This window comes from Paenibacillus sp. LS-5, assembly GCF_056121505.1.
Window position 1 is genome coordinate 346029 of the sequence record NZ_JBWAVA010000004.1, and the last position, 57671, is coordinate 403699.

The window sequence follows — 57671 nt, forward strand, 5'->3', positions numbered from 1 at the left end:
ATCAAAAGGAAGACGTACACCATAACACTCTGTACGTGGAATACCCCAGTCGCAGAGTCTGCCGTCCGGGTCATTGATGTATGCCATAATCTGACCGTTGCCACTATTAGATTCGCTCCCGCCATCGTCATCCAATTTGCCCTTGATACTATCGAGTAAGCCGCAAATGGTCTCGCAGTCCTGCCCCGGAATGAGACTTTGCTTTTGCCAAAAATCCCAGTATCCGTTACTCTCATAGTTTTTAATGTGCAAAAATTTGTGTGCCGGAATGGTAATAAAATAAACTTTGACATCCTCTGTAGATTTCATCATCCCAATCTCTCCCAATCCTAAAAAGTAGCGGTCGAAAGGATTAATTTTTGTGCGAAGAACGACAGGCTTAGGTTTATTCCGGTATTCGCTTGGAGCTACACCATATACTCCTTTGAAAGCTCTGGTAAACGCCTCATGTGATGAAAAACCATAATCAAAAGCAATATCCAAAAGGCTTTTTTCGCTATCCCGAACCTCTTTTAGGGCAAAGGCTAATTTTCTATGCCGCAGATAATCCCTAAATTGCATACCCGATATTTCCTTGAATTTTCTCGTAGTATGAAATTCGGAATAACCTAACTTGCGAGAAAGAAATCGCAGCGTTATTGCTTCACTGTTACGATTCTTAATACACTCGTCAATCTCATCAACGATGATTTGGATTTGCTTATGCCACTCGTACATTCGTCTATTCACCCCGTTTCAACCACTCTAAGGTCATTATGGAGCAAGAAAGATTGTATCGCTTGATTCTACTTGCGGAAAAGAGATAAGGAAACTGCTAATGTGGTTTAAATCGAATAAAATGAATCTAAGCTTTAAATTCGCGAAAAAGAAGAGCTGGTCTAAGACCCTCTCTTCTTTTATATCTACAAAAATAACGCAAAGAAAGGGCCCTTAGAAAAATGAAACGAAACAGATTATACTCATATTTATTTGCATTGGTACTGACAACAATAATATTATCTGCTTGCGGTCAAAAAGTTTCTGAGCATATAACTGGCGACGAAAAGACAGCAGCTGAGTATATTATATCTAAAGGATATAATATACTCTCGTATGAAGGGGAAATTAGCAAATACACGCTTGATAAACAGAAACTCTCCCAGTATGCCTATAAAGAGATTTGGGATGTTCAAGAAGTAAAGCCTGACAGTTATATCGGTGAAGAAATTGTCACCTATGGATTTATAGTTAACCAGCATCCGCTAGATAAAAAATACGCTTCACTTTATAAACAATATAACTATGAGACGGTGTTAAACGTCATGCTTTCTGATGGCAAAATAATTGGAGGCACCTCCTCTCCCGAACAGAAGGACAAAGAGTTTTTGTCAACAGGTGGCTACTATTCCCTTGAGGCCAAAGAACTCGATTCCCCTGAATAATCTCTGCCTGTCACACCAATTCTACGTAGCCTTTGTATCATAAAGAAAGGAATAATGTAATGCTTAGCGTCGATCGATGACCACCATTGGTCGAAGGCTTCGAAATCATTCATTGATGATATGTTTCCCGAATTAACGACTTTCAAAGGCGGGAATTCGATTACACGGACCCTCACCATTTTCACATAACCTCCATGGAATTGATGTGCTTTACCTTTAAGTGCTTCCTGTCCTTATATAGCAGCAAAAAGTGCCCCGCCACCCTAATTAGGGTTGCCAGGACACTTTTCACTTGAATAATGGCTATTCATTTGCCAATTCTATAATTGCTTCCTCACTTCCCGCCATCCTTGACCGGCACTCCGAAATCCGGTGTGCCGTCTTCATTCCACTTCAGCACCTGGGCACGGGTATGGCGGTTAGGATCATATAGCGGATCTCCGGTGATCTCCTTGTAATTGCGCGCATGGTAGATCAGAACATCTTCCCCGTTCTCGTTCACCGTGAAGCTGTTGTGTCCCGGACCATATTGTCCGTTCTCTTCACTGGTTTGGAATACGGGCTCAGGGTACTTGCTCCAGGAGGCCGCATCCAGCAGATCGCTGTCTTCGTCGGCCATCAGCAGCCCTAGGCAGTAATTATGGTCCGTAGCACTGGCCGAGTAACTTATGAAGATTTTGCCGCCCCGTTTCAGGACCGCCGCACCTTCATTGACACTGAATCCAATAACTTCCCATGGATACTCCGGTTTGGATATCATGGTCTGCGGACCTTTCAGTGTCCAAGGATTCTCCATCTCTGAAATGTACAGGTTGGAATTCCCCGGAATGTCCGGGTCCTTCTGTGCCCATACATAGTAGAGCACTCCCTTGTGCTGGAAGCTGGTCGCATCCAAGGCGAAAGACTCCCAGGCAGTTATCACCTGGCCCTTCTCCACCCAATGTCCCTCGAGCGGATTCGCCGATTCGTTCTCCAGTGCATACATGCGGTGATCAAACAGCCCTTCCTTGGTCTCCGTCGTCCGGGCAGCCGCGAAGTAAATGTACCATTTGCCTTGGATATAATGGATTTCGGGGGCCCAGATGTTGGCACTGAGCGGTCCGGTCTCATATTTGCGCCAGGCCACTGCAGGCACGGCATCTCGAAGACCTTCAATGGTATCGGCTCTCCTTACTTCAATCCGGTCGTATTCCGGCACTGAAGCCGTGAAGTAATAATAACCATCTGTATGCTTATATAACCAGGGATCCGCACGCTGCTCCACAAGCGGATTGCTGTACTCTTTATTCCTGCTCATTATAGTCTCTCCTTTATAAGTTTTTTACACCAGGGTAAGGACAACCACCGATGCCGGAGGTAGCTGGCAGTCCAGTACTCCATCCTTCAGTGTTGCCCCTGTAAAAAGAGCCGTCGCAACCGTTTCCGGTGCCTCAAAGGTATTGTGGGCATTCAGGTCCGAATGGGTCAGAATTTGACCCGATACGGTTCCCGCCGAAGTACCGATCATCTCAATGCTTAGGCTCGCGCTGTCCGCATGGCTGATGTTGCATAGGGAAATGTAAATCTTGCCGGCCGCATCCCGGGAAGCGGATATGCTCACCTGAGGGAGAGACTCACCGCCCATGCTATACACCGGACTCTCAAAAGTCACCTCAAGAAGCTCGTTATCCTGATGCACCTTGTACATCTCAAAGACATGATACGTAGGTGTAAGCAGCATTTTGTCACCTTCGGTTAAGATCAGCGCCTGCAATACGTTGACCATTTGCGCAATATTCGCCATATGCACCCGTTTGCTGTGGTTCTGGAAAATATTCAGGTGAATCCCGGCCACTAGTCCGTCACGCAGTGTATTCTGCTGATATAAGAACCCGGGATTGGTTCCCGGCTCACTGAGGAACCAAGTTCCCCATTCATCTATAATCAATCCTACCCGCTGCTCCGGATCATATTTGTCCATGATCGCTGAATGCCGGGTAATCAGTTCATCCATATGGAGGGATTTCTTCATCGTCTCGAACCATTCGCCATGGTCGAAGCCGAGTGCATAACGCTTCTCTTCCCAGCTGCCCGGAATGGTATAGGAATGCAGGCTAAGACCATCCATGTACCGTCCGGCTTCGCGCATCAGCACTTCCGTCCAGTTATAGTCGTCCACGTTGGCGCCTCCGGCAATTTTGTAGAGCTTATTATCACCGTAATTACGCGCATACGTCTGGTAGCGGCGGTACAGATCGGCATAATATTCCGGACGCATATTGCCTCCACAGCCCCAATTCTCATTTCCGACGCCAAAATATTTCAGAGTCCACGGTTGTTCCCGTCCATTCTCAGCCCGTAGCCCTGCCATAGGCGATTCGCCGTCAAAGGTCATATACTCGACCCATTCGGACATCTCCTGAACAGTGCCGCTGCCGACATTGCCGCAAATATACGGTTCACATTCCAGCAGCTCACAGAGGCGGAAGAATTCATGTGTGCCAAAATGGTTATTCTCGACTACCCCGCCCCAGTGGGTGTTGATCATCCGCTTGCGGGTTTCCGGAAGGCCGATACCGTCCTTCCAGTGATATTCATCGGCGAAGCAGCCGCCCGGCCAGCGGAGCACCGGAATATCCAGTTTGCGCAGCGCAGCTATTACATCATTGCGGATACCGTCCGTATTGGGAATCGGCGAATCTGCCCCAACCCAAATCCCTTCATAGATACATCTGCCGAGATGTTCGGCGAAGTGCCCGTACAAATGTCGGCTAATTGTTGCTTTACTTACATCTGCAATGATTCTCACAGTATTTATTGTTGTCATCTCCATTCTTTTCCGCTCGAGATATAAGTTAATTTCCGGAGCTTCTCTTTCCCCAACTGGAAATTCCATCATCATTCATCCCAGTGAATACCAGGGTTTGTCTATCTTCTTCCCAATCCCAGGAAGGAAGAAGCTGTACCTTCTCGCATCGTCCTTTACCTTCCGGGAGGTCATTCCAGTTAAGCGTTAATGTTCTTTTTCCATCAAAAATCCACTTTCCCGTACCCTGCGCTCCGGTCAGGCCGCCGTTCTCATGCAATTCAAGTAGCTTTGACTCTACCTGTCCATCCACAGCCGGATCAAGAAAGAGCCGCTCCCAGCATCCTGGAATCAGGTCTGCAGGAATGTTTTGTTCTGTTTCTCCCGCGTAGCGCTCCGGAGATACTACCGGCCAGCCATCTTCGGTCCACAGGATTTTGCGGATATGCAGATAAGGCCACAGCTTATCCTGTCCTCCCCGTGCGTGGTGCACCATGTAATAGGTCCCGCCATCGTTCAATACGGAATTATGACCCGGCGCAATCCAGCCTGGATCTTGACCGAAACGGTAGCCTCCCAGAATCTTCACTCCCACCTCATACTGCGGCAAATGCCGGCTGTCCTTCATATCCCGGCCATGCATATCGACATAAGGGCCAGTGATGGAATCCGACCGTGCAACGCGGACATTGTAATCTTCGAATAGTGAGTCATAGGAAACGAACAGATAATATTTCTTGAACTGTTCATTGTAGACAATGTATGGACCTTCAACCGCTCCGTCTTCCGTCGCTTGATCACGGACGGCCAGCAGCTCTCCGAATCCCTCCTGCTTGGGCTTGCCGGACCCGCTATCCAGCTCGATAATGTGAATGCCGCCAAAAAAGGAACCATACACCATCCACATCCGACCATCTGCATCCGTTACCACATTGGCGTCAATTGCATTCAGTGCATCTTCTGCCCGGGTGGCAATCACAACGCCTTTATCCGTCCAGGGACCTTCTATCGAAGCAGCGGTCTGTAATCCTATCATGGACTGACGGCTGCCAAATGTAGAGGCGGAATAGTACATCCGGTATTCCCCATGCACCTCCACCACATCAGGAGCCCATAGATTAATGGAATTCGCCCATTCCTTGGCAACCTGCGGAATACCGGGCAGTGCATAATGCACCCACTCCCAGTGGATCAGATCCGCAGATTTACGTACCATCACACCTGGCACTACTTCCCCGCCGACCCTTACATCGGTTGAAAAAACATAGTATCCTTGCTCCGTCTTCACGATTCCGGGGTCATGCGCATTATGTACGCCCCACTCCGACTCCTGATCGAGAATGGAGCTATCATACAGCTTGAATTCACCCGGTGATTCAGGAAATACTAGTCCGCTGCCACTAAGGTTAGACAAAATGGAATCATCCCTTCACTCCGGATATAGCCACGGATTCGATAATTTGCTTCTGGAACACCAGGAAGATAATCAGCATCGGCAACAGGGCAATAATAGAGGCTGCCATGATCAGCGGATAATCCGTCTGAATGGCATAGGTGGCATTAAAGTTGGCAATGACCAGTTGGAGGGTCTGCTTCTCCGGTGAATTCAGATAAATAATAGGTGACAGGTAATCATTCCAGATTCCCATAAACCATAGGATCAGCTGTGCCGCAACCGCAGGCTTGATGAGCGGAAAGGTAATCGAGCTGAACAGACGGAAATAGGAACTGCCATCAATTTTGGCGGCTTCAATAATAGCGTTAGGCACACTGCTCAAATATTGCCGCAGGAAGAAGATCATCACGATATTCCCGAACAGCCCGGGCACGATCAGCGGCAGTAGCGTATCTACCCATCCCAGCTTGGAGAACATGAAGAACTGCGGAATCATGACTGCCGGGTATGGAATCATTAATGAAGAGAGCATGAGCAGAAAAATCTTATTCTTAGCAGGGAATTTCAATTTAGCAAAAGAAAATGCCGCAAGACTTGAGGTGAACGTTCCCACCACAGTTACACTTACTGCGATGATCACACTATTCTTGATACCGCTCAACAGTGGGCCTGCTTCCCAAATCTCATGGTACTTACTAAAAATAAATGGATTGGGAATCCAGACCGGAGGCAATGCGAATACATCCTGTTTATCTTTAAGTGAAGTGGATAGCATCCAGAGCAGCGGTCCAATCATGAATACAGCGCCGATTAATAACAAAGTGAATATGATTGAATTGGTAATTCTTCTTCTTCTTGTCATATTTATTCGTTCCTCCCTCTCATATCAATCGACATCGAACGATTGTTTCTCGTTCATTCGGAATTGGATAAGAGTCACGACAAATATAAAGAAGCCGAGTACGACTGCCATTGCGGAAGCATAGCCCATCTGGAAGTTCCCGAAGGCCTTCTGCCAAATGTAGAACACAACGGATGCTGAAGCATACTCCGGCCCGCCAGTTGGAGTCATAATGTTCATCTCGGTAAAAATTTGCGATCCTCCGATAATATTAGTTACGATGATAAAGAAGGTAACGGGACGCACCATAGGCCAGGTAATGTGCCAGAATGCCTTGAAGCCGTTCGCGCCATCCAGCTCAGCCGCTTCATAGTAGGATCTTGAAACACTCTGTAATGCCGCTAAATACAACAGCATCGTATAGCCGACGCCCTTCCACACTGCCATAATGATCAGTGCGGGTTTGACAGTAAATTTATTGGCCATCCAGTTGGGACCGCTGATTCCGAAGAGATCAAGAAACTGGTTAACCAGTCCATAGTCCCCGTTATAGGCCCAGTTCCACATAATAGATACCGCTGCTAGGGAAGAAATAACCGGAACATAGTAAATCACACGGAAAGCCGTAGTGCCCGGTACTCCACGGTTCAAACCGAGCGCCAATAAAAGTGCAAGAACAATACCGATCGGTATGCCAAGCATCATGAACAGTGTATTGAACAAAGCTTTGTGGAAGAGCTCATCCGTTAACAGATCCTTGAAATTGCTCAGTCCAATAAGATTCATCTGGCCGAGTCCGTCCCAATCTGTAAATGAGCCATATATCGAATAGATCATAGGGTACAGCGTAAAGATCAACAGTCCCAAAAGCGGAGGAAGAATAAATAAGAATCCGTAGATCTTTTCCTTCCGGTAGAGGTTCGACTTGGTTATCAATACAATCACCTCAATTTCAATTTCTCATAGTAGATAAAAGTGATGCTGGCCGCTGTCTATAGTGGCCAACATCACTTTTTAATCCAATTAATGTAAGCTGTAGCTTATTTCTTCGATTTTTCTTCTTGCTGAATCGCTTTGTCTAACAGCTTTTGCATCTTAGGCTGTTCGGATTTCACATAATCAGCAGCCGTAACTTTACCATCGATAACAGGTTGAATATCCGTGAAGAAGAGGTTATACCACTCTGCATTGTAAGTATAGTGGCCTGGTAGCACTCTGCCGTATTCGTTGACCACTTGCAGGAACTCTTCTTTATTAGCTGGTTTAGTTGTAGTATCAGCTGCCCACTCTTTAGCCATATCTATCAGGTTAGGAATCTGTACTTTTGCTTTTACAAGAGCTTCCATACCTTCTTTTGAAGCAGTCAGGTAGTTGATCAGCTCTGTAGCTTCTTCAGGATGTTTGGTCTTGGCAGATGCGCCGATACCCAGTGATCCGGTCCATGTTGCCGGTTTGCCTGTGGAACCGGCAGGGTAAGGAATCAGGTCATAGTCAAAAGGAAGTTTCTCATAAGTACTCATGTCCCAAGGACCAACCGGGAAGAACGCCATTTCGCCTTTCATCCAACGCTGGTAAGTATCAAGGGTCTGAGCTTGTTCAGTAGAAGGCGTGATGCCGTATTTGTTCTGCATGTCCGCAAAAAACTGCAGAGCTTCCGCAAATTTAGGATCATCAATAGTTACTTTGGTCTTCGTGGAATCAATCCAGTCCGCCCCATTGCTCCATACGAACGCCTGCAGGGCCCATTGAACGTTGAAGCCCGCGCCGAACTGATCCAGCTTATCGTCACCATCCTTGTCAATCGTCAATTGCTGTGCCACTTTGATGAACTCATCCCATGTGTAAGGTTTATCTTTATCAGGAAGCGGAATGCCTGCGGCTTCAAACATAGTTTTGTTGTAACCGAGTGCAAAAGGCCCCACGTCTTTAGGCATACCATAGATGTTGCCCTGGCCGGCCATCGTGCCGTCATAACGGTACAGGTCTACGCCGTACTTCCAAATGTTGTTCAAATCAATGTTCGGGTTATTTTCTACATAGCTGGTAAGATCCAGTAGTACACCGCTGTTGACATACGCTTTCAAATCCCCGGATTCGAAGTAAAAGACATCCGGTACGCTATTGCCTGTAATAGAAGCTTTTAATTTAGTTGCATATTGATCAGCTGCAGTTACAACGATCTTCACCTTTACGTTCGGGTGATCTGCTTCAAATTGTTTCACTACACCTTCATAAGCTTTTTGTTCATCTGTCCCGCCTCTAAACATAAAGGTCAGTTGCTTGGTTTCATTGGATTTGCTGCTCTCGCTGGCGGTATTTCCTTTCTTATTGTTGCTGCCAGATGATGCGTTGTTGTTTCCACCACAACCTGCGAGAATAACGGAAACACACAATACTAACGACAGCAGTGTAAACCAGCCCTTTTTCTTTAACACGGTAACCCCTCCTAGAGTTTTCTGAACAATGTAGATGCTATATAGAAAGAACTAATGCAACCGCTCTCAAAATCTATGCGGGTTAGTTCCGGCTATCCATTTCACATATTCATTAAATAATTAAAAAACATTTGAATGTATTCGCTTACAGATATAAAATAACATACAAGAGGTTGCTTGTAAACATAATAATATAAATCTATTCATATATATTCGAAACAAAAGGTGAATAAGGCCTATTTTCAGAAAAAAATAGCCTTTTTTATTTTTTTTCACCATTATTTTTTATTAAAATATAAAACAAAGGGGCGAAATCATCAAAAAACAGCTAAATTTTTAAATTTATAGACAAATAACTGGAGAATACTTCCCTTTTCGGCTTAATTAGTTTATAATTTTATAAAATAGTTTTGTTAATGACGTCTGCGGAAGAAGGTACAGCAATTATGATTTATATTAAAGATCTAATGAGCGGCATCGATATCTTTAAAGCTCTCAGCTCCGAGATCCGGATTCAGATTCTAGAGCTGCTTGCTACCAATCAAGCCCTAAACCTCAACGAAATCGCCAAGAAGCTAAATCTCAGCAATGGCGCTATCACGATGCACATCAAGAAGCTTGAGGACAGCGGGCTGATCGAGATCAATACTTCGGTCGGCAAGCATGGTATCCAAAAGGTGTGTTATCTGAATAAAGACAAACTCATGGTAGATTTACGGAGCAAGGAAACCGACAATTTATACGAAGTCGAAATCCAGGTTGGGCATTACAGCAATTATCAGGCAGTTCCCACCTGTGGTCTGGCCACGAAAGACAGCATTATCGGAGACTTTGACGAACCGCGTTATTTTGCCGACCCCCAGCGGATTGATTCCGAGATCATCTGGATGGCCGAAGGATTTCTTGAATACCGGATTCCGAATTATCTTAAGGCGAACCAGACCTTCCGCGAAATTCAGTTCTCCATGGAGATTGGTTCAGAAGCACCGGGATTCAACGATAACTATCCTTCGGATTTGTATTTTTACGTGAATGGTATCGAAATCGGCTATTGGACCAGTCCTGGCGACTTCGGCGATGCACGCGGCACTTTCAATCCCGACTGGTGGCCTCCTCACCTTAACCAGTATGGCATGCTCAAGCTTATCCGCATCAACAACGAAGGAAGCTTTATCGACGGCTGCCGGATTTCGGATATTACACTGGATGATATCAAGCTGGATTTCAAAAGCGAGCTGACCTTCCGTATTGCAGTTACAGATAAATCGGTCAACAAGCGCGGATTAACGATTTACGGCAAGCATTTCGGTAACTACAGCCAGGATCTGATGGCTCGTGTGCTCTACAATGTACATGAAGTGGAAGACGCTACCCCCAGACCCGCTCCAACCCTTGCAGAGTAATCTGTGAGCTTCCGGGAGAAGAAGATAGCCACTCTATCCACAGTATAAATATCCACCCCTTAGCCCACACTAACTAGGTCTTTCAATCCAGGTAAAAGGGAGTGTTTCGAATGCGTGAAGGTATGATTCCCACCGTTCTTGGAACTGTAGTAACTGCTTCTAGCGCAGCTTTTCTTGGCAGCAGGTATAAGATGGCCGCTACAGGCATTCTTGGATTTGGCCTAGCCCACATCGTACTGGGAGCCATTGATCTGTTCGAGCACCGCTGAAAAAGGTTGAAAGATGCCGGCCCTGTATTCGTACAGAGCCGGTTTTTTTACGAGAAATCCTCATGTGTTCCCATCCAATTGCAAACACCAAAAAGGCCCTTCCCTGAGACAGGTAAGGACCTTATATACTAAGTATTTATTTCACAGCTACATAAAACAGCCGTCCGGCACTATCATCGGCCTCCACCCATTCAAAATCAGCGTAGACCTTTACCTCACTGAAGCCCGCCTTGCGCAACTCCTCCGTCATCCACTCGGGATCATACGCCCGCTGGATGTGAGTCTCTTCAAAACGGCGGTATAAGCCGCTTCCTCCATCTTCACGGGCGAAGATGGACAGATGGTGCTCAATTTCACGGCGGGGTACATCCATTTCGCAAGTCCAGATATAGGATACCGTAGGCTCGTCCAGCACAAACGGTTGCTCCTCCTCATAACGGATAAGGGTATTAGGATGATGCACATCAAACAGGAAGCTTCCTCCCGGCTTAAGACCGGCATAGGTCTGTTCAAATACGGAACGGACGTCCTGCTCCTCCAGCACATAGTTCAGGCAATCACAAAAGGAAATCACCGAATCAACAAGCTCCGGCAGCTCCCACTCTTTCATATCCTGCCGTACCCAGCGGACACTGCCCTCACGCAGAAAGCGTCGTCCCTGAGGATGACGCTCCATCTTCATCTGGGCCACAGACAGCATATCTGAGGACAGATCAATTCCTGTCATGTGGTAGCCGGCAGCGGCAAGCGGAATGGTAATGCTTCCGGTTCCGCATCCCAGCTCCGCAACCGTCAATGGCTTGCCGTACTTGCTCCAGGCTGTCTCTGCAAAGGTCAGCCAATCCGGGTAGGGCATATCCGCCATCAGCTCATCGTACACATAAGCAAATTTACCATAGGAAGACACTGGCTACACCGACTTTCTGTAAATGACACTGCAGGCAAGCTGACCTTCAGCTTCCGGCATATTATTCTTCAGGCTCTTGTTCATTCTTGGTCTGACTCTGATCCGTTCCATCTTCCTCGTTACGGACCAGATAGGTCCAGTTCTCCTTCTGAGTCACGAGCCCTTCCTTCATCAGCTTGCCAAGCGCACGCTTGAATGCCGATTTGCTGATGCCAAACCGCTGCTTGATGATGTCGGGAGGCGTGGCATCGGAATAAGGCATCGCCCCGCCAGGGCGCTCATTCAGGAAGTCCAGCAGTGCTGCGGAATCGACATCCCGGCCCACTTCCTTACGCTGGGACATCGACAGATTGACGCGGCCATCTTCACGGATATGGGAGACCCGGGCTTCGATTTCCTCGCCTAGCCGCAGCAACCGGCTGCGCTCAGACGAATGCACCATGCCTATGATCCCGAAGCCCAGCACGCCACCGTCTACAAGCACAAACGTGCCCATCTGGAGCGGCTTGTATACTCTTGCCTTTACAGTCTGGCCCATCCAGGACTCTGGTGCAGGCAATGCCAGCGGTGCAAGCTCCTGCTCGCCTGCAAGCTTGGCGCGAAGCCGACCCTGCTTATCATGCTCCATCAGCACAAAAACCTTATCGCCCACCTGCGGGCGCAGTTCAATCAGCTCTGGCAGCTCGCGGATCGGCAGCAGAAGCTGCCGGCCCAGTCCCATCTCCAGGAAACAGCCCAGACGGGGGTGAATGTCCGCCACTTCGAGCAGCGCCATTTCACCCAAGGTCAAATATGGCTTCTTCATCGTAGCCGCCAGGCGGTCCTCTGTATCGAAGAAGATAAACACTTCAACCTTATCGCCATTCTTCGGCTTACTGCCGACAAGCTCTGTATAATGCAGCATCACATCCTGATCACCAGCACCCAGAAAGTAGCCGTAAGGGGATACCTCACGCAGAACCTCCAGAGTAACCGTCGTTCCGGCAATCAGACTCATACGGTCTCCACAACCTTGGCGTCGGACCATAGGCGCTCAATGTTGTAATATTCCCGCTCGTCGCGGTGGAATACATGCACGATTACATCGCCCAGATCCATCAGCACCCAGCGGGCTGAATCCATGCCTTCAATGCCGCGGATAACCCCCCCGGCTTCATGAACAACCTTGCGCACCTCAGTGGCAATGGATTGAACCTGTGTATCGGAATTCCCGTGGCAGATGACGAAATAGTCACTGATGGGCGACACACTGCGCAGGTCAAGCGCGACCACGTTCATTGCTTTTTTATCCTCGACGGCTTTTAGGGCCAATTGCAAAAGCTTGCCAGATTCTACACTCATATTTTATCCTCCATTATTCTTACTAAGTCATTGCGGGACAGCACGGTCAGCGGGAACACGATACGTCGTTTCTGGAGCAGCAAGCTGATAGTGGAGTCAAATCCTGCGATCAGCCCTTCTTCCAGGCTTACCTTGGACAACTTACGGATATCTTCCACTCCCGGAAAATCCCTACCCGGCTCAATGTAATCAGCCAGACAGACGATCTTCTCCAGCAGGCCCATTCCCTCACGTCCTGAAGTGTGGTAACGGATCGCATCCAGCACCTCAGGATCGGTAATTCCATAATCATGCTCGGCAACAAATGCGCCAACCTCGGCATGCCACAGTTGCTTATCGTAGCTTAGCAGCTCGATGGACAGCCCATTCTGTTCAATGATCTCCTTCATTCGTTCCACCGGCCAATATTTGGCCACATCATGGAGGATCGCCGCTGTCTCCGCCCGGACCGGATCCCCGCCGTAACGTTCTGCCAGCTTCACCGATGTCTCCATCACGCCCAGGGTATGCTTCCAGCGTTTGTCGGGCATCTGGGCGGAGACAGCTTCAATCAGCGCTTCGCGGCTGAATGCCATACAACCCACTCCTTTGAACATAATCGTATACAGCATCAGGCACCATATATCTTATGGACTTGCCTTCAGCGGCTCTGGCTCTCAGCATCGTTGAAGAGATATCTACAAGCGGCATGTCTGCAAGGAGCACCTTCTCGGCAATGAAACCGGGCAGCGCCGTAAGATCGAGTGGGGTTCCCGGCCGTCCTACTCCGATAAAGGTCAGACGCCGAACCAGCTCTTCAATCCCGTGCCATTTCGGCAAGTACTGGACCATATCGGCTCCGACAATGAAAAAAAATTCATGCTGCGGGAATTTCTCCTGCAGAATGGTGATGGTCTCGAACGTATAGGAGACACCGCCTCTGGCGATTTCCAGGTCCAGTATCCCGAACGCGGCATGGCTCCTTACAGCGTCCTCAACCATGGCCAGCCGTTCCTCACCCGATGCCCCTGCCTCATGCTTATGCGGCGGGATATGCGAGGGCATGAACCATACCTCTTCCAGCGCGTAGGATTCCCTCGCGGTCTCCGCTGCCATCATATGGCCGATATGAAGAGGATCAAAGGTCCCTCCCATTATTCCAACTCTCAAGAGGTTTACCTCCTCTTATAATCAGGGTATACTGCACTTCCCCGCAAGCTGCGGGAGCCGTATTAACGGGGCAGTTCGATGGTTTTGTTGTCGCGTGATTCCTTGTACAAAATGATGGTCTTGCCGATAACCTGCACCAGCTCGGAACCCGACTGTTCTGCAAGGGCAGCGCCGATTTCCTTCGGATCATCCGCATTGTTATTCAGCACGCTGATCTTCATCAGTTCACGCTTCTCAATAGCCTCTTCGATATGGCGGATCAGATGATCGTTGACACCGCCCTTACCGACTTGAAATACCGCATCCAGATGATGCGCAAGCGAACGGAGATAGCGTTTTTGTTTTCCAGTTAACATAAATGAACAAGCTCCTTAATTAACAAATATTATTACCCTAAATATAGCGAACTAATTAGTATAAGTATCCCCAAGACACTCCATAATCGTCTGCCGCATGATATCTATCGGCGCATGTTGTCCAGTCCAATACTCCAGCGCATATGCTCCCTGATAGACGAACATGCCAAGACCGCCATGAATGATACAGCCCCGTTTCTGTCCTTCCGTTAGCAGCTTGGTATGCAGCGGATTATAGATCAGATCACTAACGATCATCCCTTCATGGAGCAGAGCAGGATCAATGGGTGTGGCATCCATGTGGGGATACATGCCGACAGAGGTGGTATTGATCACAATATCCATCCCGGCAATATGAACCGGGGTTTCATGCATTGCAATACCGGAGACCGTACCTTTCGCCTGAAAGGCCGCAGCAAGCTGCTTCGCCTTATCCTCGGTCCGGTTGGCAATTATCACTTCCTGCGGATGCTCCTTCAGCAGCGCGGCAACAATACCTCTTGCCGCTCCTCCGGCACCTATGACCAGAATGCGTGTGTCTGACAATTCGGGTGCAGCCTCCGCCTTCAGCGAGCGTACATATCCGATGCCGTCCGTATTATATCCGGTGAGCACACCATCATCGTTGACCACCGTATTGACTGCGCCAACAGCAAGCGCGCTGTCATCCAGCCTGTCCATATATTCCATTACCGCAACCTTATGCGGAATCGTCACGTTCACACCGCGGAATCCCAGGGTACGAACAGCTTGAATGGCTTCACCCAGCTGACCGGGGACAATATGCAGCGGCACATAAGCCCCGGATATCCCGAGCGCCTTCAGGGCCGCTCCATGCATAACCGGGGATTTGGAGTGGGCAATGGGATCACCCATTACCCCAAGCAATATCTCCTTGTTCCTGTAATCGCTGTTTGCGCTTGCCACAGCTTATTCACCCTCCTCTAAGTCAGATCAGCGATGGGCGGGTCAGAACCTTGATTCCCCGCGGAACATGAATCGCTACAACTGCACCGCTTGTGCCGTTCACCTTAATCCAGCCCAGCCCGGAAATGAAAAGATCCGTCTGGCTGTTCCGGCCGATGCGGAACTCGTGCCGCTGCCATTGCGGCAGCTTGTCCATGTCAGCGGTTCCCGGCGGAGACAGCAGCTCGCCGCGGTGCTCCTGATAGAGGGAATCGGCACGTTCCAGCTTCGTGCGGTGAATCTTCAGCGTTCCGCTGATGTAGCAGGTGAAGGATTGCCGCTCACCTTTTACGAAGTCAAAGCGGCCCAGGCCACCGAAGAACAGCGACTGCCCCTCATTCAGCTGATAAGCCGCCGGTTTCAGCGGATTCTCGGGCATTACTGCCCCCAGGTCTTTGCGTTCCACCAGCTCACTATACCGCCAAGGATATACAATCCCCGGGGTGTCAATGATGTAGTGTCCGTCATCCAGAGGAATCTTCACCATATCAAGTGTGGTTCCCGGATAACGGGAGGTGGTCAGCTCCTGCTCCAGATCGCTGTAATCAGAGATCAACCGGTTAATCAGCGTAGACTTGCCGACATTGGTAGCACCGACAACATATACATCCCGCTGGCCTCTCAGTTCAGTGACTGCCTCCAGCAGCCGGTCAAACCCCTGATTACGCTTGGCGCTGCATAGAACAATCTCTGCAGTCCGCAAGCCCTGATCCTTACAGCGCTGCTGCATCCAGTTGCGAAGCTTGTTCCAGTTGGTCACCTTGGGGAGCAAGTCGCTTTTGTTCACTGCCAGAATGACAGGGTTGTTGCCTACGAAGCGCTGCAGACCGGAGATCAGGCTGCCTTCAAAGTCAAAGAGATCAACAATATGAATGACAAGCGCATTCTTCTCTCCAACTCCGCTCAGCAGATGCAGAAATTCATCCTGATCCACCGAGACGGAAGAGGCTTCATTGTAGTTCTTGATACGGAAACAGCGCTGGCAAATCACGGGTTCCCGCTCAAAAGCCACCTCCGGAATATATCCCGGAATGTCCTTGTCCGTAGTCTGCAGCTTAATGCCGCAGCCGCTGCATTTCTCAGGGTGCTTCGATTCATTCATTGAATTCATTCAGGTTTATCCTCCTCGTGCCACAATCCTTGCTTGCGAAGCCGTGTGGTTGCAATGCGCTCCACCCGGCGGTTGAATCTGGTGCCGATCCCTTCATCTTTCACGGAGATGGGGAGCACGAGCACCGTGTACAGCCCCAGACGGTTGCCGCCATATACATCCGTGAGCAACTGATCGCCGACGACAATGGTCTGTTCCGGCTTAAGCTCCATCTGCTTCATGGCTTTTAGAAATGGAGTATTGCTGGGCTTGCGTGCCTGGTGTACAAACTCAATATTAAGCGGCGTTGCAAAGCGTGACACCCGGTCCATGTTATTGTTTGATACGATGATGAGCTTGAATCCCAGCTCTTTCACCTTCGCGAACCATAACAGCAGCTCCGGAGTAGCCAGAGGCGCTTTGGCGCCGACCAGCGTATTATCCAGATCCGTAATGATGCCGCGGTATCCAAGAGCGTACAGCTCTTCCAGAGCTATGTCGAATACCGTATTCACCCGGAGTTTGGGTATTAACCTTTCAAACAATACGTTTCACCTCGATTTCATACGAAAAACTATATCATACTCTTTGCGCTTCGCAAATGAATCCGGAGCGGCCTTTCCCGCGCTTCTGCCGCTACTTGCCGGACTTGATGCTTGTGCGCAGCCGCAAAGCTTCAGTATACACGTTGCGCCAGTCTTTGTCTTCAATAACCTCAGGGCTGTACTTTGCCCGTTCGAACATCCGCAGAAGAGCCGTGAGATTACCGGATGCTGCAGGGCGTTCCTGGCTCCAGCGATCAACGGATTCGCGCAGCGTTTCATGCTCTTCCTTAAGCATGCCCTTTCTGCGTGCATACCTTACCCAGCGCGCCGTTTCCGCCTCAACTTTCTGAACCGGAGACAATGGCTGGCCGTAGCGCAGACGCTGTATGAAGAAGCGCAGGCTGAAGCGGCGCTGCCAGAGCACAAAGCCTGTCCAGGACAAAAGCACAACGGCTGCAGCGGCTACCCCCCAAGTTCCCAGACGATAACCTTGCTCCTGTGATGGTTTGTTCACCTTCTCGGGCTCAGGACGGCTTTCTTCTTCCTCCGGTGCCGCAGTTTCTTCAGGTACGGCTTCCTGGCTCTGTGTCAGCAGCGGTGCCGTGAAGCCGGGAGTAGCCTCGATCGGAACCCATCCATACTCCCCAAAATAAACCTCAGCCCAGGAATGGGCATCTGCATTCGTTATCGTGTAATTGTTGTTAATGAGATCACTTCCCTGCTGAATAGCAAGGTTGTCCGGCAGCTGCGCCTGTTCACCCGGCGCATAGCCCTTGACCCAGCGGGCTGGAATATCCAGGGAACGGGCCATGGTAACCAGCGCAGTCGAATAGTAGTCGCAATACCCTTCCATAATTTCGAACAGGAAGCTTTCGACCAGATCCTTGCTTTTGCGCCGTGAGAGATCGGGCTGGTTGGTATATGGAAAGCTCTGCTGCAGGTACTGCTGCAGAAGGACTGTTTTCTCATAAGGGGTCTTTCCCTGGGCTGTAACCTTCTCCGCCAGCTCTTTCACCCGTTTCGGGAAGTTATCCGGCAGCTGCAGATACTGTTGGTCAATCTCAGCCCCTCCATACAGCTGTTCGTAAGTCTGTCTGTTCAACTCCTGAACGGGAACAACCGGCACCTGCGAGGTCACTACATATTCCCGGGGAAAAGCCCTGGTGTTCTCGTCAGATTCCCATAGTAGCTCGCTGCCTTCTTTTCTCCAGAACAGGTTGCCGCTTGTATCCTGTCCATTCACCGAATTCACTTCCGAGATGGAGTAGCCTCCGAAGATGGCAGGATAAGAATTGCCCCCAAGCACCTTTACAGTCTGCTTCAGCTCTCTGGTCTTTATCTTGGATGCCTTATATCTGTCAAGCTTCTGTCCGACTTCCGCCTCAGTAATAGGCCCTCTGTCTTCACGGTCATCATCACTCCAGCCTTTACCGGAATATACACTGCGTGTCTCTCCGCGCATGTACGTTCGCAGATTCGAGTTCACCGTCATCACCGGCGAATAATCGAAGTTGAAGCCTCCACCGAGATTATTGTCATCCGTACTGTAACCGGAAGTTGTGCTTCCAGTAGAAGCCGCTCCTGTTCCGTTATCAGCTGAGCCGGTGCGGCCGGAGCCTGAGTTACCTCCATTGCCGTTCCATTCCTGCCATGCCGTATATGGATCAGTCAGCGTTGGACGTACATCAGGCATATTCACACCGGTAATGATCACAAGAGAGAAGATAATAGCTACGTTAATAGCAATTTTGAAAGGGTATTGCAGCAAATGAGTCCAGCCGCGCGGGTAATGCAGTTGAAAGCTTCTTAAATGCTGGGTCACCAGCCAACCCATCCCTGCAGAAACCGTCCATGCAACTTCCTGCCATAGTATAGAAGAAGTAAAGGAATCCAGAGCCGCAAATGCCGCAATATTCATTCCGGTAAACATCAGAATCCGCGCTTTCGAGGTGACCCACCAAGAAGAGATAAGAAGCAAGGCCACAGCCCCAAAAGCAAACCAGATATATGGCGCCAGATGCGAGAGGATATCCGGCAGCCTGTCTTGCAGACCAGGACTCCAGGGATCGGGAACGTACACGGCGTAATGAAGGATCATCCGATAGGTCAGGTATACTGCAGCCGCAGCTTCAAACAGCAGACGATAGATCACTTTGACAGGTAAAAGGATTTCAATTACCGCCACTGCTACCAGTGCCAGAAGCACGGACGCGGTAGTCACTTCAAGCCAGTAAGTCTCTGTGTAAGAAATCCATTGGAGGGCAATTACCATCAGCCACAGCAGGCTGAAGGAATGGTGCCAGGAGGATTTTATTCCGTTCCACCAGCGTATCATATGACTTTGTCACCTCCGAGCACAGCGGGGAGCTCCTGCAGTGTACTGACGCTGTAGCCCGTAACACCGCGTGATCCCAGCACGTTCATCCATTCCTGGGAACGGTTCATGGCAGCCGGATTGCGCACATAAATTTGCGAAGGTGTCATTCCCCGGCTCTCCGCCCAGAGCAGCACATCCAGTACAGGCTGGCCCGACTGGGGACTGATCAGGACAAAATAGGAGCCTTTGGGGAACATACGGGAAGCCTTCTCCAGCCTGGTAATCAGCGGCCCGCGGCCCTCCGCGTTGATGTCGATCAAATATTGGATCATTTTCTGGCGTTCAGCACTGCCTTCAGCAGGGGTGAACACTTTGGTGTTTTTGTCCAGACAGCATAGGCCGATGCCAATCCGTTCCCGAATCCCATAACCCAGCAAGGAGGAAGTGATGGAAACAGCAAGCTCGAAATGATTGGAGCTGCCATAAGCTGTTGCACTTCCATCGAGTACCAGTACGGTTTTGGGAATCGATTCATGTTCGAATTCCTTCGATTTCCAGTCACCTGTCTTCGCCGTTGCATTCCAGTGAATGCGGGTCAGCCGGTCACCATAGACATAATCGCGCACACCGTTAATCTGCGTAGTCTCACGGCGGGAGGGAACCAGAGAAGCCTGGGGCCCGGCCAGCCGGGCTCTCCGTTCATATAACTGCCAGCGCGATACAAACACCGAACGCGGCAGCACACGGAACTGGCCCTCTGCCTGAAAAGTCCCCTTGTGCTCCACGAGCCCGAAGATGTCCTCGGCGAGAATCTCCGTACTTTCAAAGGTATAATGGCCCCGCTCCAGTGCCGGTGTCTGGAAATGCAGTTCTCCCCGGCCATTCAAGCTGGGGATGATACTTTCCTCGAATATCCACGATTCTCCGTTGTGGCGCTTCAGTATTTCTCTCACCACTACATACGGCAAGGGTAAAAAGCCCGGAATAGCGATGTTCAGCTTCACACGAAGGAACCCGCCTGCATATATCAAATCAGGCTTGTCCTGCTCCGAGTACAGGTTACGGGTGCCTCTTGCACGGCGGACACCGCCCAGGCCTCCGATAACTAAGTAAAGCAGCAGCACGGTGACCATAATAAACAGCATAAAGGAAGTTTTGCCGCCCTGGAAAAGCACATAAAGCAGTGTGATGCCCCAAATGGCGAGAACGCCGGCCATTTTGCGGGGTTGAAGTAGCGCGGCCACCCCAGACAGATAGCTTCTCATATTACTGCCTCATCGTGACAGGCACATGAATGCTCTGAAGAAGCTTCTGCAGCAGCGAATCTACATTGACGTTATCCAAACGTGACTCCGGCCGCAGCAGAATACGGTGTCCCAAGGCATAAGGCGTAAGAATCTTCACATCATCGGGCAGCACATAATCGCGTTCCTGCAGGAAGGCATAGGCTTTGCAGGCCATCATGAATGATAAGGAAGCCCGGGGACTTGCCCCAAGCAGTACCAGGGGATGCTCCCGGGTCTGCCGGACGACATCCAGCAGATAGTTCAGTACAGGATCGCTGATATAGATGGAACGGATCTCTTCCTGAATCGCAGCCACCTCTTCCATTCCTGTCACTGGGGTCAGCCTGTCCACCGGCTGGCCCTGCTGATGGCTCATCAGCAGATTTTTCTCGGTGTCCGCATCCGGATAACCAAGGCTGATCCGCAGCATGAAACGGTCAAGCTGGGCTTCCGGCAGCGTATACGTACCTTCAAAATCAATCGGGTTCTGCGTTGCACACAGCATAAAGGGATGCGGAAGCGCATAAGTCTCTCCATCAACCGTAACATTTCTTTCTTCCATTACTTCAAGCAGTGCAGACTGTGTTTTGGTAGTGGCACGGTTAATCTCATCGGCAAGCAGAATATTGGTCATGACCGGACCCGGACGGAAATGGAACATTTCATCGCGCGGATGATAGACCGAGACACCGGTAATGTCACTTGGGAGGATATCAGGGTTGCACTGAATCCGGCGGTATTCCCCCGACATGGATCTGGACAGGGCCCGTATCAGCTGAGTTTTGCCCGTTCCGGGTACATCCTCAATCAGGACATGCCCGCCGGCAAGGAGAGCGGTGAGCAGCAGCTCTATCTCAAATGATTTACCAAGGATGCAGGATTCCAGATTATTGCGTACAGCGTTCATAATTTGCATGGATTCTTGACGTACGGGCATATAGGGTAAACCTCCTATGTCAGAATGAGCAATATATACATGTTCTATAATAATTATATTTTACATGATTAGGGACCCCAAAGTACATTATTAGAGCCTCCACGAAAAAAAGAAGCCGAACAGGGTTTCCCCCAGCCGGCTTTAGAATCTTACCTATTCTATTCTTACTTAGAATCTTCACCTGTACCTGAGACCAGATCGTTCAACCCTACAATCAGACTCTCCAGCTGCTTGAAGCTCTCCACCATTTGATGCGTAATATTGCGCTGCTCCTCCACACCGGCCAGAATCTCTTCCGTTGCGGCACTGGACTGTTCGGTCACACTGGAGAATTCGGTAATTTCACTAACAACCTTCTCCGAGAAATGCTTCATGCCTGCTGAGCTTTGCTCTACATCCCCGGCCTGTACCAGCACCCTGTTAGCGTTCGTCTGGATAGACTCGAACACCTTCTCCGTACTCTGAACAGACTCACTGCCTGTGCGGAGAATCTCAAGGCTCTGTTCAAATTGCGAGATCAGCCCTTCAGTCTGCTGCTGGAGACTGGCGAGCACCTCACTGATGGAATCGGTAATATGTGCAGAGTTTTCGGCCAGCTTGCGCACTTCTCCAGCCACAACGGCGAACCCCCGGCCATGCTCCCCGGCGCGTGCCGCCTCTATAGAAGCGTTCAGTGCCAGCAGATTGGTCTGCCGAGAAATTTGCATGATTCCGTCCAGCATCGAATGCATATCCAGACTCCGCTGAGAGAATTCCTGCATCTGTTCCGAGGTATGGTTCATCACTTCACCCAGCTCGGTGAATTGCCCTGTGAGCAAGGAGACATTGCTGCTGCCTTGTTCGCTCACCTCTGCTGTGTCAGCAGACAGCTGCTTCATTTCCTGGGAATAGCCGGCGACATCACGGATATGCTGATCTGACACCGAGATGGACTCGGTAATCTCCGCGATGCTGCTGGCCTGATATTCAATGCCTTTGGATACTTCCTGAAACCCGATCACAACTTCATTGGTGATGGCATCGACCATCTGCACTTCCTCTTTGAAATTCCCGGTAAAAGCATACAATCCGTCAACCGCCGTTTTGACGCGGTCCAGCATATACTTCACCTGTAAGCCGGAAGCCTCAACCTCCTGCTGATGCCGTTCACTTTGCAAAAACAGCTTGCGGTTAACAATCGATACACCGAGCATGGTACCGCAGATTAGGACAAATATCCCAAAGCCGCCTACATACGCCATAAAACCGGGATTCGCACCAGCGTCGGAGTGGCCCGAAAAGATCTGAATGAAAATATTGACAGCATTTGCGCCAGCGGTTATCGCAAAATATTGATAGCTCGGATAAAACAGCAGCATCGAGCACAGCAGCAGTGAAGTCCCAAATTCATCCGAACCCTGATTCATATAAATGGCGAGGACTGTCAGAATAACGGTATACACCCAAGGCAGGACAAGTGTTCCTTTTTTCTTCAGATGAAGTACAGTTAAAACCACACTTAAGGGAACCGCAAGAGCACTTGTAGTCCATAACTCCGGCACTTTAAATGCCAGAATCACGCCAATTAGAGTTACAACCCAAAAAGCACAGAGAATAATCTTGTTTCTCATCCAAATAATTTCGGTAAATCTTTGATTCTGCAAGTTACACTTCCCCCGTCTTCATATATTGAATCTATTCTTTAAATTCTATATCGTCATTGTTCGACAGTTTTTTAACTGCAAATAGAATCAATTCGCCTCCTTTATTCCTCTTTACGCAAAAAAAAAAGACCGTCTAATGACGGCCCTAAAAGAAATTTGCACTTTTGCACTGCTCTAGCCCTTCGGGCGCACAACAAGCGCAGCCAGGAAAGAGAACACTATAGCTGCCGAGATTCCTGCACTGGTTACTTGAAATATTCCAGTAACCACTCCAATCCAGCCTTCCCGTTCCAGCTCGGTCAGCGCCCCATGCACCAGTGAATTCCCGAAGCTGGTGATCGGTACACCAGCACCGGCGCCAGCGAATTTCACGAGCGGATCGTATATTCCGAACGCATCAGCAAGCGCTCCGGCGACTACAAGCGTACTCATGGTATGGGCGGGTGTCAGCGCCAGCACATCCATCATTAACTGTCCGATGACACAGATTGCGCCGCCGATCAGAAAAGCCCACAAGTAGATCATGCTCTGTCACCCCCCATCTCCAGGGCCACGGCGTGGGCTACACAGGGAATGCTCTCTCCCTGTTGGTATGAGAGGGGCGAGAGCAATGCTCCAGTAGCCACAACCAGCACCCGCTTTAACTCGCCTTTTTTCATCCGGTTGAGGATGTGTCCATAAGTTACAGTTGCCGAACAGCCACAGCCGCTGCCTCCGGCAATCACATATTTCTGCTTGTCCAGATCATAAATCATTAAGCCACAATCCTTAAAAGTCGTCTGTTCCATAGGAATGCCTTCCTTGGCCAGCAAATCCTGGGCAATCGGCAGCCCTACCGAAGCCAGGTCTCCAGTCACAATCAGATCATAGTGGCCGGGGGAGAGCGCAGTATCGCGAAAATGGGCTGTTATTGTATCTGCAGCAGCCGGAGCCATGGCCGCACCCATATTGAAGGGGTCTTTGAGACCCAGGTCCATAATGCGTCCCATCGTTGCCATAACTACATGAGGTCCTTCCGCTGTTCCGTCATTACGCCCGACAACCGCACATCCTGAGCCGGTTACTGTGTACTGGGCAGTGGGAGGTTTTTGCGAGCCGTATTCCGTTGGATAACGAAACTGCTTCTCCACTGTACAGTTATGGCTGGATGTTCCCGCCAGAGCGTATTGGCCGCCGCCGGAATCGATGATCATCGCAGCAATAGCCAGGCTCTCCATGGATGTAGAGCAGGCTCCGAATACGCCAAGATAAGGCACCCCAAGCTTTCTTGCGGCAAAAGAACTGCTGATGATCTGGTTCATCAGATCACCGCCGACAAAAAACTCCAATTTATCCTGATCCAGCGATGCATTCATCAGTGCCAGCTTGGCGGCTTTTTCGAAAAGGGCACGTTCTGCCTTCTCCCACGTCTTCTCTCCCATCTTCAGCGAGTCGTAAATATAATCAAAATCCGAAGTCAGCGGACCCTCCCCTTCCTCCGGGCCGACGACTGCAGAGGAGCCAAGAATAACGGGCCGGGTGGTATACTCCCAGGTCTGTCTGCCAAGCTGCCTCACAAATGTCCACCTCCAAGGCCAAGGATGGCATAGATCACGCCCACAATAAAAGCGGCGACTACGCCGAACACTATAACCGAACCGGCCAGCTTGAACATGTTCGCACCTACCCCAAGGACTAGACCTTCTGCACGGTGCTCAAGAGCTGCGGAGCACATACTGTTGGCAAATCCGGTGACAGGAACTGCGGTCCCGGCTCCACACCATTGCGCAAGCTTGTCATAGACCCCGAAGCTGGTCAGAATGACGGAGAGCAGGATCAGCACAGCCACCATCGGGCTTGAGGCTTCACGTGCGGTCATATCAAAAATAGCCATAAAAGCCTCCTGAATGCCTTGTCCAATCACACAGATCAACCCGCCGGACAAAAAAGCACGGACACAGTTTTTGAACACCGGCCGGCTGGGAACGTAAGGCTTGGACAATTGTTCATAATCCGCCGGAGTCAAGGTGTCAAGCCGCAGCTTGACACCGGATTTTCTCGTTTTCGCTGGCACAAGGGGACACCTCCTGAAAAAGATGCGAAAGGGATGACCTGTATTACAGATTCAGTCTCTCCCTCCCGGAATATGCTTCGTTAGAAGTTTTTCCTTATTCTTCTCCATTTCCGGTTTCGTTATGTCCCGCCAGCTCAGGTAAAATACAGCAGTACAACAATCAGCAGCAAAAACAGAATCACAACAAGCACAGCTTCACGCTCTGCAATATGCCGCAGGCTGTTTCTGCGGTGCATTTCCCGGCTTCGCATCCTGCCGGAGAAGCCGAATCCCCTGGCCCGGGGCACGGTTCCTGCTACCCTCATCCGCTTCGCTTCCTTTCCCGGCTCCTGCGTGCTTGAGCCGCTGCTTTCATAGTATTCGGATCCCTAGGGCCCGGTGTTCATTTTGCCCTCCAATCATGGACAATTGACGCCGCAATGTTCATACTAGATGATAGTAAAGGAGCGAATTGTACAATGAATCCAGAAACATTAGAACTATTCAAAACACTGACAGAATTCCGCGCCGCACCGGGGTTTGAGCGCGAACTGCGTGCTTACGTCAAGGATGCGCTGGCACCTTATACTGATGAGTTCGTACAGGACCGCCTCGGCAGCCTGTTCGGTGTCCTCCGCGGGGAAGAGAATGGCCCGAAGATCATGGTGGCAGGACATTTTGATGAAGTCGGCTTTATGGTTACAGGCATTACCGACAAGGGTATGATTCGCTTTCAGCCGCTGGGCGGCTGGCTGGCTTCGGCAGTGGCTTCACAGCGGCTGCAGATCGTTACCCCTAAAGGTGTACTGACAGGTGTGGTCGGCAGCACTCCGATCCACTTGCTGAGCGACGAAGAACGCAAGCAGCCGGGCGATATCCGTAAAATGTACATCGATATCGGCGCGGACAGCCTTGAAGAAGCACAAAGCTTTGGCGTAGCTCCGGGTCAACAAATTCTTCCGATCTGTCCGTTCACTCCCCTGGCCAATCCCAAGAAGATAATGGCCAAAGCCTGGGACAACCGCTATGGCGTGGGGCTGGCGATTGAGCTGGTTCAGGCATTGCACGGGAAGAAATTGCCGAACACTGTCTTTGCAGGGGCTACGGTACAGGAAGAAGCTGGCCTGCGCGGAGCGCAGACCGCAGCAAATCTGCTGCAGCCGGATATTTTCTTCGGCCTGGATGCCAGTGCAGCTGCCGACATGACCGGCGACCGCCAGGCTTTTGGACATCTCGGTCAGGGGGCCTTGCTGCGTATCTATGATCCGACAATGATCACGCACCGGGGACTGATTGAATATGTACAGGATATGGCGGACACCCACAAAATTAAGTATCAGTATTTCGTCTCGCAGGGCGGAACTGATGCCGGTAAAGTACATGTTAGCGGTATCGGTGTACCGTCTGCCGTCATCGGCATCTGTTCCCGCTACATCCATACCGCATCCTCCGTCATTCACAGCGATGATTACGCTGCGGCCAAAGAACTGCTGATCAAGCTGGTGGAAGGGCTGGACCGCACAACGCTGCAGACCATCCTCGAGAATAGCTAATTTCTGGGTAGCTGGCTTACGCAGAAGATCATTTGCTGCTGCGAAGCGGCAGAGATGTTATGAGATTTGGTAATTGTAAAACGGGCTGACCGGGAATGATCTTTCCCGGCCAGCCCGTTTTGTATAGATATGAATGCCTCCAATCAGTTCCGCGAACGCACCTCCTGGCGCATGAACAGGTAATAGGACAGTCCGAAACAGAGTACGGTAGCCGCAAGCAGACCCGTCAGTTGCGGCCAGACCAGCAATAGGCTCTGCCCTAGAGACAACGGACTTGAGATTGCACCAACCAGTTGATCCATAGTCAGTGGCCCAAGGGAACGGACACCCGGGGAGAGCAATGTGGTGATGGTCTCCGAAAACAGCTCCGTTGGTGAGAGCCGGTTCAGAGCCAGTATGAAGTGGACATGACGGAGCTGCTCGCTGACGGAAGCCATCTGGGACACAGCGGTAGCACTATCGATCAGGCTGATAATCATGCTGTAGAATAAAGTCAGGAACAGCCAGGCGGCGATTCCCGACAATGCGGAGGTGGCTGCCTGGCGGAACCGGATCGAGAACAGGATGGACAGATTCAGCCAAAAACCAATGTAGACCGTGGCGATGATCAGGAAGAACAGGATGCGCCAGAATTCCTCCGGAGTGGGCGGATAACCGATCGTCAGAAGACCCAATCCTGTTACCAGCAGTCCCAAGGAGAATACCACAACGGCAATGAGCAGCAATGAGGCGGTGAACTTGGCCTTCAAAAAATCATCCCGGTAGACAGGCTGCGAGAGCAGCCGCCCAAGGGTGCCTTTATTCCGCTCCGAATTCACTGCGTCGAACCCCAGCGAGATGCCAATCAGCGGACCCAGCCAGGATAAAAAGGTGGTAAAGGTAGGAATGGACAGGGTGCTGCTTGACAGGGTGAACATTTTTAGAAACAGAAAGGCCGTTGCACCCTGATCCTCCTGTCCCCCGCTCTTAATGGAACTGATGGAGGAATAAATGGAGCCGATACAAGCCAGTACAATAATGCCTATCAGGATGGTAAACCTCCAGCTGCGGACATGATCCCCCATCTCCTTTTGCACCATAACCCAAAAGGCCGTGCTGCTGCCGCCTTCGCTTTCTCCCTGTCTGTTGTTTACACCTTCGGGGGATTTGCCACCCTGCAGCCAAGCACGCAGCCTGAACCAGCCCACGCGCAGCGGCGCTGCAGCATTTTGTGCTTTTATGGACATCATCCTTCCTCCCTCCTTTCAAAATAACGGTGATAAATCTCATCCAGTCCAAATTCCTTGCGGGTAATGAAATGCAGCTCCGCACCGCTGTGTATCACCTGGTCGGCGATTGCCGAGGTCAGGTTCCGGTCACAGATCAGTGTCACCAGCATGCTGCCCGGCGGCGCATTCTCCCCTTTCCACTCCTCTGTTTCGAGCCTTAGCACGCCTTCGATAGCCTCAAGACGTCCAGCCAGTTCCCCGCTCCATGGCTGAACCGCCAGTTCTACCTCAAAGCGCAATTCCTGATTAAGCTCCCTGGACAGCGTTGCAATATCCCCGCAGGCGATGAGACGGCCTTGGACAAACAGCCCCACCCGGTCACAGATCTGCTGCACCTGCTGCAATTGATGGGAGGAGAGCAGTACGGTAATGCCTTCATTCCGGCTCAGATCAGAAATCAGCACCAGTAGCTCTCTCACCCCTTCAGGGTCGATGCCCAGTGTCGGCTCATCCAGAATAATGACCTCGGGATTCTTGATTAGCACATCCGCTAGACCCAGCCGCTGACGCATCCCCCGGGAGTAGGTACCTACTTTGGCACGGGCGCTGCCGGCCAGCCCGACCTTTTCCAGCAGCCGCTTCGCACTCCGGGCCGCTTCCTCTGCTTCAATCCCGTTAAGCCGTGCCGTATAGATCAGATTATCCAAGCCGGTACGGTCTTCGTAGAAGCCAATATCATCCGGCATGTATCCCACCCGGCGTTTGACCTGAAGCGCATAGCGGGCAGGATCATACCCGCAGATTAGCGCACTGCCGGAGGTACGCTCCGTCAAGCCAAGCATCATTAGAATGGTTGTTGTCTTGCCGGCACCGTTCGGACCCAGCAGCCCAAAAACCTCTCCTTTGCGGATCGTAAGGCTTAGGCCGTCTACGGCAGTGAAGTTGCCATACCGCTTCGTCAGACCGTTCAATTCAATAACAGATGATATATTCACGTTGTTAACAGAATAATCTCCCGTATCTGCTGTTCCCGTTAATAACCGCTGCTCGATATTTGTATCCATAAGCTCACCGTCTTCCGAATTTGCGGAACAGGTAATAAATCCCGCCAATGACAGCGGCAATGATCAGCACACCAATCCAGCCCCAGAATACAGAGGTCTTCACTGTAACCCGCAGATCGGCTGTTGCTGATTTGGCTGCAGAAGCGGCACTGAGACTGACCACATAATCCCCCGGCAGCGAATTACTGCTGGATTTGATAACGGCCTGCGTTGTAGCCGTTGCTCCGGGTGCAATCGAACGGATGGTAGAAGGCTCGAAGGAAACCTCCCAGCCTGTTGGCGTACCTTGCGAGGTCAGTGAAACATCCTCTAGCGGTGCACTGCCCGTATTGGTAATCACCAGATTAATCCGCCGCTCACCGCCTGCTTTCACATCTGTGCTCAGCAGATTGTCTGAGGTGCTCAGCTGAATGTCGTAGGTTCCCGTAACCACGGCCTCCAGCTCCGCCTTAGTCTGAGTAGAGCCGCTTGTTGCAGTTACCGGTATTTTGTAGGTGCCCGCCTTCACCTGTTCCGGCGGTTTGGCTTCAATGCTGATATTCTTCTCTGCTCCGGCTTCCAGCTCTACCGAGGTTACGCTGTTGCCGTCTGCCTTAATCCGCACATCCCATCCGTCAGCCGCCTGTGCCGCAAGCGCGTAGGATTGCTTCTGTGCCGTGTGGTTCCGCAGTACCGCACTATACGTAAAAGTGGTATCGGAATGCCCCTCCATATTGGCCTGATCGACCGCCAGCTCGGTTTTGAAGGTCCCCTGCTCGGAAACGTTGACTTTAAGCTTCAGAGAATCCTGTCCCGGAGCGTTAACCGCAAAGGTATAGCTTCCCTTATTAATCTCCAGCGGCACCTCCAGCTGAAGGTTGACGCTCTGTGTATCCCCGCCCTTGACGGCGAGCTGCTGAACCTGGCGTCCACCTGCGGTCAACTCATACTTCCAGAAGTTCCCTCCTGCGTCAAATGACAATCCGACCGTCTGCGTAGCAGTCCCATGATTGATTACATCCACCGGGTAAGTCACCGATTCTCCAGGTGCCGCAGACAACTCAACATAAGGGGTGTACAGCTCCACTGCTCCTGCAGCCGCCGCTCTAGGCAATCCCGCATTTGAACTCCAGACTAGGCCCGTCAGCAGCAGAATCATCAGTGCAGCCAGTGGTTTACCGCATCGTTTCAACATCAATAATTCCTCCTTCGGTAGTTCATCCGATAAAGATACGAACGAAAACCGGCTTTGGATTTACTGTGGAAAATATATTTTTGAAGGTCTTTTAAAAAAATTATTTTAGTGGTACAAAGAAGAAAAGACAGCTAAAAAATGAACGGCGGAGCTTCAATCTCTCAGATATGAACCGAAGAATGTTGCTAAGGGAGGAACACGAGCGATGGATCCCCACAACGAGGCAATGACCGAAGCACTGGCACAGATGTGCGAAGGCTCTACAGCCGCGTTTGATGAATTTTATGGATGCTATGCGCCTTTCATCATGCAGATCGCCTACAGGCAGACTCAGGATTGGATGGAAGCAGAAGATATCTGCCAGGATATTTTTCTGGAGGTCCTGCGAAAGGGCGGTGCCTATGACGCTTCTCGCGGCACGATCAAGGCCTGGCTGGCAGTGATGACGCGCAGCCGCTGCATCGACAGACAACGCCGGAAGTCCCGGACAGAGCCGATTGCCGATCCCGAGACTTTGCGCCGTGAACCGGATGCGTCGCCACAGGAGGATGCTGCGGTACGCAGGCTCCAGCACGAAGCACTGAGCCATGCGCTGCAGACGCTTCCGGTCAACCAGAAGAAGGCGATCCTCGGCTCCTATTACGCCGCACACACACATCAGGAGCTTGCAGATTCCTGGAGCGTTCCGCTGGGCACGGTGAAATCTTGGATCAAATACGGCGTTGCCAATATGCGCAGGCAATTCATCAAGCAAGGCTGGATCGAGCAGCCGGAAGGAGACTCCTCCCATGAACCGTTACAGAAACGATAATTCTGAATACCCGCATAACGGCAGCGGCCCGCTTGTCCCCTTCCGCCATTACAGCGAAGAGGAATGGATCGATTGGATCGGAAATGACATCCAGGGAAACAAGCGGGCAGAGATGGGCTTCCATTTGGAAGAGTGCCCAGTCTGCCGTGAACGATACCACACCTGGTTGCCGCTGCTTGCACAGCCAGCACCGTATGAAGAAGAAGGTCTAGCCGGTACAAAGTCAGCCGGAGAACCGACCTGTTCCGCAGAATCCGAACCTAACTCTGTCTCTGCTGAACAGCAGTACCCTCTCTATCCGTCAGGTTCGGTGCGGCGGAATGTCAGACGCCGCGTCCGGTGGACAGGTTGGCGGCGTAGACTAGCCAACCTGCGTCCCGCTTACCGGCGCGGGGCAGCGGCGCTAGCCCTCTGCTGCGCCGTTGGCATCATGCTCCTGGGCCTGGTGGGAACCGAGCGGGACGGGCGCTCAGAACTGAGCCGCTATGTGAGCAGCTATGAGCCTCAGGCGATGGCCGTGCTGAACAGGCCGGAGACCGTAGCGTATCCGCTGGACTGGAGCCGGAAGGACCAATTCTCCGGCAATGTATGGTACAACGGCAGCTCCGGAGAGCTGTTCGTGCTGATCGAGGACGTCGCGCTCAGCGACGGCCTCTCTATCCAGGCCTGGGCTGTGAAGAATGGCAGCCGGAACACGCTGGGACTGGTTCGGATTGAAGAAACCAAAGGCCATCTGTATGTAAAAGGCAGCCAACTGGGGGAAGCAGATAACATCGCGCTGACCGTGGAGCCGACCGGCGGAAGCCTTAAGCCGACTTCTCCCGATGCGGCTTGGGTCCATCTGATTAAGCGGTAGTCACTCCGTCTGCCTAACGAAAGCTGTTGGGAGTGAGTTCTACATGATCTATTCCACGTTCAATAAAAAAAGGGGTTTTGCGCCTCGGCCACATAAGCTGCCGGAAGTGCAAAACCCCTTTTTATCGAACAATCATTTCAATTTGTTATACTCTGCCATTACGGACTGATGAACCTCATGGTCAGCGGCAAGGCCAGTGTATTTCGTTACCGCAGCTTCGGCGCCAAGCTCTGCAATCGCGGCTTGAAGCTCAACGGCTTCCGGATCATCCTTCACATCAAACAGTAAAGCACCTGCCATGGAACGGGTCAGAGCGGTGTAGCTAAGCCCGCGGTCATAAGCCTGCAGCGCCGGCGAGACCAGACGGTCGTTCGGTGACAACTTGCGCAGCGGTGAGCGGCCTACACGGGACACTTCATCGGTCAGCGCCGGATTGCGGAAGCGTTCAAGAATTTTATCGATATACTTGCTATGCTGCTCTTTATCGAAGCCATGCTTTTGAATCAGTACTGCACCGGTTTCCTCCAGCACTTCACGTACCTGTGCAGTCAAAGCCTCATCGGCCATAGCCTGCTGGATCGTCTCATACCCGCGCAGATAACCGAGATAAGCCGCAGAGCAGTGTCCTGTATTCACCGTGAACAATTTGCGCTCAATGTATGGCTCCAGGTTCTCCACATAATGAACGCCCTCCACTGGAATATATCCTGGAATCATCTGCGAAGAGTCAATAACCCACTCATAGAAAGGCTCTACCACTACCTTCAGAATATCCTCATGCTGCTGCAGCGGCACAATCCGGTCCACTGCGGCATTCGGAAAAGCAACGGACGCATCCGCTTTCGCGCGGGACTCCCCGTCCAGCTTGGCATATACCAGCTCTTTGAGCTGGGCGCTGCCGCCAATGGCATTCTCGCAGGCGATCACATGCAGCGGAGCTGAGGAGACAGCCACCCGTCTGCGGATGCCTTCCGCGATTGCACCGGCAATATGCTTAAGAATCGTGACCCCGACTGCCGTCGTTACCAGATCGGCTTCCGCCACAGCCGCTGCCACTTCCTCCGCATGTGTGACACTGCTCAGCGCAGTTACATTTTTGACAATAACCGTCTCCTGGCCTTCACTGGCCAAAGTTACCGGGTACTCTCTGCGCTCCTTAAGCTGGGATACAAAGGCCTCATTGACATCCACGAAGCATACTTCATAACCCGCCTGCGACAGCAGCAAGCCGATAAACCCCCTGCCGATGTTGCCGGCACCGAAATGAACAGCCTTCATTATTCCAATCCCCCTTCAAAAATAGCAATCACATCAGCAGGTGTAGGTGCGTTCATAACCCGTTCAATGGCGTCATCTTCGGTGAAGATCATCGCCACATTCGTCAACACTTCCATATGCCCGTCACCGGCGGCTGCTATGCCAATCACCACAAATGCAGGCTCATCTCCGCCAAAATCCACGCCGTCCGGGAAACGGATGACAGACAATCCGGTAGATTTGATAAAAGGTCTGGCTTCTTTGGTGCCATGAGGAATAGCAAGGCCTCCGCCCATATAGGTGGATACCACTTCTTCACGTTCCAGCATTTTCGGCACATATTCCTCCGTAACATGTCCAGCATCGACAAGCAGTTTTCCGGCCATGGTGATCGCTTCATATTTATCTTTGGCGGCACCGTTCATAATAACTTTGTTCTCAGACAGCATATTCATATGGTTTCTCTCGCTTTCACATTTTATTTTCGAAAAAATGAAGCAGCTCTGACGATAAATATCGTCTGATCTCAGGCTCCGTCCGTTCCTCCAGCAGTTTGACCAGCTCTGAATTCAGCAGCAGGGCGCTGATCTCGCTGAGTACCTCCAAACTTTCCTTGGACAGCCTGCGCGGGGCAAGCATAAGCAGAATGACACGAACCTCGGTTCCGCCCTCCAAAATCACGGGCTGTCGCAGCCGGTACAGCGTCAAAGAAGACATAATGACATGGCTGCTGCGGGTGTGAAACAGGGCAAGGCCTGTATCCGGGATTACCTGGCTGGCCATCCGCTCCCGCTCCAGCAGCCGCTCCAGCAGAATGTCGGCATCACCGACTACACCACTGCCACTCAGCAGACTAAGCATACCGGCCAGCGTCCCGGGTAAAGAGAGGCCGCTGTTGTCGAGCGGATGGAAGCGGAAGCGGTCGAGCAGGCTGACCATTTCATCCAATGTCCCTTTGTAGCTCTTTAACCGGCTTAGAGCGGCCTCATCCCGGCTGGCCTTACCGGATTCCCCCGGTGTGGCTGTATCCTGCTCTTTGAATGTTATATTTTGAATATAATTCAGCAGTTTCTCTATCTCTTCCGCTGTAAGCAGAGGGCTGATTTTGATATAGCGTTCCTTGTCGATCGGCAGATCAATCGTTGAAATAATCAGGTCATAGTCCACATCCGGCAGACGGGCAGCTTCATACCAGGAGATGTTGCCGAGCACCTCGATCTGCGGCATTTCTTTGGCCAGCCTGGTGGCCAGCAGCCGGGAAGAGCTGAGTCCGCTGGCACAGACCAGAATGGCCCGGACATTGCGCCTGAGCTGGTTCAGCCTCTCCATGGATGCGCCAAAATGCATCACCAGAAAACCAATCTCTTCGTCGGGAATCGTAAGCTCCAGCTGCATATCCTGGGCCGCCGCCCGGACAACCGCGAATAAATATTCATAATCCTTGCGGATGGGTCCAAGCAGCGGATTCCGGATACGTGTGCCCTCGCGGATACGCTTCAGCGCCGGGTCCATGTGCTCAAGCAATCCTTCGCGAAGCGAACGGTCCCTCTGAAAAGGCAGCCCAGTACGCTTGGCCACGCTCTCTGTAAGTCTGTATATAATCTCCATCAGCTCAATATCACCGTAAGCAAATCCGCTTGAGGAGAAAGAGTCCTGTACCCGGTCAAACAATCCGGCAAAATAGAGAATTTCGGCCCGGGGGAACTCCTGTCCCAGCGCTGTCTCCAGCCGGTTCACGAACTGCTCGGCTCCGGTAATGTTACGGTGATCGGAGATCCGGGAGTGCCCGGCTTCTTCGCCGCTAACCATTCCCCGGCCGATTTCGATCCGCCTGGTGCTCACGGCCAGCCCCAGCAGCATCTCCATGTAGACAATTTCGGGGAGCTCCGCAGTCCATGTCCATTCCATGTCCCACAACAGACTCTCCACGCTCATCAGATTGGATTTGCCGACTGTCGTGAGCAGAAGGCGGAAGACCGGGTTGCTCTCGGTATGCGGAGTATGGCCCACCAGATCGGACAGATCCAGATGCTCGGCAGCCAGCCGGCAGATGGCCCGGCGTATGTCAGCCTCAAGCCCTGTAATCTCTACTCCATACCCTCTCCTTCGGACCAGCTCCAGCCCGAATTTGCGGACCCACGGCTCCAGTTCATCCAGATCATAGCTTATTGTAGCTACTGTAACCTTAAGCGAATGGGCCAGTGTGAACAGCTTTACCGGCTCTTCAGCCTCCAGCAGCGAACAGAGCTCATAGATTTTGCGGTCCTCCCCGGAATACTCGGCAGGCTTTTCTTCCCGCAAAAACAGGCGCAGCTCCGCAAGAGCCGGTTCAGGGCCGCTTAAAGCGATGCCTTTTCCTGATTTCCGGATCAGATCGAGCCCAAACTCCCCCAGCAGCTGCTCTATATCCTCCATCTCCCGGTGAACGGTTCTCACGCTCACTCCGGTAGACTCAGCAATTTCAGCGGCGGTGATCTCTTCGTTAACACCCAAGAGGATCCATAAGATCTGGCGCTGCCTCGCGGTTATTTTCTTCATAGCCTGTGTACCCTCGCCTTAACTGGAGACAAACGCTGGCTTGTGAAGGCCAGCGTCTCCTAATTTAGCTTTATGCAGATTGGACCTTCATCACGGATCAGCTTGCCTGATGCTTTTACCTAAGTGGTAATTCAGCTAATATTATAGTTGTACACACCGTATTCTTACTTTAAACGTTCCACCAGCTCGTCATATTTCGGGCTCTTCAGGAAGTTGTCAATCGAGATATGCTCTGCCTTCGGATTGCTGGCAATCGCCCGGTCAGTCAGTGTCTTCTGAGTAACCACAATGTCAGCATCGGCAGGAATTTCACTCACCGCAGCGTTCACAACTGTAATGTTAACCCCTGCATTCTGCAGCTTCTTCCGCAGTACGGAAGCACCCATGGCACTCGAACCCATACCGGCATCACAAGCAAAGACGATTTTGTGCACATCCGCTTTGTTTCGCACATTGGCTGTTACATTAGGAGTGATTACATTTGCTGTAGTTGCAGCAGTTGCTGCTGCAGTACCGGCAGCTTTCATGTCACGCATTTTTGTAGCCGCTTCTTCCAGATCTGCTTCTTCCTCGTTGTTTTTGCTGCTGGTTTTAAGCAGAACCGAAGCGATGAGGAAGGAAACTACTGTCGCAACAACAACACCTGCGAACATAGGTCCGAAACCACCCTTAGGAGTTAGGGTAATGTAAGCGAAAATACTGCCCGGAGATGGTGAAGCGGTAAGTCCTGCGCCCAGAAACTGGAAGGTGAAGGTACCGCTCACGCCGCCGCCGATAACTGCCAGAATCAGGCGGGGATTCATCAGGATATACGGGAAGTAAATTTCATGAATACCGCCAAGGAAGTGGATGATAATCGCACCCGGAGCGGATGATTTGGCCGAACCTTTACCCACCAGCCAGTAAGCAAGCAGGATACCCAGACCTGGACCAGGGTTCGATTCAAGCATGAACAGGATAGATTTCCCGATCCGCGCCGATTCTTCAGCAGCGATTGGACTCAGTATTCCGTGGTTGATCGCATTATTCAGGAACAATACTTTTGCCGGCTCAATAATGATGTTAACCAGCGGCAGCAGATTGTGATTGACGAGAACCTCAACACCATTGGACAAAATATTGGTCAGTCCCTGAACCAGCGGCCCGATTCCTTTGTAAGCACCCAGCGTCAAGGCGCCTCCGATAATCCCGAGCGAGAAGTTGTTGACAAGCATTTCGAAGCCTGCTTTGATTTTACCGTCAACCGCACGGTCGAACGCTCTCAGTATCCACCCTGCCAATGGACCGACGATCATCGCTCCAAGGAACATTGGAATATCAGACCCTACGATAACCCCCATGGTCGCAATCGCACCAATTACACCGCCGCGCTTGCCACCTACCATCTGTCCACCCGTAAACCCTATCAGCAGCGGCAGCAGGAACTTGATCATCGGATCAACCAGCGTAGCCAGATCTTTATTCGGGAACCAGCCCGTCGGAATGAATAATGCCGTAATTAACCCCCATGCGATAAAAGCGCCGATGTTCGGCATAACCATACCGCTGAGCATGCGGCCGAATTGTTGAACCTTCACCCTTACACCACCGGACGAAGTTTGTGTTGTTGCCGTTGTGGCCATTTGAAATGCCCCCTTATGTTATTGAATAGGACGCCCTTACTAGATACATCTGAAAGGTAATCCCTTATGACCACATCGTAAATCAAAGCGCTTTCTTTGTCATTAAATTGAAAACACGGTTTCGTCATGAACATTGTTGACATCATTTAAGAGCTCCTGCCAAAGGGCTATTTACAGGCATTTTCCTGCTGCGAAGGGCCTACTTATGTAAAAACGGAAGCCTGCATGTATCCGCAAGACCTCCGTTGTTTCATTCCATATTCAGATGTAAACCCCGTTATGGGCAATCGTATCCTGGTACCAGTAAAAGCTGTCCTTTTTCGTTCTTGCCAGTGTGCTGTAATCCACATGAATCAGACCGAACCGCATGGTATAGCCATATGCCCATTCAAAATTGTCCATTAGCGACCAGGAATAATAGCCTTTGACCGGAATGCCCGAAGCGATGCAGCGCTCCAGCTGAATCAGATGCTTATGAATAAAATTAATCCGCTTCTGATCCGCCACCACACCGTCTGCCGGCTCGTCATTATAGCATGCACCATTCTCTGTAATATAAATCGGAATATCTCCGTACAATTCATGAATGCGGCTGAGAACGGTGTAAAATCCTTGCGGATAAATCGGCCAGCCGATATCCGTGTGCTCATACCCCATATCCAATGTGGCAATCTGCATCAGCCCCCCTTCAGAGTCGTACCGGGCAACACTTCCGTTATAATAGTTGATGCCCAGGATATCGATAGGCTCGCTAATCAGCTCCATGTCGCCTTCGGCAATGTGCAGCTGTGCCCCTGCTTTTGCAAACCATTCTACCAGGAAGGAAGGGTATTCTCCCTTGAACACGGGGTCCATGAACCATTCCAGAAACCAGCCGGTCTGCCGCCGGCAGGCATCTATATCCTCCTGACGGGTGCTGTAGGGTTCCATCCAGGTTACATTAGGCGCATAACCGATTCTGCCGTCATAACCCAGCTCCCGGAATTTCCTCACAGCCCTCCCGTGGGCGACAAGTAGATGATGGGCCACGTCGAGAGAGGTCTGCAGGTCTTTATTCCCGGGAGCGTGCTCTCCGTAATAGTGGGAGAGAAAAGACGCACACCAAGGCTCATTTATCGTGTACCACTGTTTGATTTTGCCATGGAAAGCCCGGAATACTGTCTCGCAATATCCGGCAAAAGCATCTATGGTGCTGCGGTTGCTCCACCCTCCCTGATCCTCCAGGGCCTGCGGCAGATCCCAGTGATACAGAGTACATACCGGCTCAATACCGTTCTCTAGCAGCGTATCAATGAAATCCCCGTAATATTCCAGACCCTTGGAATTGACTTCCCCCGTCCCTTGCGGAAAAATACGCGGCCAGGCGATCGAGAACCGGTATGCCTTGATACCCAGCTCCTTCATGAGTGCGATATCTTCCCGGTAACGGTGGTAACTGTCGCAAGCCGTATCCCCGTTGTCCCCGTTAACCACCTTGCCGGGAATTCGGGAAAAGGTATCCCAGATGGACAACCCCCGCCCATCCTCCTGATAGGCCCCCTCGATCTGATAGGCGGCAGTAGCAGCCCCCCAGGCAAAATCCGCCGGAAATTGAATCTTAGTCATGTATTGAGTACCCTCCTGTTATTCTTGTTAGCATGTAAGAAAAAGTTTTGTCATTACTTGTAAAACTTATATCAATGCTATTTATAATTTATTTTATTATAAATTGAAGGTGGATTTTTGAATACACTTTTGTTTTGTTAGTATAAATTTACTTATTATAGCAAACATAATTTCGCGAATGAGTAATACCAGTTCCGGCCGCGTCCCTGGACGGACATAAAAAAAGGCCGTCCCGCAACCGGGGCAGCCCTTCCACTCTGCTCAAATCATATCCAGCGGCACTTTCCAGGCCGGCTGCGGAAATGCATCGTCGAGCTGCCAGTACTCCTCATCGCTCAGACGGATCTTTGCGGCTGCAGCATTTTCGGTTACATGCTCACGGGTTGAAGCTTTGGGAATGGCGATCACATCGCCTCCATGGATGCTCCAGGCCAGCATGATCTGCAGCGGTGTCGCTCCATGATTCTGCGCGATCTCCCGCACGGTCGCATTGTCGGCCAACCCTTTGCGCAGCTTACCTGCCTGGGCCAGTGGAGAATAGGCCATTACAGGAATCTTATGGGTGCGCTGCCAAGGCACCAGCTCATGCTCAATACCTCTAGAGCCTAGATGATAGAGCACCTGATTGACAGCGCAGTGCTCCCCGCCGGGAATGCGCACCAGCTTTTTCATATCCTTCGTGTCCAGGTTGGAGACGCCCCAGCGGGCGATTTTACCGGAGGCTACCAGCTGCTCCATCCCCTCTACCGTCTCCTCAAGCGGAACCTCCCCCTTCCAGTGCAGAAGATACAGATCCAGATGATCTGTTCCCAGTCGGTTCAGACTCTGTTCACAGCTGCGGGTAATCCGGTTCAGGCCGGCATGATGCGGATACACCTTGGAGACCAAAAATACCTGGTCACGGATTCCCCGGATTGCCTCTCCTACCAGTTCTTCTGAGCGGCCATCCCCATACATTTCTGCCGTATCAATCAGGTTCATGCCAAGCTCCACTCCCAGCCTCAGAGCGGCAATCTCCTCGTCACGCGTTGCATTATTCTCGCCTATATTCCAGGTTCCCTGGCCCATCTTCGTCAGTGCGGTTCCGTCTTTAAGTGTAGCGGTGCCGGATATATCACTCTTCATCATGAAAGTCTCCCTTAAATGTTTGTTGGCTTACGTTAATATACATAGTATATATACTTACCATGTTGTACCCGTCGAAACACAGCAAAGGTGTCCATTTCATTACTTTCAGCAGTAATCAGCCTGTTAACTTGAGGCCGACGGCTGCTCCTAGAATCATTACAATACAAATAATCCGCCGTAATCCGCGCCCCTCCCCATATAGCAGCATCCCCAGCACCGCTCCCCCGGAAGCGCCAATTCCTGTCCATACCGCATAGGCCGTACCCATTGGAATGGTGTCCATCGCCTGAGACAACAGTAGCAGACTCCCGCCAAAACCCAGCAGAAACAGGCACAATGTCGGTAAGTCGCGGTTCCGGTGCAGCCTGCCCAGCATAGCCACCCCGAGCATCTCGCAGCAGCCTGCTGCAATAAGCATGATCCAAGCCATGTTACAACACCTCCTTCGAATGGGAATCTCCGGTAACAAGCTTCAGGCCAATAACCCCCGCCAACAGCACCAGAATTAGCACCAGCTTGAGCAGCTTGACCGGTTCCCCGAACCAGATCATATCCGCAAGAACCGTTCCCGCCGTTCCAAGTCCGACAAATACAGCGTATACCGTTCCTGCAGGCAGCTTGCTGCTTACCACAATCAGAGTATAGAAGCTGACCAGAAGCGCCAGTCCCGTAACCACCCACTCCCAGGGAGCGGAAGCATGCTTCAATCCGATGACCCATACCACCTCCAGGCAGGCCGCACCTGCAATACTCAACCACGCCTTATTGCTTTTCATAAAGGATTCTCCTCCTGTAAGCGGAAACGGCTTTGACGTCCTTTTGAGGACGGTATCCGTTTCAGCGAGAAATATAAGGATAATTTATAGTGTAAAACATATAAATTTTTATATTTTAAAATAAAATAAGCCCGGAAGGCCATCATCCAATTGGACGATACCTCCCGGGCTTTTATCCCTCCGTGTTGACACCGAGCATAGCTCGGCGCGTTTTCCCTCGGACCAGCCAGCCTTGAACCGCTGCGGAACCCTAGAAAACTAAAAGTATTATTTTATTACATCGTATGTTAGCAAAGTCCAGAGGAGAAATCAAATATTCTGAGCCTGCAGAATCAGAACACCCCAAGGAGCAAGCTTCAGTTCCTCATTTGAAGCAACTTCCCGGCCCGACAACAGCTCTTCTGCAGAGCCATGTGGATATACGAAAGACTGCGGCGTGTCAGAATAATTTAAGTAGTACCGCACCGTCTGGTTCAGTGGATTGATGCCTGTCTTGACGATCAGAGGAAAAGCCAGCTCCTGGTCAGCCCCCCATAATCCAGCCTCCTGCACAGCGGTCTTCAGTATGCTGTGCGTCATCTCTTTGCTTGTCATGCAGCCGATATATGTCGCACTTCCCTGTCCGTATCGGTTCCGGGTAACTGCGGCATATTCGCCGTAGTGGGGATGATCGTACCGCAGCAGCACCTCCGCCGTCGTCGGAGTAATCAGTTCCATCCATGTGTCCACATGGTTATCTTCAGCGCCGACCGCCATGTTCTCACTCTTCAGCCGTACCTCGTGCGGTGTAACGAACATACTGTAGCTGATGCCACACGCCTCGCTAATGATCCCCGGCTGAACAGTTGTCCGCACCTGGGTGACTTCGTCCGCGAACCCGCTTTTGAAGGAGTACACAACATGACCGCCGCCGCGGACGTATTCATTCAGATGCTCAAGCGCCTCGTCCGGAACAGCATACAAGGCCGGAACGATAATCAGACTATACTCGGACAACCCGGGATAACCCGGCTGAATGAAGTCGCATTCAATATTCATCCGGTACAGCCCGTCATACAGCCAGCGCACCACATCATTGTAATTCTTGCCGTCCGGCAGCTTGAACCACTCCATCGCTGTCAGGGCTTCGTTACTTACCATAACTGCAACCTTGTTCTGCTTATTCAGACCGTACAGCGACCCGCTCAAACGTGCAAAATCCCTGCCAATCGTGATCGCTTCGTTATAGACCGGGTTCGGCTTGAAATCATGGCTGAGCAGCCCTTTCCAATACGTCTCGAACGAATTATGAATGGAATGCCAATGCCAGTAGGCGACCATATTCGCCCCCGATGCCAGATGACTGAAGGCCTGCAGCCGCAGTTGGCCCGGATAAGGTGTCCAGTGGGGAAAAGCCTGCGCCTGTGTCTCCAGCACCAGGTAGTTGCTGCGCTTCAGCGAACGGGTCATATCACCCCCGAAGGCGATTTCCGTTCCGGTCAGCTCATGCTGTGAGGGATGATAAATATCCACACCGGCAATATCGAAGGCTTCTGCAGCGGCAAAGTGGTCTACCGAAGGCTGAACGCCATAGGAATAACCCCGCCATTCAAAATCAAAATTCTGTGTAACAAACTGTCCCGGCTGCTTATACTCGTTCACCAGCGCCACCTGCCAAGCGAGAAACTTCGTCACCAGTCCGCGCTGGAAGCGGGCGAATTCCGCCCCCAGGCTGCCGTTAATGGTGCCCACTACCGAGGGGAAGTCCTCCCAGCTGTTAATCCGGTTGCTCCAGTAATCCAGCCCGAAGCGCCGGTTGATCTCCTCCAGTGTTCCGAAGCGCTCCCGCATATATTTGACGAACAGAAGCTGCACATTGTCTCCGGCCGTATCATAGTGCTTGGTCTCATTGTCTGTCTGGTAGCCGATCACTGCCGGATGCTTGCAGACACGGCTGATCAGCTTGCGGATGATCCGCTCCGCATGGAACAGATAGGTGGGATTCGTTATGTCCATAATCTGCCGCGCGCCGTACTTTCCAGGGCCTCTTGGAGTTACCGCAAGGACATCCGGATGTTCCTTGACCAGCCAGGTGGGAACAGCATACGTTGGGGTTCCGACGATCACAGCAATCCCTGCGGCATGCATCGCATCCAGTACCCTGTCGACAGAGGTGAAGTCGAACACCCCGTTCTGAGGCTCATGCGTACTCCAGGTGGATTCAGCAATACGGACCGTATTGATGCCCGCCTCCTTCATCATGGCGATATCCTCGTCCAGCCGCTCGTAAGGCATATATTCGTCGTAATAGGCTACGCCGTAGCGAAGTATAGTCATCGTTGCTGTTACCTCCATTGTGGAATCACTTCTCATTGTTTTGTTTTTGTTTTTGTCCTTGTCCTTCCCACACCATATATAAGTTGAACTTTATAGACATAAATAGGGTAGAAGTACGGAGGGGACGTTTGGAACTGTAGGAGCGTAGCGTCCGCCTTTGTCTTCTAATTTCATCCGCTAAAGCGGTATAAATCAAGAAATTTGAAGACAACAGCGGCCGAAAGTCCAAACAGTCCCCGCAGTGCGACCATATCCAATTTTGCACTCTGAAGTTCACCTTATAAAACTCAACCCTTAATTGCGCCCTCAGCAATCCCCTGCATAATGAACTTCTGGAAGAAGCCGTAGATCACAATGACCGGAAGTGCGGTCAGCACCAGCGCGGCCAGAATGAGCGACCACTCCTTGTTGTATTCCCCGAACAAAGTATTCGTCGAGAGGATCAGTGTGTATTTGTTGGAATCCGTAAGCATCAGCAGTGGCAGCAGGAAGTCATTCCAGATCCACAGGAAGTCCAGAATCGCGATAGTCACCGTAATCGGCAGCAGCAGCGGAAAGATAATCCGGAAGAAGGTCTGGAATTCCCCGCAACCGTCCATCCGGGCCGCTTCCTCCAGCTCCCGGGGAATGGACTTCACAAACCCATGATACAGGAATATCGCCATATTGACCCCCAGGCCAATATAGATGAGGGCCAACCCGTAGGTGCTGCCGCTGACATGAAGGGTTTTGGCCATACGGGTCAGCGGAATCATGATCGAATGAAACGGCACCAGCATCGAAGCTATGAATAAGGAGAAGATGGCTGCGCTCAGTCTTCCCGAGGTCCGGGACAGCTTGTAGCCGGCCAGGGCCGCACAGAAGATAATGCCTCCGATGCCGATCACGGACACAATCACCGAGTTCAGTGTGCTGTGCAGCAGGTTGATTTTATCAAAGGCCTGGCTGTAATTCTCGAAATGCAGCTTGGTAGGCAGCGCCAGGAAGGAGGAGAACATCTCACCCTGTGTTTTTACGGAATTGATAATGGCCAGGTAGATCGGGAAGAAGGAAATGACCGCTCCGATCGATAGAAACAGTGTAATGAGCAGGGAAGCCCCTTTTCTGAGTCTCATGCTTCCACCTCTTTTCGTTTCATGACACCAATCTGGATGAAGGTGAAGATCAGGATGATCGCAAACAGAATAACCGATTTGGCGCTGGCATAACCGTAACGGAAGTTGTTGGAGAACGCCTCTTCATAAATGTTCATCGTGATTACCTGCGTACTGCGTCCGGGACCACCACCGGTGAGTCCGTAGACCGCCTCGAACACCTTGAACGCCCCGTTCAACGTCAGGAAGAAGCAGATCGTAACAGCATGCGTAATCATTGGCAGTGTCACCTTGCGGAACGTCTGGAACGGGCTGGCCCCATCAATAACGGCAGCTTCCTTGAGGCTTTGCGGCACACCCTGCAGGGCGGCCAGATATATAATCATCATATAGCCGACACCGTTCCACAGCGATACGATTATGATCGAATAAAAGGAGACCTTGGGATCGCCGATCCACAGCTGGTCCAGGAAGGACATGGCCGTTTTTTCGGCAATTTGCGGCAGCACCTGGGAGAACACAAAGGTCCACATGAAGGCACTGATAATCGTACTGATCATATTTGGCATGAAGAAAATGGTGCGGAAAAAGCCTTTGGTTCTGGTCTTTGTCTCAATGAACACCGCTAGCACAAGTGCGAATACATTTTGCAGAACGATCATGAAGAGAACGTATTTCAGTGTAAACATTAGAGAATGTACGAAATCGGGATCTTCCCGGAGCGCTTCAATAAAATTCCCAAGTCCGATAAAAGAGTAATTGCGGTTCAGACCGTTCCAGTCAGTGAAGCTGTAATACATTCCGCCAATCGTGGGAATCAGCAGAAACAATGAGTAAATAATAAATGCGGGCGCGACGAAAGCAAGCAGCGAAACAATATGTTTATAGCTCTTGACCGGCACAGTATCCGCCCCTCTCCTTCTATGATGTGGGCAGCAGCAAACAGGGATGGAGGATAACAGGGTTCCCTCGCTCTTCCATCCCTGATCGTCTGCCGCAGCTTATTTATTGACTTTGTTGTAGGATTTCCATGCTTTATCGAGTGCCTTCAGTACATCATCTTGCGACATTTGTCCGGCGTAGTATGCCTGCAGCCCCTTGCCTACCTCATCCTTGACCGATTGCGGAATAGCCGGGTCTTGTACAGACTTGCCTGCTTTGACATAGGAAGTTGCTTCAGTAATCCAAGGATAGCTCTCATACGTGTGAACCGTGGATACCGGATTGAACTTCATAGCCTGGAAAAGTTCGTTGGATGCCTTATCATCCAGCACATAGTTCAGGAAGTCGAGTGCAACTTCTTTGTTCTTGCTGGTCGGCGACAGCGCCAGCGACGTTGAGGCGCTGAGGTTGATCAGTGTCGCATCCGCATTATCGTTGATCGGCAGCGGTGCTACCCCAAAGTCCAGATCCGGATTGGATTTGAGAATCGTCTCCGCATACCATGGACCCATCAGCCACATTGCTCCCTTGCCTGCTGCGAAAGCCGCTGCACCATCATCGCCGCCAACCTCGGTGGCTTTGGCTGTGCCATTCTCATTGATCAGATCGAATACATCAAAGATTGCCGATTTCATCTCGCTGAAGGAGCCTTCGTCCTTGTTCATTTTGTTCACAAATTCAGGATCTTCAGTCTTCATCATTCCGCCTACAGCCAGCGGCAGCACCAGCTGCGGAATCCAGGACTCCTTGTACGAAAGTACGAATGGAGTAATTTTCTGGGCCTTCAGCTTCTCAATGACTGCCTTCATCTCTGTCAGCGTCGTTGGCGGAGTCAGTCCCTGCTCACTGAAGATTTTTTTATTGTACAGGTAGCCCCAAGACAAGGTTTCCAGAGGCAAGGCCACAACCTTGCCGTCTGTAGTCGTAACTGAAGGCTTCACGCTGTCGAGCAATTTGCCGACAAAAGGCTGGCTTGTCAGGTCCTCCAAATATCCGGCTTTATAGTAGGAAGGGATTTCGTTGACAGCATGTATGGCGAAAATATCCGGCGCATCATTCGAAGCGAGCCGTGTTTTGAGAATCTGGGAAGCGTTGTCCGCCGTAGGCATTTCCAGTTGCACGGAGACGTCGATGTTCTTGTCTGCTTTCTCTTTCTTTACAAACTCGGCGATGTAGTTGTCATACTGCTCTTTGAAGCGCGGCTGGGCGATGAACATCTTCAGTGTGACGCTTTTGCCAACACTGCCAGTGCCTGTTGTATCTCCGGATGCAGTGCCTGCATTACCGCTGTTGTTATTGCCGCAGCCTGCAAGCAGTGTAGCGGCGAGGATCGTGCAGAGTAACCCTTTGCTCGTCTTTGTCATGCTGTAAGACCTCCCAATGTCTGTGTTTTGTTTACGCTTTCATTGTATCCTGTTTATGAAAGCGTTTAATTGGACGGAATTACCCTTCCGGATTGGACATTTTTAAACCGGCTTTCTGCTTGCGCATTTCTCCCGGAGCCACGCCATAATGTTTCTTGAATACCCTGTAGAAATACCCAACATCTTCATACCCCGCAAGCTCCGCTACGGTCTTGATTGGAATACTCTCATCGGCCAGCCATTCCCTGGCTTTGTCCATCCGCAGCCCGAGTATGTAATCCGTTACGTTGCAGCCATATTCCAGCTTGAACACCTTGCTCAAATACTCCTTGCTGACAAAAAAAGCCCTGGCTAGCCCTTCCAGCGTCACCGCCTCGGCAAAATGCCCGTCGATATACTGTCTCACCTCTTCGAGGTTCAGCTTGTTTTTGAACTTGCGCTGACCGATCAGCTGCTCGAGGCTTGTCTCATAGATCTCCTTCAGATAGGCGGTCAAACTCCCTGCCGAAGTCATTGCCGCATGCGGGATTTCTGCTTTCAGATCATCCTCTGCAAGCCCGTTACCCCGCATGAGCTCCTTCAGGAGCAACAGCATTTCACTGCCGGCCTGGCGGAGCGCTCCGGGCACTTCGGTTCCGCCAAGCTCCAATTCTTTTTGGGCTCCATCCAGAACTGAATTTACACCTTCAGCATTCAATTCATTGAAATGCACCCGCATGAGCTGCTTGCAGGAAGCAAGCCATATGGACACATCGATGTTCAGCGCATAGGCACTTTGTCCTTGCGAAGCTGCCTCCAGCTCTTTCCGGCATTTGCCCAGCACAGCATTCAGCTCCTTCGGATCAATGGGCTTCAGCAAATAATCCACCGCCCCGTACCGGATGGCATTCTGCGCATATTTGAAATCATCGTAGCCGCTGACCACAATCATCTTGACCTCAGGAAAACGTTCATGCACTGCGTTCATCAGCATAACACCGTCCGCACCGGGCATACGCATGTCAGTAATGACAATCTGCGGGGACAGCTCTCCTATCAGGCGAAGTGCCTCCCGTCCGTCTTCCGCCTCACCGGCAATTTCCATTTCTAATTCTGCCCAGGAGCCAAACGTCCGCACAATGTCACGGTTCCAGCTCTCATCATCCACCAGCAGCACTTTATACATTGTCGGCTCATTCCTTTCTGTAATAAATCGAGCATGGAAAATCATAATTCCGGGTTCGGCCGTGGCTCCAGAGAATGTTTGGACTTCCGGCCGCTGTTGTCCGCAGATTTCTTATTTTATACCTCTGATTACGGTTGAAATCCGCAGACAAAGGCGGTCGCTATCGCTCCTACAGTTCCAAACTTCTCCTCCGCCACTTCTGCCCGTATTTTTGAAAATTCAAAATTCAATTTATATTTGTTTTATAGGGGAATTCTTACGGTCACCGTAGTCCCCTCTCCTTCCCGGCTCTCCACTTGAATGCCGTAGCTGTCGCCAAAATGCATTTGAATCCGTGAAGCGACATTGCGCAGTCCAATCCGCTCTCCGTGCGTCCATAAATCCCCGCTGCGCCGGGTAAGCCGGCCCTGAAGTTCTGTAAGCCGGTTCGGCTCCATGCCTACACCATTGTCACGGATCATAATGACCGTATCCTGTCCGGAACAGACCACCTTGACCTCAAGCTCCCAGAGACCCTCCTGCTGCTCCAGGCCATGAAAAAAAGCATTCTCCACAATCGGCTGGAGACTCAGCTTCGGAATAAAGCTCCCAAGTGCTTCTTCATCCACTTCTAGACGGTAACTCAACCGGGCGGCGAAACGCTGCTGCTGAATCTGCATGTAGTTGTTCAGATGAGTCAGCTCCGCCCGCAGCGGTGCCAGATCCTCCGGCTCGCGGATGATATAGCGGAACATATCGCTCAGCGATCTAATCACTTCATAGCTTTCTGCGGGGCTGTTCTTGAACAGCATGCTGCCGATCATCTGCAGGGTGTTCTGCAGAAAGTGCGGGTTGATCTGCGCCTGAAGTGCTTTGAGCTCGGCGCTTTTTTTCTCCAGACTGATCATATACTCCGTACGGATATGCTCCCGGATGCGGTGCGACATCTGATCCAGCTTCGTCTCCAGCAGGCCGATCTCATCCACACGGTTGCTGTGCCGCATCTCCCGTTCCTTCATCATGCCAAAGCCTTGAATTGAGCGGGCCAGACTGACAATCGGTGTAGCCAGCCGCCAGGCCAGAATGACTGCGAGCAGAATGGCCACGACAACAGATACGGCACCGATAATCAGTCCAAAGTTCATCGTCGCCAGCGCACTCTGGTTAATGAAGCTGTTCGGAATCACAGTAACCAGCTTCAGACCCACCGGATCAATGGTGTTGTAGAACACATACTCATCGTCACTGCGAAAATACCCCTGGCTCTCACCCGTTCCAGCGACCCGTTCCAGCGTTGCCGCTGCCGGAGCATTGCCCCAGGGCTGGTAGAGGACCTTACCATCCGTTCCGGCAATAAAAACGGTATGGTCATTCCCGCGCCCCAGCAGATTCAGCGTCTGATCAAGCACTCCCCAGCGGATCTGCAGGGAAATTCCGCCCAGCTTCTCCTGGTTCTCAAAACGGTTAATGCTGCGGACCAGTTGAAACTTGGCCCTATCTGTACTGTCCGTAGTGATCATGAAATCCTTGTTCTGATCGAACAGCAGCTTATAAGGTAACGGAACCGTAGCCGGGGATTCAATGTCACTCTGGGAGGCATTGATCGTGTACAGCTTGTTGTAATCCTTCAAATACAGCTCTACGCCTACCACATGATTGCCCGCAGAGTAGAACAGATTGGTCAAAGTATCGGTAATATTCCGCTGCGCAGTGAACTGGCTGGACAGGCTGGCTTCCTCCGCATTCGCAAGATAATCGCTCAAATGCGGACTGATCAGCACCGTATAGATCAGATTGTTCAACTGGGCGAACTGGTCGCCCAGATAGATTCCGGTCCATTTCATATTGGAGAGATTCGTGCTGATCACTTCAGCCTCCATGGAGCGGCGGCTGTTCTCTGCAGCCAGACCGGTAATGGCTACGATGGGCACCACGGCCAGCAGAATCATCGTCAGAATAAGCTTGTTGCGTATACTCCGCCGGAAGGGCTCCGACAGCTTCATCATCCATTTGGCAAACATAACGCGCTCCAGCCCCCTTGCCTCACTTGCAGTAGTTTATCCCTGGAATGGAATAATATAAATGTATACGAATATGCCTTTCTTGTAGCAAAAAACTAACGCCCCGTAAGCTCCGGGCGTTAGTCTTGTGAATATAACTATACTGTGATCCAATTAACCTATCACAAAGGTATGAAAGGATTCTGCTTCCAGCTTGAAGGAATACAGCGATGACCCGCTTTGCAGATGCAGCATCCGCGCCTCCATATAGGGATTTGCGATAACAATGGTTACCCTGCCCTCCGGTGTGCGGAATGCGGCAGCATGTCCGCTCCACGGTCCCTTCAGCCCAATTCTTACCGAACCCGGCGCTGCAAAGCGGGAGAAATGCTTCATCACATAGTACTCTGGATTATGGGTGGCCTGTCTTGAAGCAGGATCAATGGTCAGCATGGAATTCTGCTCCCAGCCCCAGGTGCTGCGCCCTTTCGGAGCAAGTGCCATATTCCAGTAGATGTAGGCATTTACACCGTTCATAAAATAGTGCTGGTACAGGCCAAATATATATTTGGCATAAAACCAGGTGTTCTCGCCGTCGCCGCATTCATTTTCCGTCTGCATGTATCTCAGCTCTGGGTAGCTCTGCACCGTACGCTGGATCGCATGCTTACCTGCCCACTGATAACCCACGCCTTTAACGTATTTGTAAGCCTCCGGATCACCAAGCACGACACCCGCATACGCGTCATAATCGCTGGACTTCTTCTTCAGCCATTCATCCCATGGTTCCGGGGCATTGATCGTACCGAGCCATATTTCCGTATCCAGTCCATGCTTCTCGAAGGCTGGGCCCAGATAATCACGGATAAAAACTTTGAGCTGCTCGCCGGTCCAGACACAGGACGGGAACTTCTGGTCGGCAACCACTTCATTCTGCACATGCACCTGATGTATGGTAATTCCCTCTTCCCGGTAGGCTTCCACGAACTTCACGAAATAGAGGGCATAAGCAGCAAGAATCTCCGGCTCCCAGCGGAGTGTACCATAATTGTAGGCCTTGGGAAATTTCATCCAGGTTGGCGGACTCCAGGGAGAAGCAAATAACTTCAGCTCCGGGTTCAGCGCCAGGGCTTCCTTGATATAGGGAATGAGCAGCTTTCTGTCCCGTTCAATCGAGAAATGCTCCATGGCATAGTCGCCATCCGTTTCGTTCAGGCTATACCAATCGAGCGCATAATCGCTGGCTCCGATAGGCAGACGGCAGATACTGAAACGCTGCCCGCCTTCGGGATGGAACAGGTCGTACATCACCCTGGCCCGCTCTTCCTCCGGCAGATGGCTAAGCGCGTCGTAGCCGAGTTCGTTGAAGCAGCCACCGAAGCCTTCCAGGGTCTGGTAGATGTCTTCCGTAATGGTCAGGTTGGCCGGAGCAGTATGCTCCGGTCTAGTAATTTCAGTCGCGGATACCCCATGTTCGGTCCAAGGCGCATCTTCTGTACTGGAGTACCATTTAAGCTGTATATTCGTCATCATCTATACCTCCATTTGAACATAGAAATTCATCTGACAGTCCTGCCCCACAATAATGTTTGCGCTTTCATTATAACTCTTCTATTGTACGGATGAATTGGACAATCTGGTGATCCGGGATTGGACTATTTTAATCCGCTTAGGAGTTTTACTCTGCAAGTAAGCCAAAAGACAGCCCCCCCCCGCTCCAGGGCTGCTGTCTTTTGTCATCCATACGAAAGTCTTTGAGGATACTTCACGCTTCAGCTGCCGTTATTTCGCTGCCACCAGCGCATTCAGCTCGCGCAGATCCTTAGCCAGATCCGCCTCGGTATATTTCCCCTGCCCGAATCCGATCATGGCCCGCAGCGGCATATATTTCATCATCGCCAGGAACATATCCGGATTGTCCTCCATCGCACTTTCGAGTCCAAAAATACTGCTGAATTTCTTCGCCGTCTCTGCCGTAAGCGGATTATCCAGCAAATCCCCGACAGTAGTATTCCGGTGAAAGCGTACTGCGATTTCGGTCGTGGAGGACACTTCCAGGGAAGCCGTCAGGCGGATATCACGGGAAGAGGCCCCGATCCCGATCCGGAATGTCCCGCTCTCCACATGCCAATCAGCAAGCTCCACATTGTAATAGGCAAAGGCCCGTTTATTCAGTACAAAAGAAACCTCCCGCGCTTCTCCGGGCTGCAGCTCCACCTTCTGGAAACCCTTCAGCTCCTGCAGCGGACGGATAACGCTGCTCTCCACATCACCTACATAGAGCTGCACAATCTCCTGTCCTGTCCGGTTGCCGGTATTCGTCACGGTTACGCTGACCTTCACAGTTTCCTTATCGCTCAGGCCCGTTTTGTCCAGGATCAGATCACTATACTCGAATTCGGTATAGCTCAGGCCGAAACCGAACGGGAAGAGCGGCTCCAGCTCTTTTTTATCATAATAGCGATAGCCGACGAATAAGCCTTCCTTGTACTCCACCCTGTCCCCTTCACCGGGGAAATTCAGGAACGACGGGTTATCGCTCAGCTTCACCGGGAACGTCTCAGCCAGCTTGCCGCTTGGACTCACCACGCCGAAGAGCAGATCAGCCACCGCACCGCCAAAGGCCTGTCCGCCCAGATAGCCTTCCAGGACTGCCTTCGTCTTGGAGAGCCAAGGCATCTCCACCGGGGATCCGTTGCTAAGGACGATGATCATATTCTCCTGCACCTCTGCCACCGCATCAATAAGCGCAATGTGGCTCGCGGGCAGCGACAGATGACTGCGGTCATAGCCCTCCGACTCGTAGCGGTCAGGCAACCCAAGGAACAACACCGCGACATCCGACTTATCGGCTGTCTCACGCGCTTCACGCAGTAGCTCCCCATTCACCTCATCGCTGCCCAGTTCATAACCCTGCGCATAGTGGAAGCTTGCAGATGCTCCCGCTACAGCCTGCATTTCCGCAAAAGCATCATCCAGCTTCGTCGGATTCACATGCGAGCTTCCGCCGCCCTGATAACGCGGCTTCTTGGCGAATTCACCGATGATGGCAATTTTCCCTTCGCGGGCAAGCGGCAGCAGCCTGTCTTCATTCTTCAGCAGCACCATGCTCTCCCGGGCCACTTCACGCGCAAGCCGGTGGTGTTCCTCGGGATCAAACGAAGCATTTTCTATACGACGCTCTGTCCGTTTGAAAATAAAGCTCAGCAGCCGCTCCACCGCAAGGTCCAGCGTCTCCATGGACAGTTCGCCGCTGTTCACGGCGGCTACGATTTTGGCGTCACCGATTCCGCCGCTTGAAGGCATCTCCAGCTCAAGTCCGGCTTGTAGCGCCTTCACCCGTTCGTTCACCGCTCCCCAATCTGACACCACGAAGCCTTCAAATCCCCATTCATCCCTTAGAATCCGGGTCAGCAGGGTTTCACTTTCCGAAGCGTATTCACCGTTCACCCGGTTGTAGGAGCTCATGACACTCCATGGCTGGCTTTGCTTCACAGCCCCTTCGAAGCTCGCCAGATAAATCTCGCGCAGCGTCCGTTCGTCAATTACGGCATCTGTAGACATTCTGCGGTGCTCCTGGTTGTTAGCGGCAAAATGCTTCAGCGATGTGCCCACGCCCTGGCTCTGAACACCCTGAATATGATTGGCGGCCATCTCCGATGATAAGTAAGGGTCTTCCGAGAAATACTCGAAATTCCGCCCGTTCAGCGGAGAACGCTTGATATTGGTTCCCGGTCCCAGCAGTACGGCCACATCCTCAGCCTGACATTCTGTGCCCAGTGCTTCGCCAACCCTGCGGATCAGCTCACGGTTCCAGGAAGAAGCAAGTCCTGCCGCTGAAGGAAAACATGTAGCAGGCACACTGTTATGGAGACCCAGATGATCGGCGCTCTCTGCCTGCTTGCGCAGTCCATGCGGCCCATCGGTCATCATCAGAGAAGGAATACCCAGCCGTTCAATGCCTTTCGTATGCCAGAAATCCAGCCCCGAACAGAGTCCAGCCTTCTCTTCAAGCGTCATTTGCGATATGAGGTGGTGAATGTCAGTTGTCATCATATGCCTCCTTGAAAGTGCTTTCTTATTTCTCATTCTAATATACTTCCCGGCAGATTTATGGCAAAATCATTGTATTATTGGTATTTTCATTAGGTGTGAGGTGAGGGAATATGCTTGATCAATTAGAGATATTTGAACGGATTCCTTATATCTGCGGACTGCTGTACGAGGCTTACCGGATACCGGTCGTTTGGCTGAATGCAGAGGGCGAAACGGCGCTGGCACTGCCGCAGTCATACCAAGGCCGGCCTTCGGCTGAAGACAGCCAAGGACTGCCGGCTGAAGTACTGGGACAAGTTAAGGTTGCTGCGAACTTCGGGAATGATGCAAGGACTGTTGTTTTTCCGCTTATCTGTACAACGGCCTACCTGGAGAATTTCATCTTACTTCAGTTATCGGGAGTGGCAGAGCAGGCGGGAACCATCTTGATCGGCCCCTCGCTGTATACGACCATCAATGAAGAAACGGCGGCGAGTCTCCTGCGGGACCACAATATTCCCTCCGGACAGCTGGAGGTGTGGCTTCAGTATTACAGTGCGCTTCCCGTACTAGACAGGATGCGTCTGTATCATGCGGCCATACTGCTGTACACACTGGTGACCGGGCTAGCCTTATCCATCAGCGAACTGCTGCTGAATTCCCTGGAGCTTCAGCCTGCACAGCTGGAGGGCGGCGCACCTGATCTGGCTCTGTCCTACCGCCGGGAAAATACCTGGCTGCACCATGATCCAGGCCAGGAGCGCGAGCTCTTCAGACATATCCGTAACGGAGACAAGGAAGGGCTGCTGCAGACGCATGCGGGTTTCCGCGAAGATCAGTATGGACTACTCTCTAAGAAAAGCCAGCTGCGCAGCAAAAAGAATCTCGCCATCACCTCCATTACCCTGGCGACACGCGCGGCCATGGACGGAGGACTGTTCTGGGAGATTGCCTACACGCTTAGCGATTTTCATATCCAGCACATCGAAGAGCTGAGAGATATTCCAGCGGTGGAACGGGCCCAGCTTGCGGCCCTGTGTGATTTCGCCGATCATGTGAAGAATAACCGCAGATCCAAGCTATCCCGGACTTCTGCGCTGTGCCAGAACTATATCTTCAACCATTTATATGAGGAGCTTACACTCGGCAAGCTTGCAGATGTTGTAGGGCTTAATGCCAGCTACCTGTCCCAGCAGTTCAAGAAGGATACAGGCCTAGCCGTCAGCGATTATATTCAGCGGGAACGGATCGAGGAAGCCAAACGTCTGATGGATCTGCCGGGCATCACCCTCTCGGATATCGCAACCCGACTGCATTTCAACGACCAGAGCTATTTTACCAAAGTGTTCAAGAAATATACGGGGATGACTCCGAGGCAGTTCAGGCAGGACCGGGGGGAAAGCTGATATAGATGAATTGTAGACATATGTAGTGCGAAATTCATGTGCCAAACTGATTTAAGTGATGGCTTAGGTGCTTATACAATCCTTTTCCCCATTGCTCAGGAGTCAGTTTCCCAAAAAAAGGATGTGGGTGGGAGGTGCATTTTTCCGGGCCATTGCTCTGGAATGTTATAATTTTTTGTTTTAGTTTTTCTTTTTCTATTTCAAATTCTTTTTCTTCTACAATCAAAATTGTAGGAATAGTGGACATGTTGCGGGCAAGCGGCTTGTCATTAAAAAAGATTGGTTTCACAAACGTTCCAATTAATACGCCTAACCAACCTCTTGGAGGAAAGGTATTTCCCATTGCAATGTCGTGGAACGATGAGCAATGAGCTAGCATTTGGGCGACATTCATCTTACCCCATTGAGGGCGTGAATTGGGACTCAATTTGTCTATTCGGTTCAAGATCTCCGCTGTGTCCGTTTGATTAAAGATATTTTTCATAACAGCCTCCTTTTAATTTAATGTCTAAAAATTGAATGGCTTGATAGTTTCTAAGCTAATCTTACCAGATATTCACATACTCAGTTTCTTCGGGATTGCTCATTTTTTTACTGCCCGCCTCTTGTAAATATCAATATTCGCAAAACGCTGCTTCCTGTCTAATCCTTTTTTTCTCAGTCTAATAATATATTCCCCACCAACACCGCACACTGTTCACCCAGTTATTGTACCCTGTCTGCCACACTCTCCGCGCAAGGCAGAGGAATATTTGCAATATTATGGTACAATCCTGGTAAGGAGCATGTAAATTTTAGGAGGGATAGGTTTGGGTATTGGTATTATTTTTGTTGTAGTGTTCTTCTACATCGTCTCAAAAGCCATTATGAAAGATAACAACAATAAACGCGGGAACAGAGGAAAGGACAGAAATAACTCTGCAGACAGTTTCTTCTTCAACGGTACCGGTATGGACCTTACCCCTGAAGACAGCCACAATAAACATCATTCCGGCAATCATCACGACGGGGGCAACGGTAACAGCAGCCACAACCATCATAACCACGGCGGTAGCAGCTGGGGCGGAGGTCATGGCAGCCACGGCGGCTGGGATGGCGGCGGTCATAGCGGGGGTCACGACAGCGGCGGCGGTGGTGGAGACTCCGGCGGTGGCGGCGGAGATGGCGGCGGTGGCGGTGGCGGAGACTGAAGCCACATAGATCTTAAGAACCCGCTGGCGCAGCGATGCAGCCGGCGGGTTCTTTTTAGGCTAATCCGACATGCCAAAAACCCCGCATCCTGATTCATCAGAAGTTACGGGGCCATTGATGTGTTATTCTATGCGCTAAAATGGAAACGGCTCAGCAGTACCTCGCCGCTAAAGATCAGATACACGTCCGTGTTTCCAGCTTCAATGCTTACTGGAACGGACAGGCTTTCCCACTCCTGAAGGTTACTGCCTGCCGGAATCACCAGCGTAGCTGCCAATTTCCCCACAGGACCTCCGGTTCTAATCTCCACACTGCCGCCCTTGGCAGAAGATACCAGACCCTGGAACTCAGCTGCACCCTGTGCAAACGTTGCATCCTTAAAGGCAATCCAGGCTCCGTCCGCTGTAGGGTGAATGGATGCCCCGCCCGCCTTGCATTCGTCCAGGAACACTTTTTCATAGTCATCGTAGTTCTCGGCTTTGACTGTATGATACAGGTCACGCGGCGGAACCGTTTCGCCCTGTACTTGCACGCGTCCGGTCAGCTGAATGTCCCCCGAGGAACGGCCGATTAAGATTTCGTATTCACCGGTTTCCACACAATATTGCTCCCGCGTTACATCCCAGAAAGCGAGCTCAGCCACTGGTAAAGTGAATGTTACTGTCTGTGTTTGTCCGGCGGCAAGATGAATCTTCTCGAAACCCTTAAGCTGTTTCAGGGGGCGCTTCACCCGGGAGGACAAGGCATGAACGTAGAACTGAACTACCTCATCACTTGCTACGGAACCTGTATTCTCAACGTCTACCGTCAGCTCAATCGCTCCATCCTGCTTCAAAAGCTCCTCCGCCAGCGTAAGCTTACGGTATGCCACCTGAGCATAACTTAAGCCATGGCCGAACGGATACAGCGGTTCACCGTCAAAGTACATGTAGGTTCTTTTCCCTTTGATAATATCGTAATCCATCAGATCAGGAAGCTGATCCACGGAACGGTACCAGGTCATGTTGAGCTTGCCTGACGGACTGTAGTCACCGAACAGAACATCTGCCACCGCATTGCCGAGCTCCTGCCCGCTGTGGGAGGTATACAGAATTGCCGGAATATTCTCATCCATCCATGTCGAAGAGATCGGGTAGCTGCCTACAATTACTACTACAGTATTAGGATTAGCTTCGTATACCGCCTTGACCAGACGTTCCTGCTCTTCTGGAAGCACAATATCCGGTCTGTCTATTTCTTCTTTGCCGTTCAAAAGCGGATGATTGCCGACGAACACGACTGCGACCTCAGCGGATTTGGCAGCTTGGACCGCCGCATCCACGCCATTTACAATAACGGTCTTGTTGAATTTCCGAGCTTCGGCAGCGGCATCCTGATCACCAACCTGGAGTGTGCCATCCTCTGAATTAATGGAGATCAGCTTGTCATTCCACGTGCGCAGACTCACAGCTCCTCCGTCTTCCGGCAC

General features: G+C 51.2%; 53 protein-coding genes and 1 riboswitch (2 of these 54 cut by a window edge). Of the genes, 8 read left to right on the plus strand and 45 right to left on the minus strand.

Features of this window, described 5'->3' with window-relative positions; genetic code table 11:
* Nucleotides 1–717: the 5' portion of a helix-turn-helix transcriptional regulator gene (locus AC0MA3_RS09100; protein WP_474655928.1), read on the minus strand. 252 nt of this gene lie to the left of the window's left edge; the window shows 717 of its 969 coding nt (coding positions 1–717); it begins with the start codon at nucleotides 715–717; its stop codon lies off the left edge, out of view.
* Nucleotides 718–938: 221 nt separating this feature from the next.
* Between AC0MA3_RS09100 and AC0MA3_RS09105 the strand changes: the two genes are divergently transcribed.
* Nucleotides 939–1421: a hypothetical protein gene (locus AC0MA3_RS09105; RefSeq protein ID WP_474655929.1), complete on the plus strand. Its 483-nt coding sequence runs from the start codon at nucleotides 939–941 to the stop codon at nucleotides 1419–1421.
* 334 nt (nucleotides 1422–1755) lie between these two features.
* Here the strand turns inward: AC0MA3_RS09105 and AC0MA3_RS09110 are convergent, their stop codons facing one another.
* From AC0MA3_RS09110 to AC0MA3_RS09135, 6 genes are all read right to left on the minus strand, one after another.
* On the minus strand, nucleotides 1756–2718 hold the full coding sequence (locus AC0MA3_RS09110) for a glycoside hydrolase family 43 protein (protein WP_474655930.1): 963 nt from the start codon (nucleotides 2716–2718) through the stop codon (nucleotides 1756–1758).
* Nucleotides 2719–2742: 24 nt separating this feature from the next.
* On the minus strand, nucleotides 2743–4227 hold the full coding sequence (locus AC0MA3_RS09115; RefSeq protein WP_474655931.1) for an alpha-N-arabinofuranosidase: 1485 nt from the start codon (nucleotides 4225–4227) through the stop codon (nucleotides 2743–2745).
* A gap of 28 nt (nucleotides 4228–4255) precedes the next feature.
* Nucleotides 4256–5623 carry a family 43 glycosylhydrolase gene (locus AC0MA3_RS09120; protein ID WP_474655994.1) on the minus strand — a complete coding sequence of 456 codons (1368 nt, stop codon included), beginning with the start codon at nucleotides 5621–5623 and terminating at the stop codon, nucleotides 4256–4258.
* 4 nt (nucleotides 5624–5627) lie between these two features.
* A complete protein-coding gene (locus tag AC0MA3_RS09125) occupies nucleotides 5628–6464 on the minus strand; it encodes a carbohydrate ABC transporter permease (RefSeq protein ID WP_474655932.1) in 837 nt (278 codons plus the stop codon).
* Between the two features lie 24 nt (nucleotides 6465–6488).
* Complete coding sequence (locus AC0MA3_RS09130) at nucleotides 6489–7379, minus strand: carbohydrate ABC transporter permease (RefSeq protein WP_379160912.1); 891 nt, start codon at nucleotides 7377–7379, stop codon at nucleotides 6489–6491.
* Between the two features lie 104 nt (nucleotides 7380–7483).
* On the minus strand, nucleotides 7484–8878 hold the full coding sequence (locus AC0MA3_RS09135; RefSeq protein WP_474655933.1) for an ABC transporter substrate-binding protein: 1395 nt from the start codon (nucleotides 8876–8878) through the stop codon (nucleotides 7484–7486).
* Nucleotides 8879–9324: 446 nt separating this feature from the next.
* On the opposite strand from AC0MA3_RS09135, the gene AC0MA3_RS09140 reads away from it, so the two are divergent.
* Both AC0MA3_RS09140 and AC0MA3_RS09145 read left to right on the plus strand, forming a co-directional pair.
* The gene (locus AC0MA3_RS09140; RefSeq protein WP_379160128.1) at nucleotides 9325–10281 is read left to right on the plus strand and encodes an ArsR/SmtB family transcription factor; all 957 of its coding nucleotides are present in this window, start codon (nucleotides 9325–9327) and stop codon (nucleotides 10279–10281) included.
* Nucleotides 10282–10391: 110 nt separating this feature from the next.
* On the plus strand, nucleotides 10392–10550 hold the full coding sequence (locus AC0MA3_RS09145) for a hypothetical protein (RefSeq protein ID WP_025705470.1): 159 nt from the start codon (nucleotides 10392–10394) through the stop codon (nucleotides 10548–10550).
* A 136-nt stretch (nucleotides 10551–10686) separates the two neighbouring features.
* On the opposite strand, the gene AC0MA3_RS09150 is transcribed toward AC0MA3_RS09145, so the two are convergent.
* The 17 genes from AC0MA3_RS09150 to AC0MA3_RS09230 all read right to left on the minus strand — a co-directional run bounded on the left by AC0MA3_RS09150 (nucleotide 10687) and on the right by AC0MA3_RS09230 (nucleotide 25445).
* Nucleotides 10687–11457: a class I SAM-dependent DNA methyltransferase gene (locus AC0MA3_RS09150; protein ID WP_379160125.1), complete on the minus strand. Its 771-nt coding sequence runs from the start codon at nucleotides 11455–11457 to the stop codon at nucleotides 10687–10689.
* A gap of 61 nt (nucleotides 11458–11518) precedes the next feature.
* Complete coding sequence (locus AC0MA3_RS09155) at nucleotides 11519–12454, minus strand: CvfB family protein (protein WP_474655934.1); 936 nt, start codon at nucleotides 12452–12454, stop codon at nucleotides 11519–11521.
* Nucleotides 12451–12798, minus strand: a complete 348-nt coding sequence (gene rsfS, locus AC0MA3_RS09160) for a ribosome silencing factor (protein ID WP_379160121.1) — start codon at nucleotides 12796–12798, stop codon at nucleotides 12451–12453. Before rsfS ends, AC0MA3_RS09155 begins: the two co-directional genes overlap by 4 nt.
* Nucleotides 12795–13373 carry a bis(5'-nucleosyl)-tetraphosphatase (symmetrical) YqeK gene (yqeK, locus tag AC0MA3_RS09165; RefSeq protein ID WP_379160118.1) on the minus strand — a complete coding sequence of 193 codons (579 nt, stop codon included), beginning with the start codon at nucleotides 13371–13373 and terminating at the stop codon, nucleotides 12795–12797. Before yqeK ends, rsfS begins: the two co-directional genes overlap by 4 nt.
* Nucleotides 13345–13947 (minus strand): nicotinate-nucleotide adenylyltransferase, encoded by a 603-nt coding sequence (locus tag AC0MA3_RS09170; protein WP_474655935.1) that lies wholly within the window; start codon nucleotides 13945–13947, stop codon nucleotides 13345–13347. Before AC0MA3_RS09170 ends, yqeK begins: the two co-directional genes overlap by 29 nt.
* A gap of 62 nt (nucleotides 13948–14009) precedes the next feature.
* Nucleotides 14010–14303, minus strand: coding sequence for a ribosome assembly RNA-binding protein YhbY (yhbY, locus tag AC0MA3_RS09175; protein ID WP_019912522.1), 294 nt, complete (start codon nucleotides 14301–14303; stop codon nucleotides 14010–14012).
* A gap of 51 nt (nucleotides 14304–14354) precedes the next feature.
* Nucleotides 14355–15230 carry a shikimate dehydrogenase gene (gene aroE / locus AC0MA3_RS09180; RefSeq protein ID WP_474655936.1) on the minus strand — a complete coding sequence of 292 codons (876 nt, stop codon included), beginning with the start codon at nucleotides 15228–15230 and terminating at the stop codon, nucleotides 14355–14357.
* 22 nt (nucleotides 15231–15252) lie between these two features.
* Nucleotides 15253–16371 carry a ribosome biogenesis GTPase YqeH gene (yqeH, locus tag AC0MA3_RS09185; protein ID WP_379160908.1) on the minus strand — a complete coding sequence of 373 codons (1119 nt, stop codon included), beginning with the start codon at nucleotides 16369–16371 and terminating at the stop codon, nucleotides 15253–15255.
* Nucleotides 16372–16376: 5 nt separating this feature from the next.
* Nucleotides 16377–16904 carry a YqeG family HAD IIIA-type phosphatase gene (locus AC0MA3_RS09190; RefSeq protein ID WP_379160109.1) on the minus strand — a complete coding sequence of 176 codons (528 nt, stop codon included), beginning with the start codon at nucleotides 16902–16904 and terminating at the stop codon, nucleotides 16377–16379.
* Between the two features lie 91 nt (nucleotides 16905–16995).
* Complete coding sequence (locus tag AC0MA3_RS09195) at nucleotides 16996–19239, minus strand: DUF4129 domain-containing transglutaminase family protein (RefSeq protein ID WP_474655937.1); 2244 nt, start codon at nucleotides 19237–19239, stop codon at nucleotides 16996–16998.
* The gene (locus AC0MA3_RS09200) at nucleotides 19236–20486 is read right to left on the minus strand and encodes a DUF58 domain-containing protein (RefSeq protein ID WP_474655938.1); all 1251 of its coding nucleotides are present in this window, start codon (nucleotides 20484–20486) and stop codon (nucleotides 19236–19238) included. Before AC0MA3_RS09200 ends, AC0MA3_RS09195 begins: the two co-directional genes overlap by 4 nt.
* Before the next feature lies 1 nt (nucleotide 20487).
* Nucleotides 20488–21444, minus strand: coding sequence for an AAA family ATPase (locus AC0MA3_RS09205; protein WP_379160099.1), 957 nt, complete (start codon nucleotides 21442–21444; stop codon nucleotides 20488–20490).
* Nucleotides 21445–21608: 164 nt separating this feature from the next.
* Complete coding sequence (locus tag AC0MA3_RS09210; RefSeq protein WP_474655939.1) at nucleotides 21609–23087, minus strand: methyl-accepting chemotaxis protein; 1479 nt, start codon at nucleotides 23085–23087, stop codon at nucleotides 21609–21611.
* Nucleotides 23088–23261: 174 nt separating this feature from the next.
* Entirely contained in the window at nucleotides 23262–23612 is a 351-nt protein-coding gene (gene spoVAE / locus AC0MA3_RS09215) for a stage V sporulation protein AE (protein WP_379160093.1), read from the minus strand.
* Nucleotides 23609–24643 (minus strand): stage V sporulation protein AD, encoded by a 1035-nt coding sequence (gene spoVAD, locus AC0MA3_RS09220; RefSeq protein ID WP_474655940.1) that lies wholly within the window; start codon nucleotides 24641–24643, stop codon nucleotides 23609–23611. The genes spoVAE and spoVAD overlap by 4 nt, the downstream gene beginning before the upstream one ends.
* Nucleotides 24640–25140 (minus strand): stage V sporulation protein AC, encoded by a 501-nt coding sequence (gene spoVAC, locus AC0MA3_RS09225; protein WP_379160087.1) that lies wholly within the window; start codon nucleotides 25138–25140, stop codon nucleotides 24640–24642. Before spoVAC ends, spoVAD begins: the two co-directional genes overlap by 4 nt.
* 134 nt (nucleotides 25141–25274) lie before the next feature.
* Nucleotides 25275–25445: a hypothetical protein gene (locus AC0MA3_RS09230; RefSeq protein ID WP_474655941.1), complete on the minus strand. Its 171-nt coding sequence runs from the start codon at nucleotides 25443–25445 to the stop codon at nucleotides 25275–25277.
* Between the two features lie 153 nt (nucleotides 25446–25598).
* Between AC0MA3_RS09230 and AC0MA3_RS09235 the strand changes: the two genes are divergently transcribed.
* Nucleotides 25599–26672, plus strand: a complete 1074-nt coding sequence (locus AC0MA3_RS09235; RefSeq protein WP_379160081.1) for a M42 family metallopeptidase — start codon at nucleotides 25599–25601, stop codon at nucleotides 26670–26672.
* A gap of 143 nt (nucleotides 26673–26815) precedes the next feature.
* On the opposite strand, the gene AC0MA3_RS09240 is transcribed toward AC0MA3_RS09235, so the two are convergent.
* Genes AC0MA3_RS09240 through AC0MA3_RS09250 form a run of 3 tightly spaced genes read right to left on the minus strand, consistent with a single transcriptional unit; the run spans nucleotide 26816 to nucleotide 30118 of the window.
* Entirely contained in the window at nucleotides 26816–27901 is a 1086-nt protein-coding gene (locus AC0MA3_RS09240) for an ABC transporter permease (RefSeq protein WP_474655942.1), read from the minus strand.
* The gene (locus AC0MA3_RS09245; RefSeq protein WP_474655943.1) at nucleotides 27898–28944 is read right to left on the minus strand and encodes an ABC transporter ATP-binding protein; all 1047 of its coding nucleotides are present in this window, start codon (nucleotides 28942–28944) and stop codon (nucleotides 27898–27900) included. Before AC0MA3_RS09245 ends, AC0MA3_RS09240 begins: the two co-directional genes overlap by 4 nt.
* Before the next feature lie 4 nt (nucleotides 28945–28948).
* Nucleotides 28949–30118, minus strand: coding sequence for a COG1470 family protein (locus tag AC0MA3_RS09250; protein WP_474655944.1), 1170 nt, complete (start codon nucleotides 30116–30118; stop codon nucleotides 28949–28951).
* A gap of 205 nt (nucleotides 30119–30323) precedes the next feature.
* On the opposite strand from AC0MA3_RS09250, the gene AC0MA3_RS09255 reads away from it, so the two are divergent.
* The gene (locus AC0MA3_RS09255; RefSeq protein WP_379160069.1) at nucleotides 30324–30929 is read left to right on the plus strand and encodes an RNA polymerase sigma factor; all 606 of its coding nucleotides are present in this window, start codon (nucleotides 30324–30326) and stop codon (nucleotides 30927–30929) included.
* Nucleotides 30907–31785 carry an anti-sigma factor gene (locus AC0MA3_RS09260; RefSeq protein ID WP_474655945.1) on the plus strand — a complete coding sequence of 293 codons (879 nt, stop codon included), beginning with the start codon at nucleotides 30907–30909 and terminating at the stop codon, nucleotides 31783–31785. The genes AC0MA3_RS09255 and AC0MA3_RS09260 overlap by 23 nt, the downstream gene beginning before the upstream one ends.
* Before the next feature lie 132 nt (nucleotides 31786–31917).
* Here the strand turns inward: AC0MA3_RS09260 and AC0MA3_RS09265 are convergent, their stop codons facing one another.
* From AC0MA3_RS09265 to AC0MA3_RS09340, 16 genes are all read right to left on the minus strand, one after another.
* The gene (locus AC0MA3_RS09265; RefSeq protein WP_474655946.1) at nucleotides 31918–33063 is read right to left on the minus strand and encodes a mannitol-1-phosphate 5-dehydrogenase; all 1146 of its coding nucleotides are present in this window, start codon (nucleotides 33061–33063) and stop codon (nucleotides 31918–31920) included.
* Nucleotides 33063–33497, minus strand: a complete 435-nt coding sequence (locus AC0MA3_RS09270) for a PTS mannitol transporter subunit IIA (protein WP_474655947.1) — start codon at nucleotides 33495–33497, stop codon at nucleotides 33063–33065. Before AC0MA3_RS09270 ends, AC0MA3_RS09265 begins: the two co-directional genes overlap by 1 nt.
* Before the next feature lie 16 nt (nucleotides 33498–33513).
* The gene (locus AC0MA3_RS09275; RefSeq protein WP_474655948.1) at nucleotides 33514–35580 is read right to left on the minus strand and encodes a BglG family transcription antiterminator; all 2067 of its coding nucleotides are present in this window, start codon (nucleotides 35578–35580) and stop codon (nucleotides 33514–33516) included.
* A gap of 164 nt (nucleotides 35581–35744) precedes the next feature.
* Entirely contained in the window at nucleotides 35745–37202 is a 1458-nt protein-coding gene (locus AC0MA3_RS09280) for a PTS mannitol transporter subunit IIBC (protein WP_474655949.1), read from the minus strand.
* A gap of 261 nt (nucleotides 37203–37463) precedes the next feature.
* Nucleotides 37464–38807 (minus strand): GH1 family beta-glucosidase, encoded by a 1344-nt coding sequence (locus AC0MA3_RS09285; RefSeq protein WP_474655950.1) that lies wholly within the window; start codon nucleotides 38805–38807, stop codon nucleotides 37464–37466.
* 261 nt (nucleotides 38808–39068) lie between these two features.
* Nucleotides 39069–39935 carry an aldo/keto reductase gene (locus AC0MA3_RS09290; protein WP_474655951.1) on the minus strand — a complete coding sequence of 289 codons (867 nt, stop codon included), beginning with the start codon at nucleotides 39933–39935 and terminating at the stop codon, nucleotides 39069–39071.
* A 115-nt stretch (nucleotides 39936–40050) separates the two neighbouring features.
* Nucleotides 40051–40365, minus strand: coding sequence for a DMT family transporter (locus AC0MA3_RS09295; RefSeq protein ID WP_379160045.1), 315 nt, complete (start codon nucleotides 40363–40365; stop codon nucleotides 40051–40053).
* Between the two features lies 1 nt (nucleotide 40366).
* Entirely contained in the window at nucleotides 40367–40711 is a 345-nt protein-coding gene (locus AC0MA3_RS09300) for a DMT family transporter (protein WP_474655952.1), read from the minus strand.
* Nucleotides 40712–40870: 159 nt separating this feature from the next.
* Nucleotides 40871–40976: riboswitch (guanidine-I (ykkC/yxkD leader) on the minus strand.
* Between the two features lie 44 nt (nucleotides 40977–41020).
* A complete protein-coding gene (locus AC0MA3_RS09305) occupies nucleotides 41021–43027 on the minus strand; it encodes a beta-galactosidase (RefSeq protein ID WP_474655953.1) in 2007 nt (668 codons plus the stop codon).
* A 287-nt stretch (nucleotides 43028–43314) separates the two neighbouring features.
* Nucleotides 43315–44142: a carbohydrate ABC transporter permease gene (locus AC0MA3_RS09310; RefSeq protein WP_379160036.1), complete on the minus strand. Its 828-nt coding sequence runs from the start codon at nucleotides 44140–44142 to the stop codon at nucleotides 43315–43317.
* Nucleotides 44139–45023 carry a carbohydrate ABC transporter permease gene (locus AC0MA3_RS09315; protein WP_379160033.1) on the minus strand — a complete coding sequence of 295 codons (885 nt, stop codon included), beginning with the start codon at nucleotides 45021–45023 and terminating at the stop codon, nucleotides 44139–44141. Before AC0MA3_RS09315 ends, AC0MA3_RS09310 begins: the two co-directional genes overlap by 4 nt.
* Nucleotides 45024–45122: 99 nt before the next feature.
* The gene (locus AC0MA3_RS09320) at nucleotides 45123–46427 is read right to left on the minus strand and encodes an ABC transporter substrate-binding protein (RefSeq protein ID WP_474655954.1); all 1305 of its coding nucleotides are present in this window, start codon (nucleotides 46425–46427) and stop codon (nucleotides 45123–45125) included.
* Nucleotides 46428–46506: 79 nt separating this feature from the next.
* The gene (locus AC0MA3_RS09325; RefSeq protein ID WP_474655955.1) at nucleotides 46507–47592 is read right to left on the minus strand and encodes a response regulator transcription factor; all 1086 of its coding nucleotides are present in this window, start codon (nucleotides 47590–47592) and stop codon (nucleotides 46507–46509) included.
* A 242-nt stretch (nucleotides 47593–47834) separates the two neighbouring features.
* Nucleotides 47835–49592, minus strand: a complete 1758-nt coding sequence (locus tag AC0MA3_RS09330) for a sensor histidine kinase (protein ID WP_474655956.1) — start codon at nucleotides 49590–49592, stop codon at nucleotides 47835–47837.
* Nucleotides 49593–49745: 153 nt separating this feature from the next.
* Nucleotides 49746–51101, minus strand: coding sequence for a glycoside hydrolase family 30 protein (locus AC0MA3_RS09335; RefSeq protein ID WP_474655995.1), 1356 nt, complete (start codon nucleotides 51099–51101; stop codon nucleotides 49746–49748).
* Nucleotides 51102–51353: 252 nt separating this feature from the next.
* Nucleotides 51354–53624 carry a glycoside hydrolase family 3 C-terminal domain-containing protein gene (locus AC0MA3_RS09340; protein ID WP_474655957.1) on the minus strand — a complete coding sequence of 757 codons (2271 nt, stop codon included), beginning with the start codon at nucleotides 53622–53624 and terminating at the stop codon, nucleotides 51354–51356.
* Nucleotides 53625–53737: 113 nt separating this feature from the next.
* On the opposite strand from AC0MA3_RS09340, the gene AC0MA3_RS09345 reads away from it, so the two are divergent.
* Nucleotides 53738–55012 carry a helix-turn-helix domain-containing protein gene (locus tag AC0MA3_RS09345; RefSeq protein WP_474655958.1) on the plus strand — a complete coding sequence of 425 codons (1275 nt, stop codon included), beginning with the start codon at nucleotides 53738–53740 and terminating at the stop codon, nucleotides 55010–55012.
* Between the two features lie 34 nt (nucleotides 55013–55046).
* Here AC0MA3_RS09345 and AC0MA3_RS09350 read toward each other — a convergent pair whose 3' ends face one another.
* A complete protein-coding gene (locus AC0MA3_RS09350; RefSeq protein ID WP_474655959.1) occupies nucleotides 55047–55496 on the minus strand; it encodes a DUF1569 domain-containing protein in 450 nt (149 codons plus the stop codon).
* A 325-nt stretch (nucleotides 55497–55821) separates the two neighbouring features.
* Here AC0MA3_RS09350 and AC0MA3_RS09355 point away from each other — a divergent pair, with 325 nt between their 5' ends.
* The gene (locus AC0MA3_RS09355; RefSeq protein WP_474655960.1) at nucleotides 55822–56202 is read left to right on the plus strand and encodes a hypothetical protein; all 381 of its coding nucleotides are present in this window, start codon (nucleotides 55822–55824) and stop codon (nucleotides 56200–56202) included.
* Nucleotides 56203–56330: 128 nt separating this feature from the next.
* On the opposite strand, the gene AC0MA3_RS09360 is transcribed toward AC0MA3_RS09355, so the two are convergent.
* A protein-coding gene (locus AC0MA3_RS09360; protein WP_474655961.1) for a glycoside hydrolase family 3 C-terminal domain-containing protein crosses the window boundary here: on the minus strand, nucleotides 56331–57671 show its final stretch. It continues 1485 nt past the right edge of the window; the window shows 1341 of its 2826 coding nt (coding positions 1486–2826); its start codon lies beyond the right edge, outside the window — the gene reads right to left on this strand; it ends in the stop codon at nucleotides 56331–56333.

Coding starts and splice junctions, on each gene's coding strand:
- AC0MA3_RS09265 (WP_474655946.1), bottom strand. CDS start 33,063: ATGAAGGCTGTTCATTTCGGTGCCGGCAACATCGGCAGGGGGTTTATC.
- AC0MA3_RS09325 (WP_474655955.1), bottom strand. CDS start 47,592: ATGTATAAAGTGCTGCTGGTGGATGATGAGAGCTGGAACCGTGACATT.
- AC0MA3_RS09305 (WP_474655953.1), bottom strand. CDS start 43,027: ATGACTATACTTCGCTACGGCGTAGCCTATTACGACGAATATATGCCT.
- AC0MA3_RS09155 (WP_474655934.1), bottom strand. CDS start 12,454: ATGAGTCTGATTGCCGGAACGACGGTTACTCTGGAGGTTCTGCGTGAG.
- AC0MA3_RS09110 (WP_474655930.1), bottom strand. CDS start 2,718: ATGAGCAGGAATAAAGAGTACAGCAATCCGCTTGTGGAGCAGCGTGCG.
- yqeH (WP_379160908.1), bottom strand. CDS start 16,371: ATGAATGAATCGAAGCACCCTGAGAAATGCAGCGGCTGCGGCATTAAG.
- AC0MA3_RS09240 (WP_474655942.1), bottom strand. CDS start 27,901: ATGATGTCCATAAAAGCACAAAATGCTGCAGCGCCGCTGCGCGTGGGC.
- AC0MA3_RS09270 (WP_474655947.1), bottom strand. CDS start 33,497: ATGAATATGCTGTCTGAGAACAAAGTTATTATGAACGGTGCCGCCAAA.
- AC0MA3_RS09115 (WP_474655931.1), bottom strand. CDS start 4,227: ATGACAACAATAAATACTGTGAGAATCATTGCAGATGTAAGTAAAGCA.
- AC0MA3_RS09285 (WP_474655950.1), bottom strand. CDS start 38,807: ATGACTAAGATTCAATTTCCGGCGGATTTTGCCTGGGGGGCTGCTACT.
- AC0MA3_RS09195 (WP_474655937.1), bottom strand. CDS start 19,239: ATGATACGCTGGTGGAACGGAATAAAATCCTCCTGGCACCATTCCTTC.
- AC0MA3_RS09300 (WP_474655952.1), bottom strand. CDS start 40,711: ATGAAAAGCAATAAGGCGTGGTTGAGTATTGCAGGTGCGGCCTGCCTG.
- AC0MA3_RS09200 (WP_474655938.1), bottom strand. CDS start 20,486: ATGAGAAGCTATCTGTCTGGGGTGGCCGCGCTACTTCAACCCCGCAAA.
- AC0MA3_RS09105 (WP_474655929.1), top strand. CDS start 939: ATGAAACGAAACAGATTATACTCATATTTATTTGCATTGGTACTGACA.
- rsfS (WP_379160121.1), bottom strand. CDS start 12,798: ATGAGTGTAGAATCTGGCAAGCTTTTGCAATTGGCCCTAAAAGCCGTC.
- AC0MA3_RS09335 (WP_474655995.1), bottom strand. CDS start 51,101: ATGACGAATATACAGCTTAAATGGTACTCCAGTACAGAAGATGCGCCT.
- AC0MA3_RS09330 (WP_474655956.1), bottom strand. CDS start 49,592: ATGTTTGCCAAATGGATGATGAAGCTGTCGGAGCCCTTCCGGCGGAGT.
- AC0MA3_RS09235 (WP_379160081.1), top strand. CDS start 25,599: ATGAATCCAGAAACATTAGAACTATTCAAAACACTGACAGAATTCCGC.
- AC0MA3_RS09205 (WP_379160099.1), bottom strand. CDS start 21,444: ATGCCCGTACGTCAAGAATCCATGCAAATTATGAACGCTGTACGCAAT.
- AC0MA3_RS09320 (WP_474655954.1), bottom strand. CDS start 46,427: ATGACAAAGACGAGCAAAGGGTTACTCTGCACGATCCTCGCCGCTACA.
- AC0MA3_RS09230 (WP_474655941.1), bottom strand. CDS start 25,445: ATGAGGGTAGCAGGAACCGTGCCCCGGGCCAGGGGATTCGGCTTCTCC.
- AC0MA3_RS09245 (WP_474655943.1), bottom strand. CDS start 28,944: ATGGATACAAATATCGAGCAGCGGTTATTAACGGGAACAGCAGATACG.
- AC0MA3_RS09255 (WP_379160069.1), top strand. CDS start 30,324: ATGGATCCCCACAACGAGGCAATGACCGAAGCACTGGCACAGATGTGC.
- AC0MA3_RS09295 (WP_379160045.1), bottom strand. CDS start 40,365: ATGGCTTGGATCATGCTTATTGCAGCAGGCTGCTGCGAGATGCTCGGG.
- AC0MA3_RS09145 (WP_025705470.1), top strand. CDS start 10,392: ATGCGTGAAGGTATGATTCCCACCGTTCTTGGAACTGTAGTAACTGCT.
- AC0MA3_RS09350 (WP_474655959.1), bottom strand. CDS start 55,496: ATGAAAAATATCTTTAATCAAACGGACACAGCGGAGATCTTGAACCGA.
- yqeK (WP_379160118.1), bottom strand. CDS start 13,373: ATGGCATTCAGCCGCGAAGCGCTGATTGAAGCTGTCTCCGCCCAGATG.
- spoVAE (WP_379160093.1), bottom strand. CDS start 23,612: ATGATCTACTTGTGGGCTTTTCTGATCGGCGGCGCAATCTGTGTCATC.
- AC0MA3_RS09250 (WP_474655944.1), bottom strand. CDS start 30,118: ATGTTGAAACGATGCGGTAAACCACTGGCTGCACTGATGATTCTGCTG.
- AC0MA3_RS09280 (WP_474655949.1), bottom strand. CDS start 37,202: ATGGCCACAACGGCAACAACACAAACTTCGTCCGGTGGTGTAAGGGTG.
- AC0MA3_RS09340 (WP_474655957.1), bottom strand. CDS start 53,624: ATGACAACTGACATTCACCACCTCATATCGCAAATGACGCTTGAAGAG.
- AC0MA3_RS09310 (WP_379160036.1), bottom strand. CDS start 44,142: ATGAGACTCAGAAAAGGGGCTTCCCTGCTCATTACACTGTTTCTATCG.
- AC0MA3_RS09125 (WP_474655932.1), bottom strand. CDS start 6,464: ATGACAAGAAGAAGAAGAATTACCAATTCAATCATATTCACTTTGTTA.
- AC0MA3_RS09290 (WP_474655951.1), bottom strand. CDS start 39,935: ATGATGAAGAGTGATATATCCGGCACCGCTACACTTAAAGACGGAACC.
- yhbY (WP_019912522.1), bottom strand. CDS start 14,303: ATGTTAACTGGAAAACAAAAACGCTATCTCCGTTCGCTTGCGCATCAT.
- AC0MA3_RS09275 (WP_474655948.1), bottom strand. CDS start 35,580: ATGAAGAAAATAACCGCGAGGCAGCGCCAGATCTTATGGATCCTCTTG.
- AC0MA3_RS09260 (WP_474655945.1), top strand. CDS start 30,907: ATGAACCGTTACAGAAACGATAATTCTGAATACCCGCATAACGGCAGC.
- AC0MA3_RS09140 (WP_379160128.1), top strand. CDS start 9,325: ATGATTTATATTAAAGATCTAATGAGCGGCATCGATATCTTTAAAGCT.
- AC0MA3_RS09345 (WP_474655958.1), top strand. CDS start 53,738: ATGCTTGATCAATTAGAGATATTTGAACGGATTCCTTATATCTGCGGA.